At 32.5% G+C, this 57,671-nt stretch carries 51 protein-coding genes (2 of these 51 cut by a window edge); 28 read left to right on the forward strand and 23 right to left on the reverse strand.

Annotated elements, in window-relative coordinates; translation table 11 throughout:
- The 3 genes from E5167_RS11415 to ychF all read right to left on the reverse strand — a co-directional run.
- A protein-coding gene (locus tag E5167_RS11415; RefSeq protein ID WP_136844192.1) for a DNA gyrase/topoisomerase IV subunit A crosses the window boundary here: on the reverse strand, positions 1 to 706 show its start. It extends 1,937 nt beyond the left edge of the window; 706 of the gene's 2,643 nt are visible here — the first part of the coding sequence; it begins with the start codon at positions 704 to 706; its stop codon lies beyond the left edge, outside the window.
- 1 nt (position 707) lies between these two features.
- Positions 708 to 2,567: a DNA topoisomerase IV subunit B gene (locus E5167_RS11420; protein ID WP_136844194.1), complete on the reverse strand. Its 1,860-nt coding sequence runs from the start codon at positions 2,565 to 2,567 to the stop codon at positions 708 to 710.
- Positions 2,568 to 2,707: 140 nt separating this feature from the next.
- On the reverse strand, positions 2,708 to 3,802 hold the full coding sequence (ychF, locus tag E5167_RS11425) for a redox-regulated ATPase YchF (protein ID WP_136844196.1): 1,095 nt from the start codon (positions 3,800 to 3,802) through the stop codon (positions 2,708 to 2,710).
- Between the two features lie 110 nt (positions 3,803 to 3,912).
- Here ychF and E5167_RS11430 point away from each other — a divergent pair, with 110 nt between their 5' ends.
- On the forward strand, positions 3,913 to 5,391 hold the full coding sequence (locus tag E5167_RS11430; protein ID WP_136844198.1) for a carboxypeptidase-like regulatory domain-containing protein: 1,479 nt from the start codon (positions 3,913 to 3,915) through the stop codon (positions 5,389 to 5,391).
- A gap of 47 nt (positions 5,392 to 5,438) precedes the next feature.
- On the opposite strand, the gene E5167_RS11435 is transcribed toward E5167_RS11430, so the two are convergent.
- Positions 5,439 to 6,059: a hypothetical protein gene (locus E5167_RS11435; RefSeq protein WP_136844200.1), complete on the reverse strand. Its 621-nt coding sequence runs from the start codon at positions 6,057 to 6,059 to the stop codon at positions 5,439 to 5,441.
- Positions 6,060 to 6,254: 195 nt separating this feature from the next.
- Positions 6,255 to 6,608 carry a 4Fe-4S dicluster domain-containing protein gene (locus tag E5167_RS11440; protein WP_136844202.1) on the reverse strand — a complete coding sequence of 118 codons (354 nt, stop codon included), beginning with the start codon at positions 6,606 to 6,608 and terminating at the stop codon, positions 6,255 to 6,257.
- 76 nt (positions 6,609 to 6,684) lie between these two features.
- Here E5167_RS11440 and E5167_RS11445 point away from each other — a divergent pair, with 76 nt between their 5' ends.
- The 9 genes from E5167_RS11445 to E5167_RS11485 all read left to right on the forward strand — a co-directional run bounded on the left by E5167_RS11445 (position 6,685) and on the right by E5167_RS11485 (position 14,847).
- Positions 6,685 to 7,743, forward strand: coding sequence for an acyl-CoA reductase (locus E5167_RS11445; RefSeq protein ID WP_211242149.1), 1,059 nt, complete (start codon positions 6,685 to 6,687; stop codon positions 7,741 to 7,743).
- Positions 7,744 to 7,817: 74 nt separating this feature from the next.
- Positions 7,818 to 8,882 (forward strand): 3-phosphoserine/phosphohydroxythreonine transaminase, encoded by a 1,065-nt coding sequence (serC, locus tag E5167_RS11450; protein ID WP_136844206.1) that lies wholly within the window; start codon positions 7,818 to 7,820, stop codon positions 8,880 to 8,882.
- A gap of 4 nt (positions 8,883 to 8,886) precedes the next feature.
- Positions 8,887 to 9,837 carry a D-2-hydroxyacid dehydrogenase gene (locus tag E5167_RS11455; RefSeq protein WP_136844208.1) on the forward strand — a complete coding sequence of 317 codons (951 nt, stop codon included), beginning with the start codon at positions 8,887 to 8,889 and terminating at the stop codon, positions 9,835 to 9,837.
- Between the two features lie 194 nt (positions 9,838 to 10,031).
- Positions 10,032 to 10,673: a DUF937 domain-containing protein gene (locus E5167_RS11460; RefSeq protein ID WP_136844210.1), complete on the forward strand. Its 642-nt coding sequence runs from the start codon at positions 10,032 to 10,034 to the stop codon at positions 10,671 to 10,673.
- Between the two features lie 98 nt (positions 10,674 to 10,771).
- The gene (locus E5167_RS11465) at positions 10,772 to 11,200 is read left to right on the forward strand and encodes a DUF6146 family protein (protein WP_136844212.1); all 429 of its coding nucleotides are present in this window, start codon (positions 10,772 to 10,774) and stop codon (positions 11,198 to 11,200) included.
- 36 nt (positions 11,201 to 11,236) lie between these two features.
- Positions 11,237 to 11,743, forward strand: a complete 507-nt coding sequence (locus E5167_RS11470) for a DUF6787 family protein (protein WP_136844214.1) — start codon at positions 11,237 to 11,239, stop codon at positions 11,741 to 11,743.
- The gene (locus tag E5167_RS11475; protein ID WP_136844217.1) at positions 11,743 to 12,072 is read left to right on the forward strand and encodes a hypothetical protein; all 330 of its coding nucleotides are present in this window, start codon (positions 11,743 to 11,745) and stop codon (positions 12,070 to 12,072) included. The genes E5167_RS11470 and E5167_RS11475 overlap by 1 nt, the downstream gene beginning before the upstream one ends.
- A gap of 47 nt (positions 12,073 to 12,119) precedes the next feature.
- Entirely contained in the window at positions 12,120 to 14,351 is a 2,232-nt protein-coding gene (locus E5167_RS11480; protein ID WP_136844219.1) for a TonB-dependent receptor, read from the forward strand.
- Positions 14,352 to 14,436: 85 nt separating this feature from the next.
- A complete protein-coding gene (locus tag E5167_RS11485) occupies positions 14,437 to 14,847 on the forward strand; it encodes a hypothetical protein (protein WP_136844221.1) in 411 nt (136 codons plus the stop codon).
- Positions 14,848 to 14,864: 17 nt separating this feature from the next.
- Here the strand turns inward: E5167_RS11485 and E5167_RS11490 are convergent, their stop codons facing one another.
- Positions 14,865 to 15,134 carry a hypothetical protein gene (locus E5167_RS11490; protein ID WP_136844223.1) on the reverse strand — a complete coding sequence of 90 codons (270 nt, stop codon included), beginning with the start codon at positions 15,132 to 15,134 and terminating at the stop codon, positions 14,865 to 14,867.
- Positions 15,135 to 15,392: 258 nt separating this feature from the next.
- Between E5167_RS11490 and E5167_RS11495 the strand changes: the two genes are divergently transcribed.
- The 6 genes from E5167_RS11495 (at position 15,393) to E5167_RS11520 (ending at position 24,891) form a co-directional block, all read left to right on the forward strand.
- A complete protein-coding gene (locus E5167_RS11495) occupies positions 15,393 to 17,867 on the forward strand; it encodes a DUF5916 domain-containing protein (protein ID WP_136844225.1) in 2,475 nt (824 codons plus the stop codon).
- 173 nt (positions 17,868 to 18,040) lie between these two features.
- Positions 18,041 to 20,587: a DUF5916 domain-containing protein gene (locus E5167_RS11500; protein WP_136844227.1), complete on the forward strand. Its 2,547-nt coding sequence runs from the start codon at positions 18,041 to 18,043 to the stop codon at positions 20,585 to 20,587.
- A gap of 64 nt (positions 20,588 to 20,651) precedes the next feature.
- Positions 20,652 to 21,314 carry an ABC transporter ATP-binding protein gene (locus tag E5167_RS11505; RefSeq protein ID WP_136844229.1) on the forward strand — a complete coding sequence of 221 codons (663 nt, stop codon included), beginning with the start codon at positions 20,652 to 20,654 and terminating at the stop codon, positions 21,312 to 21,314.
- Between the two features lie 8 nt (positions 21,315 to 21,322).
- Complete coding sequence (locus E5167_RS11510) at positions 21,323 to 22,087, forward strand: TIGR02757 family protein (protein WP_136844232.1); 765 nt, start codon at positions 21,323 to 21,325, stop codon at positions 22,085 to 22,087.
- Positions 22,088 to 22,179: 92 nt separating this feature from the next.
- Positions 22,180 to 23,670, forward strand: coding sequence for a S10 family peptidase (locus tag E5167_RS11515; protein ID WP_136844234.1), 1,491 nt, complete (start codon positions 22,180 to 22,182; stop codon positions 23,668 to 23,670).
- Positions 23,671 to 23,673: 3 nt separating this feature from the next.
- Positions 23,674 to 24,891: a sialidase family protein gene (locus E5167_RS11520; protein ID WP_136844236.1), complete on the forward strand. Its 1,218-nt coding sequence runs from the start codon at positions 23,674 to 23,676 to the stop codon at positions 24,889 to 24,891.
- 71 nt (positions 24,892 to 24,962) lie between these two features.
- Here E5167_RS11520 and E5167_RS11525 read toward each other — a convergent pair whose 3' ends face one another.
- Positions 24,963 to 26,849, reverse strand: coding sequence for a M61 family metallopeptidase (locus E5167_RS11525; protein ID WP_136844238.1), 1,887 nt, complete (start codon positions 26,847 to 26,849; stop codon positions 24,963 to 24,965).
- A gap of 102 nt (positions 26,850 to 26,951) precedes the next feature.
- On the opposite strand from E5167_RS11525, the gene E5167_RS11530 reads away from it, so the two are divergent.
- The 5 genes from E5167_RS11530 (at position 26,952) to E5167_RS11550 (ending at position 32,177) form a co-directional block, all read left to right on the forward strand.
- The gene (locus tag E5167_RS11530) at positions 26,952 to 27,959 is read left to right on the forward strand and encodes a glycosyltransferase family 2 protein (protein ID WP_136844241.1); all 1,008 of its coding nucleotides are present in this window, start codon (positions 26,952 to 26,954) and stop codon (positions 27,957 to 27,959) included.
- Positions 27,960 to 28,037: 78 nt separating this feature from the next.
- The gene (locus tag E5167_RS11535) at positions 28,038 to 29,933 is read left to right on the forward strand and encodes a BatA domain-containing protein (RefSeq protein WP_136844243.1); all 1,896 of its coding nucleotides are present in this window, start codon (positions 28,038 to 28,040) and stop codon (positions 29,931 to 29,933) included.
- Entirely contained in the window at positions 29,930 to 31,180 is a 1,251-nt protein-coding gene (locus E5167_RS11540; protein WP_136844245.1) for a dihydroorotase, read from the forward strand. The genes E5167_RS11535 and E5167_RS11540 overlap by 4 nt, the downstream gene beginning before the upstream one ends.
- Positions 31,181 to 31,190: 10 nt before the next feature.
- On the forward strand, positions 31,191 to 31,520 hold the full coding sequence (locus tag E5167_RS11545; protein ID WP_136844247.1) for a hypothetical protein: 330 nt from the start codon (positions 31,191 to 31,193) through the stop codon (positions 31,518 to 31,520).
- Positions 31,521 to 32,177, forward strand: coding sequence for an alpha/beta hydrolase (locus tag E5167_RS11550; RefSeq protein ID WP_136844249.1), 657 nt, complete (start codon positions 31,521 to 31,523; stop codon positions 32,175 to 32,177).
- Here E5167_RS11550 and E5167_RS11555 read toward each other — a convergent pair.
- Both E5167_RS11555 and E5167_RS11560 read right to left on the reverse strand, forming a co-directional pair.
- Positions 32,174 to 32,680: a hydrolase gene (locus E5167_RS11555; protein ID WP_136844251.1), complete on the reverse strand. Its 507-nt coding sequence runs from the start codon at positions 32,678 to 32,680 to the stop codon at positions 32,174 to 32,176. The two genes, E5167_RS11550 and E5167_RS11555, sit on opposite strands and share 4 nt — an antisense overlap.
- A gap of 9 nt (positions 32,681 to 32,689) precedes the next feature.
- A complete protein-coding gene (locus E5167_RS11560; RefSeq protein WP_136844253.1) occupies positions 32,690 to 33,451 on the reverse strand; it encodes an MBL fold metallo-hydrolase in 762 nt (253 codons plus the stop codon).
- Between the two features lie 94 nt (positions 33,452 to 33,545).
- On the opposite strand from E5167_RS11560, the gene E5167_RS11565 reads away from it, so the two are divergent.
- A complete protein-coding gene (locus tag E5167_RS11565; RefSeq protein WP_136844255.1) occupies positions 33,546 to 35,015 on the forward strand; it encodes a TonB-dependent receptor in 1,470 nt (489 codons plus the stop codon).
- Positions 35,016 to 35,074: 59 nt separating this feature from the next.
- Here E5167_RS11565 and bcp read toward each other — a convergent pair whose 3' ends face one another.
- A complete protein-coding gene (gene bcp / locus E5167_RS11570) occupies positions 35,075 to 35,527 on the reverse strand; it encodes a thioredoxin-dependent thiol peroxidase (protein WP_136844257.1) in 453 nt (150 codons plus the stop codon).
- Positions 35,528 to 35,563: 36 nt separating this feature from the next.
- On the opposite strand from bcp, the gene E5167_RS11575 reads away from it, so the two are divergent.
- Entirely contained in the window at positions 35,564 to 36,223 is a 660-nt protein-coding gene (locus tag E5167_RS11575; protein WP_136844494.1) for an endonuclease III domain-containing protein, read from the forward strand.
- A gap of 31 nt (positions 36,224 to 36,254) precedes the next feature.
- Here E5167_RS11575 and E5167_RS15425 read toward each other — a convergent pair whose 3' ends face one another.
- Positions 36,255 to 36,398, reverse strand: a complete 144-nt coding sequence (locus E5167_RS15425) for a hypothetical protein (RefSeq protein WP_169301419.1) — start codon at positions 36,396 to 36,398, stop codon at positions 36,255 to 36,257.
- A 76-nt stretch (positions 36,399 to 36,474) separates the two neighbouring features.
- Positions 36,475 to 37,059, reverse strand: a complete 585-nt coding sequence (locus E5167_RS11580; protein WP_136844259.1) for an RNA polymerase sigma factor — start codon at positions 37,057 to 37,059, stop codon at positions 36,475 to 36,477.
- A gap of 232 nt (positions 37,060 to 37,291) precedes the next feature.
- On the opposite strand from E5167_RS11580, the gene uvrA reads away from it, so the two are divergent.
- Positions 37,292 to 40,084: an excinuclease ABC subunit UvrA gene (gene uvrA / locus E5167_RS11585; protein WP_394347693.1), complete on the forward strand. Its 2,793-nt coding sequence runs from the start codon at positions 37,292 to 37,294 to the stop codon at positions 40,082 to 40,084.
- Here uvrA and E5167_RS11590 read toward each other — a convergent pair.
- Positions 40,081 to 41,211: a DUF3667 domain-containing protein gene (locus E5167_RS11590; protein WP_239021992.1), complete on the reverse strand. Its 1,131-nt coding sequence runs from the start codon at positions 41,209 to 41,211 to the stop codon at positions 40,081 to 40,083. The genes uvrA and E5167_RS11590 overlap by 4 nt on opposite strands.
- A gap of 360 nt (positions 41,212 to 41,571) precedes the next feature.
- On the opposite strand from E5167_RS11590, the gene E5167_RS11595 reads away from it, so the two are divergent.
- Positions 41,572 to 42,282 carry a hypothetical protein gene (locus E5167_RS11595; RefSeq protein WP_136844261.1) on the forward strand — a complete coding sequence of 237 codons (711 nt, stop codon included), beginning with the start codon at positions 41,572 to 41,574 and terminating at the stop codon, positions 42,280 to 42,282.
- Positions 42,283 to 42,370: 88 nt separating this feature from the next.
- On the opposite strand, the gene E5167_RS11600 is transcribed toward E5167_RS11595, so the two are convergent.
- The 3 genes from E5167_RS11600 to E5167_RS11610 form a co-directional block, all read right to left on the reverse strand.
- Entirely contained in the window at positions 42,371 to 42,817 is a 447-nt protein-coding gene (locus E5167_RS11600) for a hypothetical protein (protein ID WP_136844263.1), read from the reverse strand.
- Positions 42,804 to 43,805 (reverse strand): AAA family ATPase, encoded by a 1,002-nt coding sequence (locus E5167_RS11605; RefSeq protein WP_169301420.1) that lies wholly within the window; start codon positions 43,803 to 43,805, stop codon positions 42,804 to 42,806. Before E5167_RS11605 ends, E5167_RS11600 begins: the two co-directional genes overlap by 14 nt.
- 140 nt (positions 43,806 to 43,945) lie before the next feature.
- On the reverse strand, positions 43,946 to 44,986 hold the full coding sequence (locus E5167_RS11610) for a proline iminopeptidase-family hydrolase (protein WP_136844267.1): 1,041 nt from the start codon (positions 44,984 to 44,986) through the stop codon (positions 43,946 to 43,948).
- Between the two features lie 232 nt (positions 44,987 to 45,218).
- Between E5167_RS11610 and E5167_RS11615 the strand changes: the two genes are divergently transcribed.
- Positions 45,219 to 46,445 (forward strand): hypothetical protein, encoded by a 1,227-nt coding sequence (locus tag E5167_RS11615; protein ID WP_136844269.1) that lies wholly within the window; start codon positions 45,219 to 45,221, stop codon positions 46,443 to 46,445.
- Positions 46,446 to 46,638: 193 nt separating this feature from the next.
- Here E5167_RS11615 and E5167_RS11620 read toward each other — a convergent pair whose 3' ends face one another.
- From E5167_RS11620 to E5167_RS11635, 4 genes are read right to left on the reverse strand one after another with little or no spacing between them, the layout of a single operon-like run.
- On the reverse strand, positions 46,639 to 48,093 hold the full coding sequence (locus E5167_RS11620) for a lipopolysaccharide biosynthesis protein (protein ID WP_136844271.1): 1,455 nt from the start codon (positions 48,091 to 48,093) through the stop codon (positions 46,639 to 46,641).
- A gap of 7 nt (positions 48,094 to 48,100) precedes the next feature.
- On the reverse strand, positions 48,101 to 49,381 hold the full coding sequence (locus tag E5167_RS11625; RefSeq protein WP_136844273.1) for a glycosyltransferase family 4 protein: 1,281 nt from the start codon (positions 49,379 to 49,381) through the stop codon (positions 48,101 to 48,103).
- Complete coding sequence (locus tag E5167_RS11630) at positions 49,374 to 51,812, reverse strand: YfhO family protein (RefSeq protein ID WP_136844275.1); 2,439 nt, start codon at positions 51,810 to 51,812, stop codon at positions 49,374 to 49,376. Before E5167_RS11630 ends, E5167_RS11625 begins: the two co-directional genes overlap by 8 nt.
- A 31-nt stretch (positions 51,813 to 51,843) precedes the next feature.
- Positions 51,844 to 52,125, reverse strand: a complete 282-nt coding sequence (locus tag E5167_RS11635) for a DUF4834 family protein (RefSeq protein WP_136844277.1) — start codon at positions 52,123 to 52,125, stop codon at positions 51,844 to 51,846.
- 102 nt (positions 52,126 to 52,227) lie between these two features.
- Between E5167_RS11635 and E5167_RS11640 the strand changes: the two genes are divergently transcribed.
- Complete coding sequence (locus tag E5167_RS11640) at positions 52,228 to 53,112, forward strand: transporter (protein WP_136844279.1); 885 nt, start codon at positions 52,228 to 52,230, stop codon at positions 53,110 to 53,112.
- Between the two features lie 12 nt (positions 53,113 to 53,124).
- A complete protein-coding gene (locus E5167_RS11645; RefSeq protein WP_136844281.1) occupies positions 53,125 to 54,246 on the forward strand; it encodes a GNAT family N-acetyltransferase in 1,122 nt (373 codons plus the stop codon).
- Positions 54,247 to 54,302: 56 nt separating this feature from the next.
- Here E5167_RS11645 and E5167_RS11650 read toward each other — a convergent pair whose 3' ends face one another.
- The 3 genes from E5167_RS11650 to E5167_RS11660 form a co-directional block, all read right to left on the reverse strand.
- Positions 54,303 to 55,562: an aminotransferase class I/II-fold pyridoxal phosphate-dependent enzyme gene (locus E5167_RS11650; protein WP_136844283.1), complete on the reverse strand. Its 1,260-nt coding sequence runs from the start codon at positions 55,560 to 55,562 to the stop codon at positions 54,303 to 54,305.
- Positions 55,563 to 55,714: 152 nt separating this feature from the next.
- Positions 55,715 to 56,755: a PLP-dependent cysteine synthase family protein gene (locus E5167_RS11655; protein ID WP_136844285.1), complete on the reverse strand. Its 1,041-nt coding sequence runs from the start codon at positions 56,753 to 56,755 to the stop codon at positions 55,715 to 55,717.
- A gap of 63 nt (positions 56,756 to 56,818) precedes the next feature.
- Positions 56,819 to 57,671: the 3' end of a S9 family peptidase gene (locus E5167_RS11660; RefSeq protein WP_136844286.1), read on the reverse strand. 1,208 nt of this gene lie beyond the right edge of the window; the window shows 853 of its 2,061 coding nt (coding positions 1,209–2,061); its start codon lies beyond the right edge, outside the window; the stop codon is at positions 56,819 to 56,821.

Consider the following 57,671-nt stretch of genomic DNA (forward strand, 5'->3'; position numbering starts at 1 on the left):
TTTTTGCTCTAATACGCACCTTACCTCCTCTTAAACCATCATTATAGTTTGTAAAGTCAGCAATTCCAGCTGTTGGAAAATCTGGTAAAATTGTAAATCGCTTTCCTTGTAAATGTTTTACTGATGCGTCTATCAACTCTATGAAATTATGCGGCAAAATTTTGGTTGACAATCCAACCGCAATACCTTCACCTCCTTGAGCCAATAGCAACGGAAACATTACTGGAAGATTCACTGGCTCTTTTCGGCGACCATCATAAGATGCTTGCCATTCTGTTATTTTCGGATTATAAACTACATCTAAGGCAAACTTTGATAAACGTGCTTCAATATAACGAGATGCAGCTGCACTATCTCCTGTTAATATATTTCCCCAGTTACCTTGCGTATCGATTAATAAATCCTTCTGACCAATTTGCACCATCGCATCAGCAATACTTGCATCGCCATGTGGATGATATTGCATGGTATGACCTACGATATTTGCTACTTTGTTATAGCGACCATCGTCCAAATCTTTCATGGAATGCATAATACGACGCTGTACAGGCTTAAAACCATCTTCTATGGCAGGAACAGCACGCTCTAAAATTACATACGATGCATAATCTAGAAACCATTCCTTGTACATTCCTGTAACTTTGGTAATGGTTTCTTGGCTATCGTCGTTATTATTGTTGATTAAGTCAATATTATCTTCACTCATACTAATTATCCTCTTCTACTAAATCCAACTCCACTTTTAAATTGTCAATTATAAATTCTTGTCTTGTAGGTGTGTTTTTGCCCATATAGAACGACAACAACTCATCTATAGACATATCTTTATCAAGCATTACAGGATCCAATCTAATATCTTCGCCTATAAAGTATTTAAATTCGTCAGGCGAAATCTCACCAAGTCCTTTAAATCGTGTTATTTCTGGCTTAGGTTTTAACTTTTCAATAGCTTCCCTTCGCTCTTCTTCGGAATAGCAATAAATGGTTTCTTTTTTATTACGAACCCTAAATAAAGGTGTTTGCAAAATATATAAATGTCCTTCTTTAATCACTTCTGGAAAAAATTGTAAAAAGAAGGTAATTAACAACAGCCTAATATGCATACCATCTACGTCGGCATCAGTTGCTATTACTACATTGTTATAGCGTAAATCTTCTAGTGATTCTTCAATATTCAACGCAGCTTGAAGCAAGTTAAATTCCTCGTTTTCATATACAATTTTTTTACTCAGTCCATAGCAATTTAAAGGTTTTCCTTTTAAGCTAAAAACCGCTTGTGTATTCACGTCGCGAGATTTTGTTATACTACCAGAAGCCGAATCTCCCTCAGTAATGAAGAGTGTAGTTTCTAAATTACGTTCGTTTTTAGTATCTCCAAAATGTACACGACAATCGCGTAGCTTTTTATTGTGCAAACTCGCCTTTTTAGCTCTGTCTTTTGCTAGTTTTCTAATACCAGACAATTCTTTACGCTCACGCTCTGCTTGTAGAATTTTACGTTGAATTTTCTCTGCAGTATCGGGGTTCTTGTGTAAAAAGTTATCTAAATATGTTTTTACAAAGTCGTTGATGTAAGTTCTAACCGTTGGCAAATCGCCTCCCATATCAGTTGACCCCAACTTTGTTTTTGTTTGACTTTCAAAAACAGGTTCCATGACTTTTATAGAAACGGCTGAAACAACCGATTTTCTTACATCTGAAGCATCGTAGTTTTTACCATAGAATTCTCTAACAGTTTTAACTAACGCTTCTCTAAATGCTGATAAATGCGTACCACCTTGCGTGGTGTTTTGTCCGTTTACAAACGAATGGTACTCTTCGCTATATTGTGTTTTACTATGTGTTAAAGCTACTTCAATATCGTCTCCTCGTAAATGAATAATTGGGTATAATTGGTCTGATTCACTTATATTTTCACTAAGCAAATCTTTAAGTCCGTTTTCACTATAATACTTCTCACCATTAAAAACAATGGTTAATCCAGGGTTTAGATACACATAATTCTTAAGGAGTTTAGCAACATATTCGTTTCTAAACTTATAATTTTTAAATATCCCTTCATCTGGTATAAACGATACTTTTGTTCCTTTACGTCTTGAGGTGTCTTCTAATAATTCTTCATTGGTTAGGTTTCCTTGTTCAAATTCAGCTGAAGCCGATTTACCATCACGTGTAGATTCTACTCTAAAGTAAGTAGAAAGCGCATTTACTGCTTTAGTACCAACACCATTTAATCCAACCGATTTCTTAAAGGCTTTTGAATCGTACTTACCTCCCGTATTCATTTTAGACACTACATCTACTACTTTCCCAAGTGGAATACCACGACCATAATCGCGTACAATAACTTTATTGCCCTGAATAGAAATTTCGATAGTCTTACCAGCTCCCATAACATACTCATCAATGGAGTTATCCAAGACTTCTTTTACAAGAATATATATACCATCATCTGGAGAGGATCCGTCTCCCAATTTACCAATATACATACCAGGACGCATTCGGATGTGTTCTTTCCAATCGAGCGAGCGTATATTATCTTCGGTATATTTGGTTTGTTGAGACATAAATAAGGTAAAAAAATTGACAGGTTGCTAATATAACACAACACCATAAAAAATGAAATAATGAGCTCACAAAGTAATTAACAAAAAATAGCTAATATTGTTGAGAACATTGGCTATTTTAATTTATTTAAGGTTTGAGTTTACACATTAAACAAAAAATGCATTACATCACCATCTTTTACAATGTACTGCTTTCCTTCGACACGCATCTTTCCAGCTTCTTTCACTTTAGCTTCACTACCGTAATTAACGTAATCGTCGTAAGCGATAACTTCGGCTCTAATAAAGCCTTTTTCAAAGTCAGTGTGGATGACTCCTGCAGCTTGAGGTGCTGTAGCTCCTATATCTACTGTCCAAGCTCTAACTTCTTTAACACCTGCAGTAAAATAGGTTTGTTGATTTAATAGTTTATATGCTGACCGTATTAACTTAGAAGATCCTGGTTCATCTAATCCAATATCTTCTAAAAACATTTGACGCTCTTCGTAATCGTCCAGTTCGTTAATGTCTGCTTCTGTACCAACTGCCAACACCAATACTTCGGCGTTTTCATTTTTTACAGCCTCTTTAACTTGCTCAACATAATCATTTCCAGAAACAGCTGAGTTTTCATCTACATTACACACATACATCACAGGCTTATCTGTAATAAATTGCAAAGGCTTTACATAAGCTGCATAATCATCCTCACTAAAGTCCAAAGCTCTAATCGAGGTTCCTTGCTCTAACCCTTCTTTAATTTTTAAAAGAACAGCCTCCTCTTTTTGAGCTTCTTTGTTTCCAGTTTTTGCTGCACGCTTTACTTTATCCAACTTCTTTTCAGCAGTTTCTAAATCTTTTAGTTGCAGTTCGATATCTATGGTTTCCTTATCTCTTATTGGATTGATATTTCCATCAACATGTACAATGTTGTCATTATCAAAACAGCGTAATACATGCAAAATAGCATCCGTTTCACGAATATTTGCTAAGAATTGATTTCCTAATCCTTCACCTTTACTAGCTCCTTTAACCAATCCTGCTATATCTACAATTTCAACTGTAGCTGGCAGTACGCGTTCTGGCTTTACCAGTTCTTCTAATTTTTTTAATCTTGGATCTGGCACATTTACCACACCAATATTTGGTTCGATAGTACAAAACGGAAAGTTAGCACTTTGTGCTTTAGCATTAGATAAACAATTAAATAATGTTGACTTTCCAACATTTGGTAATCCGACGATTCCAGCTTTCATAGAAACTAATTTTAAGGTGGCAAATGTAACTATTTTAACAAGAATTTTAAACACTTAGCGTTACAAATACGTAATTTCATCGTCTAGTTTTTATAATCATCAATCTTTCTATGAAAACCCATCTTTCAATTTTTATAATTTTAATTGCAAATGTTGCTTTTGGTCAGAATTTAACAGCAAAAGTTGTTGACAATAATAACAACCCAATTCCTTTTGCAACGGTTCAAACCAATAAAAATTCTGGTGTTATTACTAACGAAGAAGGCTTTTTTACTATTAACCTTGAAGATATTACTTCTAATGAAATTACTTTTAGCTGCCTTGGATTTGCATCTCGCACCATAACAATAGAGGCTATACAAAACAACAATAATATAATTGTTTTAGAAGAGTTTATTAACGAACTAGGAAAAGTGTTTTTAAGCACTACAACACCTAATGCCGACGACATTATACAAAAAGTAAATAGTAATCTAGCAAAAAACTATCAACACGAAAACCAAACCGTTCAGTTTTTTCATCGCAATACTGCTTATGCCGATTTTAGTCGTTTTGAAGCCAAAGTCACCAAAGCATCTGGAATGCGAAAAAAGCAACATGAAGGCGTTAATAAAAGTTTAGATTCGTTAACAAGAACAATTATTAATAGCAACACCGTATATTTTCAAGATTACCTAGGCGATTTAATGATTAAAAACAACAAAGAAGCTAAGCTAAATATACATAAAGCGACTAGTTTAATAGATAACAGTAAGAATTTTTCTTTAGACAACGTACAAACCAAAGCTCAAGATTTAATTCTAAAATACCTTGATACAACACTTACTTACAAGCTTAAAACTGGAATCATTAAAGTTGAAGATTCCATGTCTTTAAAATCTAATAATGACAACAAAAAAGACAACGAAGCCATTTACAATGTTAAAAACCTAAAAGGAGAAACACATGGATTATTGCATGATGCACAAACATACAACAACTCTTTTATGAGGAAAATAATTAACCCAGATAACTATAAATATGAATTTATTGATGTAACTGGTTTTAATAATGAGTTAGTATATATTATTGAATTTAAACCTAGAAAAGCAAAATCTAAATATGCCGGAAAGCTTTACATAACTGATGAAACTTTTGCTGTTATTAAATTAGATTATGATTTTGGCAAAGGTAAACGAGGCGAAAAATTCAACCTTAAGTTGTTACTAGGTATTAAATATGTTGAAAACATTAATAAAGGTACTATTATCTTTCAAAAAAATGCTAATAGTACCTATAGTCCAAAATATATTAATCAAGAAGAAGGTCGTTATTTTTATGTAAATAGACCAATTAAGTTTATTGAAAACAGTCGCGAACGAAACAAAGTTGGGTTTAACTTTTTAATTGAAGGAAGCGCTAAATCTAAACAAGAATTGTTTATCATTAATAAATCTGACTTAATTAGTAGTGAGTTCTCATCATTTACAGAGCCTGAAGATGTACCTTATCAAAAATTAAAACAATACGATCCTTCCATCTGGAAAGCTTATAATGCCATTGAGCCTTTAGAAGAAATGAAGCGTTTTAAGAGTAGTGATGAAAATTAAAGTTAGTTTATATAATATTCTTATATACCGATTAACCGCATACCTTGTTATAGCAGTTTTTTATTTCTCATTTTTAAGTTCAATCCAATTACCCAAGTAAGTATTACAATAAAGGTCATTTTCTGTATAACTGGAAGATATTCTATTAAATTCTCGATATAGTAAAACAAATTGTTCATCACTACAAGTATTATACATACTATTCCGCTTATTTTTAAAAAGGTCATGTTATTTTTATGAAGCCTTCTCATTATTGCAATTATTCCAAAAGTACCAAAAACACTTAATAATGTTGTCATAACATCGTGATACTTTGTAAAAATAAAGACTGCCGACACCATAGAAATAGTGCCTGAAATTTTTAGTATCAATTTCCACGCTCGGTTTTTCTCAAAGATTGATGCAAAATAATAATAGTTAAGCGCTACACTCGAGCATAGAATAATTATTGCAATAAAGGCTGTGGGTCTTGCAAGGTTTTCCTGTCCATTTAACGCATTTTCAAGCATTAAGTTGCACCAGAAATTATTAAACCAATCAAATCCAACCGAGTTTATATCCGCTTGTGATCCTCCAGGATACAAGCTTGCCGCATAAACAAAAAGCACAACAAAAATTAAAATTCCAAAGGTGGGCAAGAAAATTAATAAGTCCTTGAAGCTTTTCATATTCTGCGATTTCTATAAATATGTTTCACTTTGTATGTGTATTTTTTTTAGTACAGAAGTCAATTCAACACATGTAAGCTAATTTAATTCTTATAAATTTTAATACCAAGGCAATCAAAATGTTAAACAAAAAACTTATAAACAAAAAATCCCAAGCTAAGGCTAGGGATTCTTATTATATAATTTGATTATCAATTAATCTTCTGGATGCATAAAACGTTGCTTTCCTAACAGCACGTCTTCTGTCTCTACATTATCTTCATCAGGGACACAACAATCTACAGGACAAACAGCAGCACATTGTGGCTCTTCATGAAACCCTTTACATTCAGTACATTTATCTGGTACAATATAATAAATTTCGTCGCTTATTGGTTCTTGTGCTTCGTCAGCATCTACCGCTTTGCCATTTGGCAACACAACACTCCCCTTTAAACTGGTACCATCATTATATCGCCAATCGTCAGCGCCTTCATATATAGCAGTATTTGGGCATTCTGGTTCACAAGCTCCACAGTTTATACATTCATCTGTAATTATGATTGCCATAACAATTTTTCTTTTTAGTTTGCTAAATTTGCAGCTGCAAAAATAAAGCCAAAACAATTCATAACCAAACGTTATAATGAATTTAGAACAAAGAATTAACGCCTTTATCGAATTAGGGAAATTCCTTAGTCAATTCTCTCAAGACAGCATTCAAAAACAAGATAATGTTAAGCATAACGACTTGTTTTTTGATGGCTTTAAACATCAAATTAAATTAGCACAAGAGCATAATGGTTGGTTTACCAATAACAATTTAAAATTTGCTTTTCAAGGATGGTCTAATTTACTGAAAAACAATAATATTAAAGAATGGTTAAATAAGTATTCCTTTAATAATACTGATTCAAAAAAAGTAGCCATAATAATGGCAGGAAACATTCCTCTAGTTGGGTTTCATGATTTTTTATCAGTGTTAATTTCTGGCCATGATGTGTTAGTAAAACAATCATCAAATGATAAATATTTATTGCCATTTTTAGCAAAATATCTGGAGTATGTTGAGCCAAATTTTAAGAATAAAATAACATTTACCGAAGACAAATTAAAAGGCTTCGATGCTGTTATTGCTACTGGAAGTGATAATACTGCAAGATATTTTGAATACTATTTTAAAAACAAACCATCAATTATTAGAAAAAACAGAAACTCGGTAGCTATTTTAACTGGCAACGAAACCAAAGAAAATCTAGAAGCTTTATCCGACGATATTTTCAGGTATTATGGCCTGGGGTGTCGTAATGTATCAAAACTCTTTGTACCAGAAGGTTATGATTTTAAAAACTTCTTTGAAGCTATTTACAAATGGCATCCTGTTATTAATGAAACCAAATACGCTAATAACTACGATTATAACAAAGCTGTGTATTTAATGAGTGAGTTTGATATGCTAGAAAATGGCTTTTTAATGATTAAGGAAGATGTAAGCTACGCTTCACCTATTGCAACTGTTTTTTACGAGTACTATAACTCTAAAGAGCAATTAAGACAAAAACTAAAAAACGATTCAAATAACATACAATGTATTGTATCATCTAGTTTTGTAGATTCTGAAATTGCATTCGGACAAACCCAACGACCAGAATTATGGGACTATGCCGATAATGTTGATACGATTGCTTTTTTGTTAAAAATTTAATCATAAAATTATTATATTATTAATACTAAATCGGCAATAAATTAAGACCTTTGCCTAGCTAAAAATAAAAACAAATGAAACGACATAATTTTAGCGCAGGACCTTGCGTGTTGCCCCAAGAAGTACTTTTAAAAGCCTCAGAAGCTGTCATGGATTTAAATGGCAGTGGACTATCGCTTGTAGAAATTTCACACAGAAGTAAAGATTTTGTAGATATTATGGAGAAAGCTAGAAGCTTAGCATTAGAGCTTCTTGGCTTAGAAGGTAAAGGCTATAAAGCTCTGTTTCTTCAAGGTGGTGCTAGTATGCAGTTTTTAATGGTTGCCTTAAACCTTTTGGAAAAAAGAGCCGGTTACTTAAATACTGGAACCTGGAGCGACAAAGCTATTAAAGAGGCTAAAATTTATGACGATATTTACGAAGTAGCATCTTCAAAAAATGCAAATTACAACTATATTCCAAAAGGATATGACATCCCAACAGACTACGACTATTTTCATTGCACCTCTAACAATACCATTTTTGGAACACAAATGAAGCAATTTCCAGATTGCCCTATTCCTATGGTATGCGATATGAGTAGCGATATTTTTTCTAGACAAATAGATTATTCTAAATTTGATTTAATTTACGCAGGTGCTCAAAAAAATATGGGACCAGCAGGAACAACCCTTGTTATAATAAAAGAAGACATCTTAGGAAAAGTTTCAAGAAAAATTCCTTCAATGATGGATTACAAAGTGCATATTAGTAAAAGCAGCATGTTTAACACACCTCCTGTTTTTGCCGTATATACCTCTATGCTTACTATGGAGTGGCTTAAAAATTTAGGAGGCATTACTGCCATTGAAGAAATCAACCAAAAGAAAGCACAGTTAATCTATTCTGAAATTGATTTAAATCCCTTATTCAAAGGGTTTGCCACAAAAGAAGACCGTTCAATGATGAATGCAACCTTCACCTTAGCAAATGAAGATTTAAAAGATACGTTTGACACTATGTGCAAAGAAGCTGGAATTAACGGCATTAATGGACACAGAAGTGTTGGAGGCTATAGAGCCTCTATGTATAATGCGTTACCTTTAGAAAGCGTACAAATATTAGTAGAAGTAATGAGTGAATTAGAAAGTAAAGCATAAATACATGAAAGTTTTAGCAAACGATGGAATTTCACAAAGTGGAATCAATGCCCTAGAAAAGGCAGGCTTTAAAGTAAATACCACAACAGTAGCACAAGAGCAATTAATTAACTATATAAACGAACACCAAATAAGTGTGCTACTTGTAAGAAGTGCCACAAAAGTTAGAAAAGACCTTATAGATGCTTGTCCATCATTAAAAATTATTGGTCGTGGCGGTGTTGGCATGGATAATATAGATGTTGAATATGCCAAAGAAAAAGGCTTAAAAGTAATTAACACCCCTGCAGCGTCGTCGCACTCAGTTGCCGAATTAGTTTTTGCGCATCTTTATGGTTTAGCACGTTATTTACACAATGCTAATAGAGATATGCCTCTTGAAGGAGATTCTAAATTTAAAGATCTAAAAAAAGCCTATGCAAAAGGCACAGAACTTAAAGGGAAAACTATTGGTATTCTTGGTTTTGGAAGAATTGGTCAAGCTACAGCCAAAGTCGCTATTGGCTCAGGAATGAATATCATTGCTTACGATCCATTTATTGAAGAAGTAAACTTAGAACTCAGCTTTTTTGATGGTCAAAAATTAAACTTTAACATAAAAACCATAAGTAAAGAAAGCGTTTTAAAGCAATCAGATTTTATCACACTTCACGTTCCAGCTCAAAAAGATTATGTTATTGGAACTAGTGAATTTGAGCTAATGAAGGATGGTGTTATCATTGTAAATGCTGCACGTGGAGGTGTTATAGACGAAGTAGCTTTAATAAACTCTATTGAAAATGGAAAAGTAGCTCGAGCCGCATTAGATGTGTTTGAAAAAGAACCACAACCAGAAGTGCAACTACTAATGAATCCTGCTCTATCGTTAACACCACACACAGGAGCAGCTACAAATGAAGCTCAAGATAGAATTGGAACAGAATTAGCAACACAAATAATTAGCATTCTAAAATAGAAGTTACATTAACAAATGTCTTATTTAAACCCTTAACCCAATAAACGTTGAGGGTTTATTTTTAATGTGACTTTTTAACATTAAAGCGTCTAACAAATAGATGTTTTAACTTTTTTTGTACATTGAACATCAGTATTATAAACAAAAAAGCCAATTTCAAGCATTGGTTATAACTTAAATAACAATATTACAACATGGCAGGAATTTTAGACTTATTAAACAGTGATTTAGGTAAAACTATTGTTAGCGGAGTATCTAATCAAACAGGGCAAGAACAAAACAAAACAAATAATGTGCTAACTATGGCATTGCCAGTACTAATGCAAGCCATGAAACGAAATGCAGCAACACCTCAAGGTGCTCAAGGACTAATGGGAGCGTTAGAAAGCAAACATGATGGAAGTATCTTAGATAATCTTGGAGACTTATTTGGAGGAGGTGTATCTAATAATGTGATGGATGATGGCGAAAAAATACTAGAACACGTTTTAGGAAGTAAGCAACGAAATGTTGAAAATGCTCTAAGCCAAAAATCAGGAATGGATGCTGGGTCAGTAGCTCAAATTTTAAAAGTAGCTGCTCCAATACTAATGGGAGTTTTAGGAAAACAAAAAAGAGAACAGCAAGTGCAAAGTCCAAACGATTTAGGAGGCTTATTAGGTGGTTTGCTAAAAGGAAACTCGCCACAAACAGAACAAAGTTTTTTAGAATCAATGCTTGATGCCGATGGAGATGGTAGTGTTATTGACGATGTTGCAGGCATGGTTTTAGGAGGAAATAAGAAAAAAGGAGGCCTTGGAGGTTTACTCGGAGGACTTTTTGGTAAAAAACAGTAATTTACTTAGCTATAATATTAAAAACTAGACAAATTAGTCTAGTTTTTTTGTTAAAACACTTAATGTTACCAAACGATTTTTGTAACTTTAAAAGAAAAATGAAAAATGCAATTTTAATCCTCTTAATTTGTTTTGGAGCTGTTAGTTGCAATTCAACTAAAAAGGTTAGCAACAGTAGCGAACCTAAAACAACAGAACAAGACACCGTAAGAATAGCTAACGATGAGTTAGAGTACGAAATTATTATTATAGACCCAGGTTATAGCAGCTGGTTGATAGGTAGAGCAAGACCAAAAGGATATTACTCACAACAGTTTTTAGAAACAAGAAATCGAGTGCTAGTTACTGAATGGAATAATAGAGTCTTACAGCCACAAAGATATAATCCAAATTTATATGAAATGCGTATAGATTATGATCCAAATATCGATTATGGTTACGAAGTAAACTATAAACTCTACAACTACTTTATTTATTTTCAACTAACATATAAACAACAATTATCGAGTTTTATTCCTAGAATATAATTGAACACTATATATTTGCGGCACATTTAAGGTGTCATGGAAAATTTAAAAAAACGCTGGGAAATTCAACACAATTGGCAATTATTATTCCCTATACTTGGTGTCGTTTTACTTGCCTATAGTGCGTATAAACTATCTGGAATTTTTTTTGATAGACATTTCACGAACAATATCCCTTATCTAATAGGCTTATCTGTTATTTTTTACTTTATACTTTTAAAGTTTTTCTTGTTCTGTTTTAAAAAGCTAGAAAATAAATGGATTGTTGCCTATAAATGGGAAATGATTCGCATTTTTATTGTGTTTGCAATAACAGGAACATCCTCAGTTTTTATTGGCAAACCAATAATTAAAATCTTAGGAATTACTAAAGAAAACTTAAATATTTTTGTTTATTGGTTTCTTTACATTATTATTGGGCTAATTTTTTATCAAATTCTTTTGATTACAATTGGTTGGTTGTTTGGACAATTTCAGTTTTTCTGGGAATTTGAAAAAAAAATGTTAAAACGTTTCGGACTTAAACGATTTTTTAAAGACTAATGAATAAGTATAAAGACAGTACTATTTTTAAGAGCATAATTATCACCTTGGTGATTGCGCTTATAGTGCCTTCTTTTGTAAAACTAGCGCATGCTCTAGAAAATCACAAGCATAATACTTGTGTTAAAACTCAAAAAACGCACTTTCATGAGTTTAACTTAGATTGTGAATTCTACAAGTTTAAAACAAATCCGCAAATAGCTATTTCTTTTGATTTTACAGAAGATTTAGAAACAGAGACTTTAATCTCACCTATTTTATCGCAATATCAGTTTATTAGCGATTATCAAAAATTATCATTTAGTTTACGAGGTCCGCCAGTTATTTAGTGTATTATCCAGTATTTAAAGAAAATCACTAAACAAAAATCTCAAAAATGAAATTAAACTTTTTTTGGCTACTATGCATTGTAGCCTATTTACCTATACAATCGCAAAACACAGTAAAAGGTACCATTACTGATATAGACACACATGAAGTACTAGCTTTTGCAAATATTTATTTTCCTAGCCTAGAAAAAGGTGGTATTACTAATGAAAATGGTGAGTTTACCATTTACGATTTACCAAACGGAAAACTAAAAATCATTGTATCTATAATTGGTTATGAAACCTACGATGGCGTTATAGAATTACCATCTAATGAATATATAAAAATTGCATTGTTTCCATCAGCTATCGAAATGGAAGAAATTGTTCTGTCAACACCTTTTCATAAATTACAGAGAGACAATGTAATGAAAGTTGAACAGAAAAAAATATCCGATTTAAAATCTAATGGAGCTGTAACACTCTCAGATGGTATAAACAACATTTCTGGCGTTGAAACCGTTTCAACAGGTATAGGAATTGGAAAACCAGTAATTAGAGGACTAAGCAGCAATCGAGTATTAGTTTATGCACAAGGCGTACGATTAGAAAACCAACAATTTGGAGATGAACACGGCTTAGGTTTAAATGATGCTGGAGTTGAAAGTATTGAAGTTATTAAAGGGCCTGCTTCTCTACTCTATGGAAGCGATGCACTTGGAGGCGTATTGTATATAAACCCTGAAAGATTTGCTAATGAAAACACCAGAAGCGGTGATATTAACTTTAATTATTTTTCAAATACTCAAGGTTACAATACTAATGCAGGTTATAAAACGTCAACCGATAATTTTAAGTTTATTTTTAGAGGAAGTATTACCGAACATGCGGATTATAAAACAAAGGATTACCGTGTGACTAACTCACGATTTAAAGAGCAAGATTTTAAATCGGCTTTAGGTTATCAAGCCTCTAACTTCTCTACTGAGTTTAGATACAACCTAAACACCTCTCAATTAGGAATTCCAGAAGAAATTGGCGTACAAAACACGAGTACCAACCCATTACTACCAAATCAAAACATTCAAAATCATATTTTTAGCTCAAAATCAAAATTGTTTTTAGAAAACTCAAGCTTTGAACTCAATCTAGGCTATGTTTATAATAACAGAAAAGAATTTGAAGAGCATCACCACCACGAAGATGAGGAAGAACATGAAGAAGGAGAAGAAGGACATGAGGAAGACGAAGTTTTAGAAGCTGCGCTTCATATGAAGTTAAAAACTTTTAACTACGACCTTAAATATTCCCTTCCAGAATTAGGTAGATTTGAAACTATTATTGGCTTACAAGGCATGTCGCAAACCAATACAAACTATGGTGAGGAGCAATTAATTCCAAACGCTACAACCAACGATATAGGCCTGTTAGCTACATCCCACATTCATTTTGAGGAAATGGACTTACAAATTGGAGCGCGCTTTGATAACAGAAAAATTAATGTAGAAAATAGTTTTAATAAAGACTTTAGTAGCTTTAATGGAGCTTTTGGTATTAAAAAAGATTTTAGCGATAGCTTTACAACCAGAGTAAATTTGGCCTCAGGGTTTAGAGCGCCTAATTTAGCTGAGTTAACATCGGATGGCAGTCATGAAGGAACAAATCGCTACGAAGTTGGTAACAGCAATTTAGATAACGAGCAAAACTTTCAATTAGATGTAGCTGTTGAATATAACTCACAACACATAGAGTTATTTGTAAATGGATTTTACAATAAAGTAAATAACTATATTTTCTTATCACCAGATGGCACTTTTATTGCTGATGACCCTGTTTATTTATATTTACAAAATGACGCAAAATTGTATGGTGGCGAAATAGGCTTACATTTTCATCCGCATCCTCTGGATAAATTGCATATTGAAAACACGTTTGAAACTGTAACTGGTAAACTTCAAGATGGTAGCTATTTACCCCTTATTCCTGCAAATAAAATCACCAACACTATTCGCATGGAATTTGAAAAAAATTGGGTTAAAAAAGGCTATACTTTTGTAAAGCTTCTCACCTATTTAAAACAAGATAATATTAGTGATTTTGAAACCGCTACACCAAGTTATTACTTGCTTAATGCTGGAATTGGAGGTGAATTAAAAGTATTTAATAACACTTTACAAGTAAGTATTTCTGGCAATAATTTAACTAACAGAACCTATACAAACCACTTATCTCGTTTAAAACCTGATGGGATTTATAATATGGGACGTAACCTAAGTTTTGCGTTAAGCTATTTACTGTAAAAATTTAAAGAGATAACTAGATTGCTATCTAGTTATCTCTTTAATAATAATAAGTATATTGGTGTTCAATAAACATAAAAATGTAATGAAAAAACTAATATTACTTTTACTTATTATACCCTTAACATCTTTTAATTATAACCAAGCCACTGATTTTGTTGGAAGATGGACTGGAGAAGACAAAAATGAAATTGGATTTATTACTTTTGACAAAGAAGGTTATGCCTCGTTTGAATTTGAAGGTAAGATATTTGGAGGCAAAGAGTTTGTTATAAATGGTGAAAAGGGCAAAATGGTTTATGTAATAAATAAAAAAGTAACACCCATTCAAGTAGATTTTGTAGTAAAAAAACTAGAAACTGGAGAAGAAAGAAAAATACTTTGTATAGCAAAATTTGAAGATGAAAATAATATGCAATTCGCAATGACGTTTGACTCTGTTTGTCCAACAGAATTTAATAGTGAAAATTCTATTACTTTAAAACGTGTAGAATAAATTAAAATAATTGGTTTTTATTTTACTTCAATAATCTTCTCTTCAGTTTTAAAAACATAACTATACAACCACATTAAGGTAAATGTTGGTATAACATCTAAAAAAGGCATAGCTTCTTCTACAAACACAATAGCAGCGGCAATTTTACCCGTTTTTCCTTTGTATAATTTTGTCATTAAATATCCTGCTAATGGTGCCCAAACAATATCAAATAGTGGAAACACAAATGACACATATCCTAAGGCGTCACACACCAAACCAATAGCTAGTTTTTTGTATTTATTCATGATAATTAATATTTACTAAAAGTATAACAAGAAACATACCACGATTATTATGTCAGGTTTTGCACCAATAGCATAGTTTATTTCCAGATATTTTCATTCTTTATTTAAAAGCGTTCAACAATTAACACTTTATTAATCTTTTTAACGTTTGCTTATGAAAATGTAATAGCATCTAAAATTAATTTTGGCCAAAATGTAACATCCAAGATTTTTTTTAGTCTTTGTAAAGTACATTCATCTAATCTAATCAATCAAAAAATGAAAAAAGCACTTTCTGTGTTGATTGCTATTTTATGCATATCAACTACAACCATCTTTTCACAAGAAAAAAAATTCGTAAACCTTAAAAGAGCCAAAGTTGCACCTAAAATTGATGGTATTTTAAATGATCCTGCTTGGGCAGAAGCCGAAGAAGCCAAAAACTTCATACAATTTAGACCAGACATGGGAGTTGAAGAAGAAGCTCACGAAAAAACAATTGTTAAGGTAACTTATGATGATAATGCTGTGTATTTCGCAGCGTTTATGCAAGATGATCCTTCAAAAATCATGAAACAGTTTACGACTAGAGATAATTTTGGGCAAGCCGATTTCTTTTTAATATCCATAAACCCAAATAACGATGGTCAAAACGACACAGAGTTTTTAGTTTTTAGCTCTGGAACACAAGGAGATGCAGTAGTAACATCAAACGGAAATGAAGATTGGGGTTGGAATGCTGTTTGGGATAGTGCTGTTAAAATTGTTGACAATGGCTGGATTGCCGAAATTAGAATTCCGTATTCTGCACTTAGGTTTTCAAATAACAATATTCAAACTTGGGGAGTTAATTACCACAGGCGTTATATGAGAGATAACAGACAATATACCTGGAACCCTATAGACTTGTCATCAGGAAAAAAAATTGGGCTAATGCATGGTGAATTAAGAGGAATTGAGAATATTAATCCTCCAACAAGGTTAAGTTTTTACCCTTTTGCATCAGGTATTACAAGAAGTTATGATGGTAACAATGATAGCGATTTTAAATTTGGAATGGATTTAAAATATGGTATTACAGAAAACTTTACACTTGATGCTACCTTAGTACCCGATTTCAGTCAGGCTGGATTTGATAACGTACAACTAAACCTAGGCCCTTTTGAGCAACAATTTTCTGAGCAAAGACAATTTTTTACAGAAGGAGTCGATTTGTTTAGCAAAGGAGATTTGTTTTATTCTAGACGTATTGGAGGAAGCCCAAGCTCTTATCCAGAACTCAACGAAAACGAATCTGTTACTAATTACCAAAATAATGTAAAAGTTTTAAATGCTATGAAATTATCTGGGCGAACAAAAAATGGCTTAGGAGTCGCTTTTTTAAATGCCATTACTAAAAAAACCAAAGTCTTCATTAAAAATAGTGATACACAAAATATTAGAACAGAAACTGTAGAACCATTAGCCAATTATAATATCCTTGTTATAGACAAGCAATTTAATGGTAATTCATCTGTGAGTGTAGTAAATACCAATGTAATGCGTAATGGTGGTTTTAGAGATGCTAATGTGACTGCTGGTTTGTTTGATATAAACAATAAAAAAAATACTTACAACTATGCAGGTGCTTTTAAAGTTAGTAATGTAAACTACAAAGGAGAAGACAAAACAACAACTGGAATAAGTGGTAATCTAGGTCTCAACAAAATTAGTGGTAATTATAGGTTTGGAATCGACTATACATTTGTTGATGAAAAATTTGATATTAACGATATAGGGATTCTACGAAGAAATAATAATACTAACCTTGGTGCTTACGCATCTTATCAAACATTTAAACCCACAAAGGCACTTAATAACTATAGAATTGACATGTGGTTTAATTATAATCGTCTGTTCAAGCCAAGCACATATACTAGTAAAGATATAGGCATTAACTTTAATGCACAAACAAAAAAATTATTCGATTTTGGAGGAAACATTAATTGGGAAATAGGTAAACAATACGATTACTGGGAACCTAGAACCGAAGGACGTTATTTTACTTTTAGTAATGGTCTAAATGTTAATGCTTGGATTGGAACTAATAGAGCTAAAAAATTCTCGTTCATGACACGCCAAGGTTTTGCAACCCTCTTCGATAAAGATCGTGATGTGTTTGTGCATTTTTGGGCTGTAGATCCTACATTTAGATTAACAGATAAATTTACTTTAAGCTATTCTTATCAGTATAACAGAGGTAATGGTGGACGTGGTTATGTAACAACAGCAGATAATGATGATATTATTTTTGGAGAACGTTTACAAAAAACTATTATTAACAGTATTTCGGGAACCTATAATTTCAATTCATTTCATGGGCTATCATTAACGTTTAGAAACTATTGGTCAACTGTTGATTACGATTATGCTTTATATACTCTAGAAAATGACGGTAGCACCATAAACACAACTGGTTATAATTTAGACAATATTGGTACATTTTTATCTGATGATCCAGATTTTAACCCAAATGTTAATTTCAACACTTGGAATTTAGACTTTAGCTACTCATGGCAGTTCGCCCCAGGAAGTCTTCTAACAGCTTTGTATAGAAATTCCTTATTTAATCGTAATACCATGTCAAGTGATAACTTTTTCGATAGCTTAGACACGCTTTTCGATCAACCTATTGAGCATATTTTCTCATTACGAATGGTATATTATATTGATTATAACAACATTAAAGGCTTATTTAAAAATAAAAACAGCTAGAAAAAGAAAATTAATTATTAAAAAAAAAGCTCGCTATTTTAAAATAGTGAGCTTTTTTTTTAACATTTAGTTAGCATAAAACTAACAATACTAAATGTAGTTTTGAAAAAATTTATACCTATTATAGTTTTAATACTGCAAAAGGGCTAAACCAAACTAATCATCACATACTAATGAAAAGAGTTTTCTTCTTTTTATCCATATTTTGTTGGGTAACATTTTCTTATTCACAACAGAAAAAAATATTAAACATTACCAAAACATCCAAAGCTCCAAAAATCGATGGTATATTAGACGATTCTGCTTGGAAAAATATTGAGATTGCTACAGATTTTGTTCAATACGATCCAGAAATGGGAGTTAAAGCTGAAGACAACAAAAAAACTGAAGTAAGGATAACCTACAACGATCAAGCTATATATATAGCCGCATATTTGCATGACAATCCTCAAGATATTTTTAAAGTATTTTCTCCAAGAGACGATTTTGGTCAAGCCGATTATTTTGGCGTTACATTTAATCCAAATAATGACGCACAAAACAGCATAAAATTCTTTGTTATGAGCTCTGGAACTCAAGCTGATATTGTTGGTGGTTCTAGTGGACGAAGAGGTGGTGGTCCTGGACCAAGGGGGGACAGAGGTTGGAATGCTGTATGGGATAGTGCCGTAAAACATGTTGACGATGGTTGGATTGTAGAAATGAAAATTCCTTACGCAGCACTTCGCTTTTCTAACCAAGAAGATCCTGTATGGGGAATTCAGTTTTTTAGAAAGTATCGAAAAGATGGTCTCGACTACAGTTGGAGCCCAATAGACCGAACCGTTGGGGAGCAAGGTATTTATGATGGGGAATTAAGAGGTTTAAAAAACATATCTCCTCCTACACGGTTAAGTTTTTACCCTTTTGCATCATACACAGCAATTAACCAAAGTGGTGAAACTGTTAGTAATACAGGTTTTGGAATGGATGTTAAGTATGGAATTACCGAAAGTTTTACACTAGATGTGACTTTAATTCCAGATTTTAGTCAAGCAGCCTTTGATAAAGTAGAATTAAATTTAGGCCCTTTTGAACAACGTTTTGATGAACAACGACAGTTTTTTAAAGAAGGAGTAAACTTGTTTAGTAAAGGCGACTTGTTTTATTCAAGACGCATAGGTAATGCTCCTGTAGGACGTTATGATATTTATGACGATTTAGTCGATGAAATAGACGAAGTTGAAGAAGTTGTTGACAACCCAAATAGTGTAAAAATGCTAAATGCCATTAAGGTGTCTGGACGAAATAAAAATGGTTTGGGTATTGGTATCTTTAACGCTATTACTGAAAAAACAAATGCCACAATTAAGAACACAAAATACGAGCTAGACATCAATGATGAAAAAATTGACTCAACAATAACTTATCGAGAGCAAACAACTGAGCCCTTTACAAATTACAACATTATTGTTTTAGACCAAAGGTTTAATCAAAACTCATCAGTAAGCTTTGTAAACACCAATGTTACTAGAGCTGGAGATTTTAGGGATGCCAATTCGTCGGCTTTGCTTTTAAGCTTAACAGACAAAACTAATACCTATAGGGTAAGCGGTCAAGGTAAAATGAGCATGATTAATATGGATGGAGGTAATTCTACTGGATTTGATGCAGGTTTTGAAATTGGAAAAGTAAGTGGTACTTACCAATACGGACTTGAAGGTAGTTTTAGAGATGATAAATATGATGTAAACGATTTTGGCTTTGGAGCTAGAAACAACTTTAAAAATTTACAAGGTAAGTTTAGCTATCAAATTTTTGAACCGTTTGGAATATTTAACAGTCTAAATGTTAGAACAGAAACCCAATTTAATTGGAGACACAGTAACAATGATTTTACTGGAAATAGAACAAGTATCAATGTAAACACTAGAACCAAAAACTTAATGTGGATGGGCGGAAACATTACCATGTTATTTGGTGAGCAACGTGACTATTTTGAGCCAAGAGATCAAGAAAACGATCGGTTCTTCTCATTTAGTAACTGGATTCAAGGAAGAACATATTTATTTACCAATAGCAATAAAGCACTTTCTACTAGTGCTAATTTTAATTATGGTAGATTATTTCAAAAAGATATAGACAGTGATATATCTGAATATGGTTTTAGACTTGGACCTGAATTCCGTTTTAGTGATAAGTTAACTATAAAATACCAAATAAATTATCAAAGAAAAATTAATGATAGAGGCTATGTAGATAATATTAATGATGGCGAAATAATATTTGGGCAAAGAGATGTAAAAACGGTTGAAAACACCATCACTGGAACACTTAATTTTAATTCCTTAAATTCTCTTGCGCTTTCATTTAGAAACTACTGGTCAACAGCCACATATAACGAAAATCTTTACACATTATTAGAAGATGGTTCACTTACAACCAGTACAGGTCATACAATGACAAATTTAGATCTAGATCCAAACAGAAATTTTAACATCTGGAATTTAGATCTTAGTTACGAATGGCAGTTTGCACCAGGAAGCCAGCTAGTTGCTTTATATAGAAATCAACTATTTAACTCTACCAATGCATCTCGTGATTCTTTTTGTGATAGCTTAAAAGACTTATTCGATCAAGATATTCAACATACTTTTTCAATAAAAATGGTCTATTTCCTTGATTATAATACAATTAAAGGAGTCCTTAACAAGAAAGATGCAACAGCTGCTATTCCATAAAATAATCTTTAAAATTTTATACTAGTAACTATGTATTCTGTATTTTTACTTTAGAATAAATTATATGATTAAGGTAAAAAACATTCATAAATACTACGATAACCTTCATGTTTTAAAAGGTGTAAATTTAACTATTAATCAGGGTGAAATAGTATCAATTGTTGGTGCCTCTGGAGCAGGAAAAACCACATTATTACAAATATTAGGCACATTAGATAGTGCTTCAAAAACAGAAACTCACGAATTAATTATTGACGATATACCAATAACAAACCTTAAAGAAAAAGAGTTAGCCAAGTTTAGAAATGAACATTTAGGTTTTATTTTTCAATTTCACCAGTTATTACCTGAGTTCACAGCTTTAGAAAACGTATGTATTCCTGCATTTATTAAAGGTACACCAAAAAGTCAAGCTGAAAAAAGAGCAAAAGAATTATTAGATTTTCTTGGCTTATCACATAGAACGAACCACAAACCAAGTGAATTATCAGGTGGCGAACAACAACGTGTTGCAGTAGCAAGAGCATTAATAAACAATCCAAAAATTATTTTTGCCGACGAACCTTCAGGAAATCTAGATAGCGAATCAGCCGAAACGCTTCACAATTTATTCTTTAAACTTCGTGATGAATTTGGACAAACCTTTGTTATTGTTACACACAATCAAGACCTAGCAAATATGGCTGACAGAAAGCTGGTTATGGTAGATGGTAAAATTATTGATTAGTAACTCATTTGAAAACTTCAGAACTAAAAGATTTTCTTGACTCCAAAGTAGAGCTGTACAATAATCCAAAGTTTATTGAGAGTGACCCTATACAAATACCTCATCAATTCAATAAAAAAGAAGATATTGAAATTGCAGGGTTTTTAACAGCAACTATTGCTTGGGGAAATAGAAAAAGCATTATTAATAATGCAAAAAAAATGATGCAATTACTAGATAATGCGCCACATGACTTTGTAATGCATTATCAAGATAACGATTTAAAAACTCTAGAATCTTTTGTCCATCGCACTTTTAATGGCAATGACTTCATCCAGTTTATTAAAAGCTTACAATACATCTACAACACTTATGGTGGCTTAGAAGCTGTGTTTTCAAAACATGCTCAACAAGGTTCTTTACAAAACTCTATACATCATTTTAAACAATCCTTTTTTGAAATCGAGCATTTACAAAGAACCCAAAAGCATGTTAGCGATCCGTTAAAAAACTCAGCAGCAAAACGTATTAATATGTTTTTACGTTGGATGGTAAGGCAAGATAACGTAGGTGTAGATTTTGGAATTTGGAGCAGCCTCTCTCCTAGCCAACTGTCATGTCCTTTAGATGTACACTCTGGCAATGTAGCCAGAAAATTAGGGCTTCTTAATAGAAAACAGAATGATGCTAAAGCTTTAAACGAATTAGATAATTCTCTAAGAAAACTAGACCCTAATGATCCTGTAAAATATGACTTTGCACTATTTGGTTTAGGTGTTTTTGAAGGGTTTTAATAGTTAATAACAATTCATAATTATTTTATGCAATTTCTAGCAAAATAGTACTTTAGTAGTATTCAAAGTAAACCAACTAAAATTTCAATTTCATGAAAAAATTATTTACGTTTCTATGCATCATAGGAATCACTACATCATTTGCTCAAAGTAGAACTATTCCTGTTGATACTACTGTAAGAACAACACACAACACAACCATTAAAGGCGTTAGCATGTCGTACACAGCAGAAACAGGCACACTACCTGTTTGGGATACCAATGGTGATCCAGTGGCAACATTGTTTTATACTTATTACACTAGAAATGATATAAAAAACAGAGCCTCTAGACCTTTAATTATTTCCTTTAATGGAGGCCCTGGTTCTGCATCAGTATGGATGCATGTTGCCTACACAGGCCCAAGAATTTTAAAAATTGATGATGAAGGCTATCCTGTGCAACCCTACGGATTTAAGAATAATCCATATTCAATCTTAGATGTTGCAGACATTGTGTTTGTGAACCCTGTAAATACAGGTTACTCAAGAATGGTTCCAGGAAAAGATGGCAAAATGCCAGATAGAAAACAGTTTTTTGGAATCAATGAAGACATTAAATATTTAGCCGAATGGGTAAACACTTTTATATCAAGAAAGAACCGTTGGGAATCACCAAAATATATTATTGGTGAAAGTTATGGAGGCACTCGTGTTATGGGATTAGCCGACGAATTACAAAGCAACCAATGGATGTATTTAAATGGTGTTATTTTAGTATCACCTGCCGATTATAATGCCTATAATACAAATGGTCAACCAGAATATTCGGCACTAGATTTACCTTACAAAGCAGCAGCAGCATGGTATCATAAAATGCTACCTCCTGCACTTCAAAACAAAGACTTAACCGATGTATTGCCTGAAGTAGAAAATTACGCTATTAACACATTAATGCCAGCCATTGCAAAAGGTGGTTTTATTAGTGATACTGAACGTAACAGTGTTGCCGAAAAAATGTCACAATATACTGGCTTGAGTAAAAAAGTAATCTTACAACATAATTTAGTGGTACCAAATAGTTTCTTTTGGAAAGAATTGCTTCGCGACAAAACGGGTCAAACCATTGGTCGTTTAGATTCTCGCTATTTAGGAATTGACAGAATGGAAGCAGGCATGAGCCCTGATTATAGTGCTGAGTTAACATCTTGGTTGCATTCGTTTACACCTGCAATTAATCATTATATCAAAAACGAATTGAATTTCGACACAGACATTAAATATAACATGTTTGGTCCTGTACACCCTTGGAATAATGACAATAATAACACAAGAGATGAGTTGCGCAAAGCCATGGCTACAAACCCATATTTACATGTATTAAATCAATCTGGTTACTATGATGGAGCGACCACTTATTTCACCGCTAAATATACTTTATCTCAAATTGACCCAAGTGGTAAATTAAAAGAACGTATGGAGTTTAAAGGCTACAGAAGTGGACACATGATGTATTTAAGAAAAGAAGATTTAATTAAAGCGAATGACGATTTAAGAGCATTTATTAAAAAATCTTCTGCTAACGGAAAAGCTGCAAAATATTAACATATGAAAGGCAAAGTATTTATAATTGCTTTATTTTTAATCTTATGTTCCTGTAACACAAAACCATTAGAAACAGTGACTTACATTTCTGCTCCTGCTAGTTTAAATGGTTCAGAATCTAGTTTGCATAAAGCAGATGATGGTAGTATTTATCTAAGTTGGATAGAAACTAATGATAATTCCAGTAAACTATTACTGGCAAAATTAAATGAAGGTAACACTTGGTCTGAGCCTCAAACAATAGCATCAGGTGATAACTGGTTTATTAATTGGGCAGATTTCCCATCTGTGACATCGTTTGGAAGCAATTTAGTTGCTCATTATTTAGAAAAAAGTGCCAGCGACATCTATGCGTACGATGTGAAACTTACTGTATCAAAAGACGGTGGCAATAATTGGAGTGATGTATTAACTCCTCATACTGATAGCACAAACACTGAACATGGTTTTGTTAGTAAAGTTGCCATGAATGATGACTCATTTCTATCTGTTTGGTTAGATGGAAGACAAATGGCTTATGCTGAAAAAGATACTACTATTACTAAACAAATGACACTTAGAGCTGCTGTTATAAACAGTGAATCTAAATTAGAAAACGAATACTTATTAGATAGTAGGGTTTGTGATTGCTGTCAAACAGATACCGCAATGACCGAAGAAGGGCCAATAGTGATTTATAGAGATCGCTCTGAAGCTGAGATAAGAGACATCTATTATGTAAAACTAGTTAATGGTACATGGACACAACCACAGCCAATTTACAATGACAATTGGAAAATTACTGGTTGTCCTGTAAATGGTCCTGCAATATCAACTGAAGAAAGTACTGTGGCAGTGGCTTGGTTTACCGTTGCTAATAATTTACCATCAGTTAAAGTAGCCTTTTCAAACAATAATGGAGAAGTATTTAATGAACCTATTGAAATTGGTGATATTGCGCCTTTAGGTCGAGTAGATATTGAATTACTAAAGGATAATTCTGCCTTAGTCAGTTGGATGGATACTGTTGAAGGGAAAACACAAATTCAGTTACAACGTGTTTACAAAAATGGTACATTAAGTAACATTGTAACCTTAGCTGAATCGTCTGAAAGTCGTTCAAGTGGCTTTCCTAGGATGGTTGTAAAAAACAACTTAGCTTATATAACTTGGACTAAAGTTAACGATGGTAATAAACTATCCATTGAAACTGCTATTGTAAATACAGATTTAATAGAATAATTTTTTAAGTTAATAGATAAAAAAAGAGGTTGAACATTCAACCTCTTTTTATTTATACTAATAATAGGTATTTATCCTTTTAACCAAGAATTTCTTAAATCTACTTGGGCTTTAGTAGCATTAGGCTTAGCTTGCAGTTTATCTCCAGTTGTATATCCCTGAGTTAAGGTTGTTTTAATAATAATCTCTTCTCCACCTCTATTTAACTTCATTTCAATATCCCTTCCAGGTTGCCATCCAAATACTTCTTGAAAAATTGCGTTTGCATTTTGAAGCGTCACTTCTTTACCATCAACCATTTTAATAACATCATTAGCTTTTACACCTTGTTCTGCCCAAAAACTATTTTGCTCAGCTAAAGCAGTGAAAAAGATAGTTCCTGTCTGTCCGTTACCTGATACTATTGGAGTACCATTAATCATTAAATAATTAGCCTTTACTTTTGACTCGGCTATATGCAATCCAACGTTTTCAAAGAATTTATTATAATCAATTGGTGTGTTACCAATAACATGATTGTCGAAAAACTCTTGTAACGAAGGATAGGTCATAGCCACTATTTCATCTATAATCTTATCATCTTCAAATGGCTTGTTTTTACCATATTTCATAGAGAGTTCTTTCATTAATGATAGAATACCTCTATTGCCATTGCTTCCTTCTCGTATTAAAATGTCTATACACATACCTATTAAAGCTCCTTTTTGGTAAACATTATAATACTGGCTTGCATAGGGTTCATCAACTATATTTTCACTCATTTCAGTAAAGCTCATGGCATCATTCATCGATCTAGATGTTTGAATTTTACCCATAATTTTACTATAGAATTCATCTTCTGACACCAAATCTTGATTTACTTGAAAAAGAGTGGCAAAATATTCGGTTACACCTTCATACATCCATAAATGCTTAGAGAATGTCGGTGCGTTATAGTCAAAATAGTGTACATCTTCAGAATGAACACTTAAAGGCGTTACAATATGGAAAAACTCATGTGATACGATATCTATCATTTGAGTAGCTAATGCAGCTTCTTCCATAGACTCAGGCATGACCACTACTGTAGATGTATGATGCTCTAAAGCCCCAAACCCTTTTGGAGAATCTTCTTTTCCTTCTGACAGATAGACATAAATATCGTAACGTGCTGTAGAATTAATATCACCTAAATAGGCTTTTTGACCTTGCATCATCTTATACATGGTTTCTTTTAAAGAAGTAGCCGAATGCATTTTATTTGGAGAATATACACTCAAAACAATTTTAATATCGCCAACCATAAATTCTTCAACATCAAGCTTTCCATACATCATTGGGTTATCGGTAATATCGAAATACCTTGGTGCAAAATAACTAGAGGTAATTGAACTCCCGTCGTTGCTAGGTGTGCTTGCTACTTGCTGTAATGCAGAAGTACGCACAAAATCAGCAGGTGCTGTAACGTCTAAAGTATATTGATTGTTCTTTAATGAGTCAAAGTAACCAATAAAACCATGTAGGTTTAACACATAATTATCTGGTTCAATATTGGTTCCAGCTGGTGAAAAAGGATTATCTCCTGCTATTGCTCCTGAAGTTTCAGTATCAAATGTATCGTTTACATAATAAGTAATATAATCTAACTTTGTAGCATCATTAATCACCCAAGTATTGGTACCATCCTTACTTATCGTCAATTCATTTCCTTTATAATCAATGGCTTTAAAATCGTCAACATATTTACCAAAGTCACTTACAGCATAAGTTCCTTGAACTACTTTTGGTAATCTGTAGGTTACGGTTTCAACTGTAAATCTTCCAGGGTTAATAGTTACTGGTGCTTTATCGTCTATTACTTTTGTAAGATCAATTTTAGTAACTATGGCATTGCTTACAGCTAAATCGTTTACGTTTCTAGTGGATCCACATCCAAAAATTAATATGCAAACACCAAGAATTAATAAGGTTTTTTTCATAAATACATTTTTTTAAGTGCAACAAAAATAATATTACATTTTATATTTTGCCGAAAATTGCTGTTAATTTGTGTTAATGGCAGAGTTTAATATCTTCGCTACATGCAATTACCTCTTATAAGTATTCTTACACCTTTTAAAAACACTGCTAAATATTTAAATGAATGTATTAATTCTATTGTAAATCAAACTTATACTAATTGGGAATTATTAATTATAGATGATGGTTCAACCGATGATAGTTACAATATAATTTCCAAGTATAGTAAAAAAGATACTAGAATTAAACTACTTAAAAATGACGGTTCTGGAATTATCGCTGCGCTTCAAACGGCTTTTACTAATTGCAGTGGCGAGTTTGTAACAAGAATGGACAGTGACGATATTATGCCTACAAACAAATTAGAGATTATGGCAAAATCACTTATTGATAGTGGAAATGGTCATGTGGCTCTTGGTTTAGTTAAGTATTTTTCAGACGAAGGCATTAGTGATGGTTATAATAAATATGAAAAATGGTTAAACAAACTTACCAGCAAAGGAGAAAATTATTCTGAAATATATAAGGAATGTGTCATTCCCTCACCTTGCTGGATGACCTACAAAGAAGATTTTATAGCTTGCGAAGCCTTTGAGCCTAACCGTTATCCGGAAGATTACGATTTAACATTCAGATTTTATAAATATGGATTAAAATGTATTCCGAGTAGTGATTTATTACACTATTGGAGGGATTACCCTATTAGAACCTCCAGAACACATGAGCATTATGCTCAAAACTATTTTTTAGATATTAAACTTCATTACTTTTTAGAGTTAGATTTCCAACCAAACAGACCATTGGTTGTTTGGGGAGCTGGGTTTAAAGGAAAAACCATAGCTAAGGCGTTGGTTGAAAAGGATATTCCTTTTTACTGGATTTGCGATAACCCGAAAAAAATTGGAAAACATATTTATAACCAACAGCTAAAAGCATTTGAATTTTTAGAACAGCTAAACAATCCACAGAGTATTATAACAGTTGCTAATACTGAAGCTCAAAAAGACATTAGAGCTTACCTGCACAATCAAAAAATGACATCTATGAATGATTATTTTTTCTTTTGTTAAACGTTAAAATTCTCAGAATACAGAATAACAATTCTCAATTCATTTTCTATCTTTACTCATTATAAATAATACTCACTAATGCAGTTTAAGCACCCAGAAATTCTATACTTTTTATTTTTACTGCTAATTCCTATTATAATTCACCTTTTTCAATTGCGTCGTTTTGAAAAAGTACCGTTTACCAACGTACAGTTTTTAAAAAATGTTATTATACAAACACGCAAAAGTTCGCAACTAAAAAAATGGTTAACACTAATAACTAGACTATTGCTTTTTGTAGCTATTATTTTTGCTTTTGCACAACCTTATTTTTCAAATTTAAAAGATTTAAACTCTAAAACAGAAACCGTTGTTTACTTAGATAACTCCTTTAGTATGCAAGCAAAAGGAGACAAAGGAGAACTCTTTAAACGCAGTGTTCAAGAAGTTTTAAATGCTTTAGATGATACTGATGAAATTACGCTATTTACTAACGACCATACCTTTATTAATGCTACAAGAAAAACCCTTTCTAACGAATTATTACAACTTGATTATTCGGCTAATCAATTATCTTATGAATCTGTATTGTTAAAAGGAGATAAATTGTTTAGTCAAGATGAAGCTTCAAACAAAAATTTGGTTTTGATATCCGATTTTCAAATAGATAATAATGCTATTTTTGAAAATAACAAAACATCGTACGCATTAAACCTAGTACAACTTAAAACTGTCACCAACAAAAATGTTAGTTTAGACAGTATCTATATTTCTAAAGAAACACCTACAAATTATGAGCTTATTGCAACGGTATCTGGAAATGGTGATTACAAAAACATTTCGGTTGCGCTCTATAGTGATGAGTTATTATTAGCTAAATCGGCTATTAATGATGTTAAACAGGCTCAATTTACGTTACCAGCAAATACAATTATTAATGGAAAAGTAACTATTGAAGATAATGGTTTATTGTTTGATAATACCTTATACTTTAACATAAATGAAAGAGAAAAGATAAACGTTCTAACAGTTAATACAAGTGAGGATAATTATTTAAAACGCATTTTTACAGATACAGAATTTAATTATACAGAAGTCAAGTTAGATCAGTTAAACTACAATGAAATTGATGAACAAAATTTAATTGTTTTAAACGAGTTAGATAACATACCAGTGTCATTAATAAACTCTTTAAACAGCTTCACAAATAATGGTGGAAACATATTAATTATTCCTTCAAATAATATTACTTTAAATTCTTATAATCAAATATTTAATTATAAATCTAATGTTGTTAATTTAGAAAAAAGAGTTACTACAATTAATTACTCTCATCCTATATTAAACCAAGTATTTGATAAGCAAGTAAACAATTTTCAATACCCAAAAGTTAATAGTTATTATGAGCTAAATACTGGCGCAAGTGTATTACAGTTTGAAGATGGCAAACCTTTTCTATCGCAAAATGGTTCTGTGTTTGCTTTTGCATCAGCATTAAATAGCGGTAATTCAAATTTTATTAATTCGCCATTAGTAGTTCCTGTTATTTATAACATAGGAAAACAAAGCTTAAAACTACCTAAACTTTTTTATTCTATTGGAAATGAAAATACTTTTGATGTTAATGTATCGCTTCAACAAGATGCCATATTGAGATTAGCTTCAAATAACGAAGAAATTATTCCTCAGCAACGGTCTTACAGCAACAAAGTTAGTATTACAACTAGCGATTTACCTACAAAAGCAGGGATTTACAACATCAACAACAATGATGAAACGCTTAAAAAGGTTAGTTTCAACTACAATAGAAAAGAGAGCAACCTACAGTATATAGATTTATCTAATTTAAACAATGTTGTTGTTTCAAATTCAGTTGAAAGTATATTGACTTCTATAAAAAATGATTCAAATATTAACGAGCTATGGAAATGGTTTACTATTTTTGCACTAGTCTTATTAATTATAGAGATGCTCATATTAAAATATTTTAAATGAACGTACTTATAAAGTCTGCGACCATTCTAGATTCCAAAAGCGATTTTCACAATCAAACTCAAGATATTTTAATTGAAAAAGGAATAATTACCAACATTTCAAAACGCATAAGTAATCCTAACAACTACAAAGAGATTAAGCTTGACAACTTACATGTATCACAAGGTTGGTTTGATAGTAGCGTAAGTTTTGGTGAACCTGGTTATGAAGAACGTGAAACTATTGTAAACGGATTAAAAACCGCAGGTAAATCAGGGTACACATCGGTTGCATTAAACGCTAATACAAATCCTGTATTAGATACAAACGCTGATATAGCTTTTGTAAAATCTAAAGCACAAAATCATGCAGTATCACTATATCCAATTGGAGCTTTGACTAAAAATAGTGACAGTAAAGATTTGGCAGAGTTATTTGACATGACTAATGCTGGAGCCGTAGCTTTTGGTGATTACAAAAAGTCGATTAGCAACCCAAACTTAATGAAAATAGCATTACAATATGCTAGTACATTTAATGGTTTGGTATGCTCCTTCCCTCAAGATAATAATATTGCAGGTCATGGTGTAATGAACGAAGGCATAACAAGTACTACTGTTGGGCTTAAAGGAATTCCTGCAATATCTGAGGAGTTACAAGTAGCAAGAGACTTATTTATTCTGGAATACACAGAAGGAAGATTACACATTCCAACAATTTCTACTGCTAAATCAGTGGCATTAATTAGAGAAGCAAAAAAGAAGAAATTAGATATTACATGTAGTGTTGCCATTCATAACTTGTTCTTTAATGACGAGGCATTAACAGATTTTGACACAAACTTTAAAGTATCGCCTCCTCTTCGCACTAACGATGATATTGAAGCCTTGATAGATGGCTTAAAAGATGGCACTATCGATATGGTAACGAGCGACCACAATCCGTTAGATATCGAATTAAAAAAAGTAGAGTTTGACTATGCTAAAAACGGAACGATAGGTTTAGAAAGTGCCTTTGGAGCTTTAAATTCTATACTATCAACCAAAACTGTTATAAAACTACTTACAAAAGGAAAAGAACGTTTTGGAATTGATAACAACACAATAAGCATTGGCAATAAAGCAAACATAACACTATTTAATCCTGATGTATCTTATACATTTACTAAAAATGATGTTGTTTCAAAATCTCGCAATTCGATTTTTGAAAATCAAACACTTAAAGGAAAAGCTTATGGTATTATTGCCAATAAAAAAATAATCTTATAATTTTCTAATTATGGATAATCAAACAATAGAAGAAGGACGCACTACCGCAATTATTAGTTATTTAACAATTTTTGGAGTCGTTATCGCATTTTTCTTAAATAATGAGAAAAAAAATAGTTTTGCGGCTTTTCATATAAGGCAAGCACTTGGTTTATGGCTAACATTTTTTGTTTTAGGATATTTTGTAGGGCTTTTTGACAATTGGCTTATAACCATAGGGTTCTGGATATTCTTTGGTGTGCTGTTCCTATTTGGGTTTATGACAGCTTTAACAGGTAGAGCCCAAGCAACACCAATTTTAGGAGATTTATATCAGCGTATTTTTTCAAGCTTAGGATAAATGATCAACACAAATCTATCGTTAGAGCACATCGTCAGACCTTCCTCTTTAAAAACTAACGCACCTGTCGTTATTATGCTTCACGGCTATGGAAGTGATGAAAACGATTTATTCTCTTTTGCATCAGAATTGCCAGAAGAACTTTTTATTATTTCTGCCAGGGCTCCTTATACTATACAACCTTTTGGAAACGCGTGGTATGCCATAAACTTTGATGCAGACAAGGGCAAATGGAGTGATAATGAGCAGGCAATAAAATCAAGAGACTTAATTGCTCGGTTTATTGATGAAGTATGCAATACTTACCCAGTTAACAGTAATAATGTAACTTTATTAGGGTTTAGCCAAGGCTCTATATTAAGTTATGCAGTAGCCCTTACCTACCCTGAAAAAGTAAAAAACATAGTTGCTTTAAGTGGTTATATTAATCCAGATATTATTCCTGAAACTTACAACAAAGAGCAGCTTTCGCATTTAAATTTTTATTGCTCACATGGTAGTGCAGATCAAGTAATACCTGTAGAATGGGCTAGACAAACTCCAAACATTTTAGAATCTTTAAACGTAAAACACCAATATGCTGAATTTCCTGTTGGCCATGGTGTAGCACCACAAAATTTTTACGATTTTAAATCGTGGTTAGAGACACGTGTCTAATAATTTTGAGGAGGATATAAAAAGTGCTCAACCAGTTTATAGTTTAGCTTTTTATCCTTAGTTATTTCGTAAGTTAAAAATAGTTCTCCCCAATATTTACCGTCAGAGAAATCGGCAATAATCCATTTATGGTTTAAAAACTTAATATTATTAATCATCATTTTACCATCTGTCATAGCTGCATAAGGCACTAATGGGTGTTCTCCTTTTACTTCATTCAGTTTATATAACTCATCTTTTAAAAATGGAATTAACGAAGTTACATCAATTCCTTCGTTTTCAAAATAACTCAAAGCATCTTCGTTATGCTCTAAATTAAAATACATAAGATCAAATTTTTCATCCTGTAAAACGGTTAACGAATCTTTGTACAACACTATTTTTTCTTTAGCTGTTGTGATATCTCTCTCATATTTTTCAAGAATACTTTTAGAATTAACGTACATAAACAATACTAGCAATAACGTAAATACAAATAAGTATAAATAAATTTTACTCTTCATAACATGGTTTTATAAGGTTAACTCTAAGGTATCGTAAGCTAAAAATACATTTTTAGGTAATTTTTTTTCAACTTCGTCATGAAATCCTAATAACGAACTAATATGTGTTAAATAAGCTCTTTCAGGGCTTACTTTATTAATGAATTCTAAAGCTTCTTTTAAATTAAAATGTGATTCGTGTTTTTCTTCTCTAAGCGCATTTACAACTAAAACTTTAACACCTTTTAATTTCTCTATTTCATCATCTTCAACAGTTTTCATGTCTGTGAGATAAGCAAAGTCACCAAATCTAAACCCGAAAACTTGTAAATTATTATGGTACCCATTTATTGGCATAATATCTTGGTTACCAAGCTTAAATGGCTTATTTTCAATTACCTTTTTTTCAACACTAGGAGCTCCAGGGTACTTGTTCTCTGTTTCAAAAATATAATCAAAACGACGCTCTAAAGCTTGCATTACCCTTTTGTGAGCATATATAGGAATGTCTCCTTGCTTAAAAAAAAACGGTCTGATATCATCTAATCCAGCCGTATGGTCGGCATGCTCGTGCGTAAATAAAATTCCGTCAATCTTTAAAACGTTAGCACGAAGCATTTGGCATCTAAAATCTGGACCACAATCAATTACATAAGCAAACTCATCCCATTCAACTAGTACAGAAACACGTAAACGTTTATCTTTTTTATTTGTACTTAAACAAACGGGATGTGTACTTCCTATTACAGGGATTCCTTGAGATGTACCTGTTCCTAAAAATGTGACTTTCAAATCTGCAAATTTTACAACAAAAGTAATGTTATTTTTTTTCTTTGCGTCTCTATTTTAATACCTTTGTTACGCAGAATAAAACGACATAATTGCGATGGAAATTACCCTTAAAGGCGACATGGAGATTGAAAACATTCCTTCTCTAAAACAAAAAGCACTTCGAATAAATTTAAACGAACATATTTATGGGACTTTTGCCGAAATTGGAGCTGGACAAGAAACAGTTAGGCAATTTTTTAGAGCCGGTGGTGCTTCAAGAACCATTGCAAAATCGATGTCTGCTTACGACAAGGATTTTAGTGATGCCATTTATGGCATTGAAGACGATAAACGCTATGTAACCGAGTCAAGGCTACGCAAAATGTTGTCGCACGAAATTAATTTAATTGAAGAGCGAATAACCAGAGATAAGCATCCTAATAAAATGTTTTTTGCTTACGCCAATACTGTAACAACTATAGATTTCGCAAAAAAATTTAAAGGTCATGGCTGGGTTGGTATTAGATATCAAATTGATCCAAAAGAAGATTATAACGAAATTATTTTGCATTTTAGGTTTAAAGAAAATGATGCAAGATTACAACAAGAAACCTTAGGAAAGTTAGGTACAAACCTAATTTACGGTGCTTTTTACAAGTATAATGAACCTAAAAAGTTGCTTCGCTATTTATACGACCACTTAGATAAAGACCAACTAGAAATTGATACTATTAATTTCTCAGGACCTGTGTTTGCTAACGTAGATAATCGTTTAATGAGTTTACAACTCGTGAAAAACGGGATGACTGATGCCGTAATGTTTGACCCTGCAGGAAACAACGTATTACCTGCTAGAGTACTTTATAAGAAAAATATTTTAGCACTTCGTGGTAGCTTTAGGCCTGTTACTAAGGTTAATATGGACATGTTTCAGAAGTCTTACGAAATGTTTCTTGAAGAAAATAGAGTTGACAAAAACAATACACAAACCCTTTTTGAAATTACCCTATCAAATTTACGTGCTGAAGGTGAAATTGATGAACAAGATTTCATGGATAGAGCCGATTTGCTATGCTCATTAGGGCAAACAGTATTAATTTCAAACTTTCAAGAATACTACAAACTTGTTGAGTACTTCTCTCAATATACCAAAGCGCGTTTAGGGCTAGCTATGGGAGTTAACAACTTAGTAGATATTTTTGATGAGAAATATTATAGACACTTAAGTGGTGGTATATTAGAGGCTTTTGGTAAGTTATTCTTTAAAGATCTAAAAGTATACTTATATCCAATGATGGACAAAACAACAGGAAAACTAATTACTAGTGAAAACCTAAAAGTACATCCAAGAATGAAAGAGTTATATAAGTTCTTTAAATACAATGGAAAAGTAACAGATATAAAAGATGTTGACCCTGAAACTTTAAATGTCTTTTCAAGAGAAATACTAGAGAAAATTTCATCTGGAAAACGTGGTTGGAGCGATAAACTACCTGAAGGTATTGCCGATTTAATAAAAGACTACAGAATGTTTGGTTACACTAGAAAGCCTATAATTTTGAGTAAGAAAAAATTAAAAAAATAATTACATAAAAAAAGCGACTTTTGGTTGCTGAGCTTGTCGAAGTAAAGCCGCTTTTTTGTCTATTTAAGTATTTGACTTGTGTGCTCTTTGGTTTTTACTTTAGTAATTACATCTTCAATTGCGCCATTTTCGTCAATTACAAATGTAGTACGATGAATACCATCATACTCTCTTCCCATAAATTTCTTTGGTCCCCAAACTTTAAAAGCATTTATAACGGTTTTGTCTTCATCTGCTAATAAAGGATAGGGAAAATCATATTTATTTTTAAAATTAGACTGTCTTTTTTCACTATCAGCACTCACTCCAAGGATATCGTAACCTAATGACTGGAAACGCTTATAATTGTCTCTTAAATTACAAGCTTCAACAGTACAACCAGGTGTACTAGCCTTAGGATAAAAAAACAATACCAGCTTCTTCCCTTTGTAATCATTTAATGAAATTATATTTCCGTCTTGGTCTTTTGCTTTAAAATTTGGAGCCTTATCTCCTATTTTTAATGTAGTCATAACTTAGTATCTTTGAATTTTCACAAAGATACGCCAATGACCAAGCAAGAAAAAGTAGATTTTGTTATAAAAACCTTAAATAAACTCTACCCAGAAATACCTATTCCGTTAGATCACAAAGATCCTTACACACTATTAATTGCAGTATTAATGTCTGCTCAAAGTACAGATGTAAGAGTCAATCAAATAACACCTTTATTATTTGATAAAGCCGATAATCCTTACGATATGGTGAAACTAACAGTAGATGATATACGAGACATTATTAAACCAGTAGGATTGTCTCCAATGAAAAGTAAAGGCATTCATGGCTTATCACAAATATTAATAGATAAGCATGAAGGTAAAGTACCTCAAAGTTTTGAAGCTCTTGAGGAGTTACCTGCTGTTGGGCATAAAACTGCTAGCGTAGTAATGTCTCAAGCTTTTGGTATTCCAGCATTCCCTGTAGATACGCATATTCACAGATTAATGTATCGTTGGAACTTAAGCAATGGTAAGAACGTGCAACAAACCGAAAAAGATGCAAAACGCTTGTTTCCAAAAGAATTATGGAACGATTTACACTTACAAATAATTTGGTATGGACGTGAATATTCACCTGCAAGAGGGTGGAATCTTGATAAAGATATTATTACTAAAACAATTGGAAGAAAATCGGTAATACAACAATATTACAGCGCAAAAAAGCCCTAATGACTATATTAGAGCTCTTTTTCGCCAAAGTTTAGTTAAGAAGCGCTTCAAACTTTAATTTATTACAACTTATAACACTTAAAGCCTGAGAATAATTCAGAAGAAAATTAACCGTTTCTTCTTTCGGTTTTAACGTTTCAAAATGTTTTGAATCTTCAATGTAAAGTTTTGCCATCTGACTAATTTAGTTGTTAATATAATAGTGTAACGTGGCATAACTTTGTTTATTGTATTAATTAGTTAAAATTGTATTAATTAGTTAAAACAATATTATGTTTATCTATAACCTTTCTTAAATTAATGAGTGCATAACGCATTCTACCTAAAGCAGTATTAATACTAACACCAGTGTTTTCAGATATTTCCTTAAAACTCATATCGTTATACATACGCATAACTAATACTTGTTTTTGATCTTCAGGAAGTTCTTCAATTAAACGCCTAACATCTTCTTGCACCTGCTCTTTAATAATTGATTTCTCTGCATTTAAAGACGAATCGCTAATTACTGAAAAGATATTGAACTCTTGACCATTGTCAAATTTAGGCATGCGACTGTTTTTTCTAAAATGATCAATCACTAAATTATGAGCAATACGCATTACCCAAGGAAGAAACTTACCTTCTTCATTATATTTTCCAAGCTTTAATGTTCTAATAACCTTAATAAAGGTATCTTGAAAAACATCTTCGGTAACGTCACGATCGTAAACCTTAGAATAAATAAAGCTATAAATTTTTTGCTTGTGTCTGGTAATTAAAACTGATAAAGCGCTCTCGTCGCCTGTAATGTAGTTGCTCACTAACTCAGCATCTGTGATAAGTTCTTGTTTCATAATCATTACTTTTTTCGCAAAGAAGAATCCTTCTTTGTTAGGGGGTTAAGATTTAAAAAAGTAATGTTATGCTATAAGCTAATAGTTTAATTTGCTGATTAATAGAAACCAAATATAACAACAATCGTTCCTAAAAAACAAAAAAAATGTAAGTTTTTACTAAAAAATCGACAAGATACCAATTTTAAAAGCTAAAATAGAAGTAGTATCTTTGTAGGATTATTTCTTAAAAATGTCAATAAATACTAGTATTACAAACGTAGATCCAAAGAAAAACATCATTATAAAAGGTGCAAAACTGCATAACTTAAAAAATATTGACGTTGTAATACCAAGAAACAAATTAGTGGTTATTACTGGATTGTCGGGTTCTGGAAAATCCAGTTTAGCATTCGACACCTTGTATGCCGAAGGTCAGCGTCGTTATGTTGAAAGTTTATCGAGTTATGCACGTCAGTTTTTAGGAAGACTCAATAAACCAAAGGTCGATTTCATTAAAGGCATAGCTCCTGCTATTGCTATAGAGCAAAAAGTAAACTCGACCAATCCAAGATCAACCGTTGGTACTACAACTGAGATTTATGACTATTTAAAACTACTGTTTGCAAGAATTGGTAAAACATATTCTCCAAAATCAGGATCTGAGGTCAAAAAAGATACCGTTACTGATGTTATTAAACATATTAAAGAATTTGACGAAGACGAAAAACTATTGCTCCTCGCTCCTATTCATTTAGAAGAAGGTAGAACCATAAGCGATAAACTAAAAGTATTATATCAACAAGGTTATGCTAGAGTAAAAGTGAATGGTAAGGTACTTAGAATTGATGAGTATATTCAAAGCTCTAACGATAAGGATACTTTGTTTTTAGTAGTGGATCGTATCATTACTAAGCATGACGAAGATTTTTTTAATCGTTTAGCTGACGCTATTCAAACCGCTTTCTTTGAAGGCAAAGGTGAATGTTATGTAGAATCACTTCAAGATAACTCACAGCAGCATTTTAGTAATAAATTTGAATTAGATGGTATTAGTTTTTTAGAACCTAATATTCATTTATTCAGTTTTAATAATCCGTATGGAGCATGTCCCAAATGTGAAGGTTATGGAGACATTATAGGTATTGATGAAAATTTAGTAGTTCCAAACACAGGGTTATCTGTTTACGAAAACGCTATTTTTCCATGGAGAGGTGAAAGCATGAGTTGGTATAGAGATCAATTAGTAAACAACTCTCATAAATTCGACTTTCCAATTCATAAACCTTATTTTGAATTAACCGAAGATCAAAAACAACTCATTTGGACAGGTAATGAATATTTTGAGGGATTAGACAGTTTCTTTGCTGAGTTAGAAGCAAAAGCCTATAAAATCCAAAACCGTGTAATGCTATCGCGTTACAGAGGCAAAACAAAATGTAATGCTTGTAAAGGTAAGCGATTATGTCCTGAAGCAAACTATGTTAAGATAAATAATGCCACCATTACCGATTTGGTTGAAATGCCTTTAAATAAGCTTTCAGTTTTTTTTAAACAGCTTGAACTAAACGATTATGACACACAAATTGCTAAACGCTTATTAAAAGAAATATCAAATAGATTATCTTTCTTAACTAACGTAGGTTTAAATTATTTGACCTTAAACAGAAAATCCAACACACTTTCTGGAGGGGAAAGTCAGCGTATTAACTTGGCCACCTCACTTGGAAGTAGTTTGGTTGGCTCGATGTATATTTTAGACGAACCTAGTATTGGTTTACATCCTCGAGATACTGAACGTTTAATAACCGTACTTAAATCATTACGAGATCTTGGTAACACTGTTATAGTTGTGGAGCATGACGAAGATATTATGGCTGCTGCTGACGACATTATTGATATTGGTCCAGAAGCCGGAACCTTTGGAGGTGAAGTGGTTGCTACTGGAAGTTATAATGATATTTTAGTATCCGATTCGCTAACTGCTAAATACTTAAATGGTTCTTACAAAATTGAAGTACCAAAAGAACGAAGAACATCTAAGTATTTTGTTGATATAAAAGGCGCTAGAGAACATAATTTAAAAAACATCGATGTTACGTTTCCTTTGGGAATGTTAACTGTCGTGACTGGTGTTTCCGGAAGTGGTAAAAGTACTTTGGTAAAAAAGATATTACACCCTGCGCTTATTAAAGAACTAGGAAGTTATGGTGATAAACCAGGAGAATTCACTTCTATTTCAGGCAATTTTAGTAATGTAAAGCATATTGAATTTGTGGATCAAAATCCTATAGGCCGCTCGTCACGCTCCAATCCTGTTACTTACATCAAGGCTTATGACGATATTCGTGCGTTATTCTCCAAGCAAAAGCTAAGTACTATTAGAGGCTACCAAGCAAAACATTTTAGTTTTAATGTAGATGGTGGACGTTGCGAAACCTGCAAAGGCGAAGGCGAAGTCACTATAGAAATGCAGTTTATGGCTGATGTGCATTTAGAATGTGAAACCTGTAACGGTAAGCGTTTTAAAAAAGAAGTTCTTGAAGTTACTTTTGAAGGCAAAACCATAGATGATGTTTTAAACATGACCATCGATAATGCCATTGCATTTTTTGAAGAAACACATCAAACTAAAATAAAAAACAAACTACAACCACTACAAGATGTTGGTTTAGGCTACGTTACTCTCGGTCAAAGCTCTTCTACTCTGTCTGGTGGTGAAGCACAGCGTATTAAGTTGGCAACGTTTTTAGGTAAAGGAAACACCAAAGAAACGGCCTTATTTATTTTTGACGAACCAACTACCGGATTGCATTTTCATGATATTAAAAAGCTGCTTAAATCTTTTAACGCATTGATTGAAAAAGGACATTCTATTATCGTAGTTGAACATAATATTGAGCTTATTAAATGTGCCGATTATATTATAGATCTTGGTCCTGAAGGCGGTGAAAATGGCGGGCAATTATTAGCTTCAGGTACCCCCGAAGAAATTACTATTAATAATAATTCTTTTACTGGCAAATATTTAAAAGACAAGCTTTAATAGAGTAAAAATGATAACCCTAGCATAATCATAATAGCCATAGGGACTACAAATATCATATACATAAATGTGAGCATTGAAGATTTTATCAAGCTAATAAAAAAGCCTTGTTCATAATAATTGCGCACAGCAAATACCAAGTAAAAGAATGTTGATAAGAGTACCAAAAAGTCAATCCAGTCTGGTATGTCTATAATATAATTTACTCCAAGAATGATGCATAGTACTGTAAACAAAAATGAGAAATAGTAAAAGCTAAATACTAAATGATGTGCAAATCTTCCACGTCGCCAATAAAACACTTTAAGTAAAAGCGCAAATATTGGTAATAGTATAAATAATGAAATTGGGACACTATCGAACAATGCCTGCACAATACCTCCTCCTCTATTCTTGTGAAATTTAATTAATTGTTTATAGAACTGTTTTTCTAAAAACCCAGCATCTTCTTTCATGCCAACAGCTAGTAATTGCTCTTTTTCTGATGCATTAATAGCAATTAAGGAGTCTAATTTTTTAGTATCATACCCAAAATTTATATTATTATCTGCTTTCTTTGGCTGAGATACACTTGTAATTAACGAGTCTAATTCTTGCTTTTCCTGGTCAGACATTCCAGACAATAATCCACTATCATTTTTTAAAGGTGCTTTTATTTTTTCAACGGTAGCAGAATCTAATGGGCTAATGTTAATTGAATCTTGAGATTGTTCTACCTTAAAACCTTCTTGTAATACTTTATCAAAATTAGCATTGTATTCCCTGATTTTAAACGAAAACATAAAGAAAAACACCACCGAAATAAATAAATACATTTGTGCAGGATGCAAATACATTAAGCGTTTACCACTTACAAAGCGCTTTGCTAAAATTCCTGGCTTAAATACTAAAGGAATGAAACTTCTAAAAAATCGTGCATCAAAAGAAAAGTAATTGGCAATAGTATTATAAAACAAAACTCCCACCGTTAAATCGTCTGTTGTTTGTTGTCCGCAATGCGGACAAAAATCAAAATCAATATCATGTTCTTTTTCACAGTTTTGACACATGGTCATGTTCTGTTCTAACGAAAAATCTACATGATCGTCATTCTCTGACGGGTTGGTTATTTCAGTGTTCTTTGCCATTGATGGTTGGTTAACGACTTTTTACTGCTTCTAAATTTAATAAAAAGAAACAACTTCTTTAACATAATGACGAATAATACCAATAAGTTGTTACAAAGTTTTATTGTAAAAACATAAAGATATTAAAACGTGTCACTTCGAACGCACGTGAGAAGTCTCATAACAGCATCATAAAATTAGTTGTTCATTTTACAAATTATGAGATTTCTCCTCGCTTCTCTCGTTCGAAATGACTAATACCATTTTTTAACACTGTATATCAATTACTTACAATTTTGGCACGATAAATGAAAACTTCATTAACAAATAGCGTAAGCCGAAAAGCTAAATGAGTAGGCATTCATCTTAAATACTTTTACTATGAGAAAAATTACTTTAGTATTAGCAACTATGTTACTAGGTGTAACATTTGCAACAGCATCAGAACTAGTTTCTGAATTAAACAGTAAAGATTTAAGAATTACGAAACGCTATCGTTTTACGCAACCTATAGTGTTTGTGGAGCGTGGTGTTGAATTCTTAATCTTTCAAAATGGTGAATTCGATTTTAACACCGATGTCAATTATGGACATTTTGGTGATTCATATTACCGAAAATCGAGAACTAAGCGTGGTAGCATTAATGCCACTTTTGGAGCACCAGGAGTAAGAATTAACTACAACCGTCCTCGTGGCGTGATTATTACCCATGACCGATTAGGACGTGTACGTAGAATTGGTAATGTGTTTATTAACTACGATTATCAAGGACGTGTAAAACGTATAGGTTCAGTATATATGCAATATCGTTTTGGTCAACTTAAACAAGTTGGTGGTTTGCATATACAATACAACCGTTGGGGTGATATGATTGGCGTACGAGGAAAAGTTAATAGAAGCAACCAAGGTTGTGGGTTTTGTGGAATGACAGGTTGCACAACCGATCATTTCCATAAAGACAACGATTGGTATGATGATGATAGATATGATGATAGATGGGATGGTCGCGATGACGATTACTACTATTACAGAAAGAATGATAAAACCTTAAAAAAGAAAAAGAAAGGCGTTAAAAAAAGACGCAAGTATTAACCTATTGTTCGTAACCTACTAAAATTGGTTATTTAGAAACCTCATTAGTTATTTCCCAATGACTTTTGGGGTTTCTTGGTTTTTATAATTATTTGTATTTTAATTTTCTAAGCAACTCTATTGACTTTCTAAGTTGTCTTTCAGAAAATCTTTTATTTGATGTATTTTCAGGATGATGTATCGAGTTTCTAATATATTTAGGCAATGAAACCTTCTCTTCTTTTTTTGTTAATTCATTTATCCATATTCTATCCTTATCAAAATTTTCTAATTCTTTTCCTTTAACGTCAAAAAGATAACCATATAACTCATTATGATAATCAGTAGTAGGAATATTAAAAACCGTAAAGTTTACTTCAGAATAAGTACTGTTTTTTTGAGATATAAAATCTAATTGAGTGGATTCATTATTAATTTTTACAACTCTAATATTCCTATCTAGATGTTTTTTATCAATCATATAATTTGAATGAGTAGCATAAAAAACAATGTTGCCATTTTTTGATGATATCTTAATTAATTCATATGAGGTCAATCTGAGCTTGAGGGTGAAGGTGAGTTTCTGGCTCGTCTAGAAGCATCATAGTGTTTGTTAATTCATCATTATTGCTTTCAGCTGATATAGATAGCAAGAAACTGATAAACTGCCTAAAACCATCACTTCTTTGATGAGTTAACTTAGATTTATGCTTAACTCCATCATCTTCAACTAATAAAGTGATTTTATTTTCATTTATCTTAAAAAGAACCTTAATAGGATGATTTCTCCAAACTTTCAAAATATGATTTGTAACCTCTTCACTCAATAAAGATTCTAAATTTCTTATTGATGCTGGGTCTTTAAGCTTTGAAATTGTATTTTCAATTTCATTTTCAGATATTCCAGATAAAGCAAAAGCATTGGTTAATGGAATAGAAATTCCTGTTGGGTTTTCCATAAACTCATTCAAATCAATTTCATCTTTAATAAGGTAAATATCCATTGCCGACCATAGAACTATTTTATGTGAAAAAGCCCAGAAATGATCAGATAAATTATTTAGCATAAACTCATGCATATCAAAAAACTCCCCATCGCTATCAGTTTTTATTAGTTTGCTATCTTCTAATTTATAACCCACAAATTTTGAGGTTTTGAATTGAATCTCCTCTTTCAAAGACCTTTTGCTTTCTTCATTAGGTGTATAAGAAATCTCAATTCCCACATTTGCCACGCTTATTTTTCTTAATACTTCTTTTGGAAAATCGAAATCCTTTTCCAATTTATTGCGTAAACCAAAGTTGTCATCTTTATCTAATTGATATTCAAAAATTAATTTTACAGGTTGAGTATCATCAAAATAGTCAATTGGGTAATTTATATCTTTCTCATCATATTGTGCTAAGCCAGTTAAAAAACTACTTTTTCCCGATTCATTAATACCGAAAAGACAATATGTATTACTACCATATATTCTTTTCAAAGAAATTTTTACAGAATTTATACTTCTATAATTTGTTAGCTCAATTGATTTTAGTTTCATAAATCCAAAATTATTATTACATACAATTAAGCACATAATTTAAGAGAATTATTCTTACAAATAAAATAGATTTATTAACAAGTTATTTAACTTCCAAAAAGACTAATGAGTTGTTTTTCAACAACTTTAGGATTTTACACTTATTGCGCATCCACTTCTTTAATAAACTTAATAATCCCATCAAAATAAGTCTTTGGGTCATCGTACATCGACATGTGGCTACCGTTTGGGCAATGCAAATATTGTCCGTCTTGTACTTGCGTTGCAATCCACTCCATGTGTTTAGGGTCCATGGTATCGTAGGCTCCTCCAACACTTAAGGTTGGTACGGTGATTTTTGGAAGTTCGGTAGTAATATCCCAATCTTTTAACTTAGCATCACCTACAATACCAAACTCACTTGGTCCTTGCATGGTTACATATAAATTGGGATTAAGATTTGCAAATGCTCGATTCACAGGATCTGGCCACTCCTCAAGAGGCATTCTTAAAATATGCTCAGTATAATAATGTTTAAATAATAGTTCGCTGTATCTTGGGTTATCAAACTCTCCTTTAGCTTCCAATTCCTTCACTTCTTTTAAAACCTCTGGTGGTAACTGTGGTCCTAAAACTTCATTGGCATACTTGTTATACTCTGGAACTGAAGCCATCATATTAGTAATAATCAAGCCTTTTAAATTATCTTGATATTTTAAGGCATATTCCATACATAAAATGCCTCCCCAAGAATTTCCTAATAAATAAAAATTATCTTTATTTAAACCTAGAGCTTTGCGAACTTGTTCTACTTCATCTACATAACGATCTACACTCCATAAAGTACTATCGTTAGGTTGATCGCTGTAAGCAGATTCTAATTGGTCGTAGTAATAGTATTCAATTCCAGCATTCGGAAAATAAGAATCAAATGCTTCAAAATATTCATGTGTTGCACCAGGACCTCCATGAAGCAATAACACTTTCATTGTTGGGTTATTCCCAACTCTTTTTGTCCAAACTTTAAATTCTCCAGAAGTGGTTTTTATAGGAATCATTTTTACGCCACCACTTAGTTTATCATCGCGATTAGAATAGTCTAGGTAATTATTTTTTTCAGGAGCGCTAACATCTTTTGTTTTAGAATTTGTACAACTAAAAACAAAGAGTAATAGTACAATAAGAAGAACTGATTTTTTCATGAGTGTTGGCTTTAATTAATAAAAAATAAACCATAAGAACTGTAGATTGAAAAACATAAATAAATCTAGGACATAACTAATATCGTCTTTTTATTTTTTATAGTCAACTCTATTACAATTTTATTACAAAACTGTTTTTGGCACGATGCTTGGTAAGTATTAAATATCAATTAAAAAACGACGTGTTATGTAATGTTTATTTCTATTATATAGCCCAAAAAATCAAATTAAAATGAAAAAGTTACTATTATTTTTTGCAGGTGTACTCCTAACAGGGGTCTCTGTTAGTGCGATAACAACCACCAACAGTTTAGATATTAATGCTCATGCATCAAATACATTAGTGAGAAATTATGGTAACTCTTTCATTTTTGTTGAACAAGGGGTTGAGTTTTCGGTATTTCCTGATGGTCAATTTGATTTTAATGTACTGGATAATGGGCCTCGCTTCAGTGCCTATACCGATTTTAACGATGTTAGTATTAGCTTTAACACTGGTTATGGCTATGACGCTTATGTACAGTATGATGACTATGGTGCTGTAATACAAATTGAAAACGTACCAATTTATTACGATTATTACGGACGCATTGTTCGTGCTGGTGATGTACGCATTAGATATAACAACTATGGCTACGTAACGCGCGTTGGTGGGTTATATGTTCACTACAATGCATATAATAGATATTCTCACTGTACAGGATTTATTAATGTGTATAACAGACACTATGTATATAGACCTTGGCACAGATACTATAGTGCGCCTTTAATAGACTTTAGAATTGTATTTAACAGACCTTATAGAAGATATTATGAGCCTATTAGACATAGATATTACAGACCTTATAGAGACAATTACAGACCAAGAGTCTCTTATACCAGAAGCAGACGTGGAAGCTCTGTAGCACAACGTTCATCAAAAAGACAAAGTGATAGATATGCACAAACACGCTCATCTAGACGAGATGATGCCACTACTAGAAGTAGCAGACGTTTAGCAAGTGCAGACCAAAATGCAAAAACCTCTAGAAATAGTAATGCCACAAGATCTTCAAGTAGAAGAAACAGTGATGCAACTACCAATAGAGCTAGAACGTCTAGTGACGCAAGAACTGCAAGGTCAAGAACATCAAATGATGCGAGACCAACTCGTTCTAGCAGAACTGTTAATAGAAATGATAATGCAAATAAGTCGCAACGAAGAACGACTACACAGTCGCGATCTCAAACTGCAAAAAGAAATACAAGTACAAAGCCCAAAGCGCGTTCAACGTCTAGAAATTCTTCTAAACCTAAAGCTTCACAAAGGTCAAGTACAAAACGTAAAACACAAAGTGTAAAACAACGTTCAACACGCAGCAAGAGTTCTCAAGCTAGTAAAAAGAGAACACCACAAGTAAAACAAAAGGCTAAATCTAGTTCTAGAGGCTCAAAGTCTAGAAGTAGTAGAAGAAATTAATAATATATAATTTTTGGTTAGTTAGTTGGATAGTCCTGCAAGATGAATGCCTCAAGGCACCTTGCGGGATTTTCTTTTTTATACAATGAAACGTCATTGCGATACTGACATTTATCGTCAGTAGAAGTAATCCGTAAAAAATTATAGTTACTAATCAACAGATTACTTCACTAGGCTTGTAATGACAAAAGTTTTATCTCTTAAGTAACTTATTTAAAATTGCTGAAATATCGTCTGATAAATTCATACTATACACAATTACCCCATAACAAAGACCAATTAATAAGGACTTTAAACCAATATTAATAATTGGGTGAAATGGGAACTCCCAGAAATAAAAAACTAATGCAAGAATAATAATTAGGATAAGTGTTTTTAGGGTGTTAACGCAAAAAGGTGACATTTTAAATTTATAATACACAAAAGTTACCTTTGCAAAATTATATACAATTACAGACATAAATGTAGCAAATGCTGCACCATTAATACCGTATTCTGGAATTAACATAGCATTAAAAACAACCGTCATAATTGCAAGCAATACACCTAACGCTAATACCACACGATAGTAGTCACTGTTAAATAAAATTGCATTGTTATTGCCTATAATATTATCGGATAATTTGGCAACACTTATTAAAAGTACTACAACCAAACCTCCAGTGTATTTATCTGGAATAAGCTCATAAAGTTGGTTGATATTAAGTATAATTAATAAAAATATAAATCCACTGATTATAAATAAGTTAAGTGAGCTTTTTTTATATAGTACTTTAAGCTGATTATTTTCGCCTTTGTTAAGTAGTTTAGCCGTTAACGGATTGGTAATTTGATGCATAGAACGAGCAGGAACACCAATAACAGTTGCTATATAAATAGCCACACCATAGTAAGCAACTTTTTCAATTTCTATGTATTGACCAATCATAAACTTATCGATTTCCAAAATAATATTAGCTACCGAACCTGCTATGATAATTAAAGCTGAATATTTTAAAACTGCTTTAATATTTGGCAACTTTCCGAATCTAAATATTGGGCGTCGCACATAGTAAGCATAAAGCTTCATAATAAGCATTCGTAATACATACACACCAACCACAGCATAAACAAAGACTTCAATGGAAATGACATTAAAATACAAACAAAACAACAGCACCATCACTCCTATTCTATGAAATACTTCTTTCATAAAGTTTCCAAAGACACTATTCATGTGTACCTTGGTCCATGAGTAAAATACTTCGAAATACGAAAATGCAATAGCAGCTACATAAATTAGCCACACGTAATCTTTAATTATAGGATTGGCTTCTGACAAAAAATTACTAATAATTTCAAACGTTATATAACCAATTAATCCTAAAGGAATTATCATTAAAAGTGGCAAAAATAGCATCCATGTTAAAAAACTATTAATGTTGTTTCTAGACTTATATGATGAGTAGAATTTCACCAAGGTATTATGCGCGCCAAATGCCAATAAAGGCATCATTACATAAGCTGTTGATAGTATGTAGGTAATGAGCCCATAATACTGTTCGCTCATAAACTCGGTGTAAAGGAATAAGGTATTAATCGCTCCTACACCAAATCCAATATAGGTGGTAATAGTGTTTTTAAACGATTGATTTTGAACTATTCCCATAGATTAATCATGAAATAAGTGCTGCTAATTTTTTAGTCAGAGATTTTCTGCTATACTGCTGTAAACCAATAGCGTGACTTTGTAAGTTATGCTTTCTAAATGCTTCGAAATACTCTAACAGCTTACTTTTAACTTCTTCATATTCTAAATAACTGTAGTAAGCACCTGTATTTGTTTGCTTAATAACACCTTCAACATCTGAGTTTTTTGGCCCAATAGCTAAAATTGGTCTATTAGATACCATGTACTCAAATAACTTTCCTGGAATGATACATTTAGTATCATCAGAATTAATTTCAATTAACAATAATACTTGCGATTTTTTTTGATATCTAATTGCTTCTTCATGAGGTACATATCCTACAATATTTACAAATTGAGACAAGTTGTATTTATCTATACTTGCAAGCACTTCTTCACTAACAGCACCTACAAAATTTATCTGTAAATGTGATTGAAATATTTTATCGTCTCTAACAATATCATGAATCGCTTTCCATAACACCTTAGGATTTCTTTCAGACAATAATGATCCAATATGCGATAATGAAAACTTTGCATCTAACTCAACATTACTTACTGAGTTGACATCATAGCCATTAGTAATAACTGTAATTGGCTTATGAGTAATAGTCTCAAACTCTCTCTTTGTTGTAGGACTAGTCACTGTAATTCGATCTGCATTTTGTAACACTAATTGCTCTAGTTTTTTATGTCTAGATTTTGCCATTGGCAACAAACGCAATTTTTTATGATAACCTATTGTAGTCCATGGATCCCTAAAATCGGCAATCCATTTAAGATTAAGTTTTTGTTTAAGCTTCATACCTATAAGATGCAAACTATGTGGTGGTCCAGTAGTGATAATAGTATCTATACTATAATCTCTTATATAAGTAGATAAATAGTTTACCGAAGGCTTTACCCATTTTTTTCTTGCATCAGGAATAAAAAAATTACCTCTAATAAACAGCAATAGTTTGTCTGTTACTGATTGATTTTTAGACTTTTTTATTATTCCTTTACTTATTGTTTCTGAACTTTTTCTAGATACCTTGCTTGCTAATTTGTAAGGCTCACTAATTGATTGCTTAATAATAGTAATATCCTTAGGAATCTCGTTTACCAAACTTTGGTCAATAAGAGGATAATTAGGATTTTCTGGAACATATACAATGGGCTCCACATCAAATTCACGAAGGTATTTTACAAACTTCAACCAACGCTGCACTCCTGGACCTCCAGCTGGAGGCCAATAATAAGTAATTATGAGTGCTTTTTTACGCACTTGCAGATGTGTTTTCGTTGTCTTTTTTAAACTGATAAAATAATCCTCCTAGCAATAATAGCACTACTATTATGCTTGTTCCTAAAGCTATTGAGCTTCCTGTTTTTACAACTTGCGGATCAAACTTAAACTCAATAGTATGTGTTCCTCCAGGAATCTCCATACCTCGTAACACATAGTTTACACGAATATGTGATGCTTCTTTTCCATCAATATAGGCTTGCCAACCTTGTTGGTAATAATTTTCAGAAAACACAGCAAACCCATCATTTATATTATTCGTTTCGTACTTTAAATAATTAGGTTTGTAATCTATTAAGTTGATGCTTGCCAATGAATCTACTTGGTATATTTTATTAGAAACATCATCAAACTGGGTTTTGTTTATTACTCCAACCTTTTTTGTATTTAGACTGTCTAGGGCTAAAATCTCTTCGTTAGCATTATCAACCAATTTAAAAGATTCAATAAACCACGCATTACCATTAGCATCAGTATTTGTAAATACTTGTGCTTGATTATTTTCAGCAGGTGCAATAATGTATTTAGTATTTAACATATTAAGCACTTCTAAATGATTTCTTCTAATGTAAAAATCGAAAAGCTCGTTAAAACGTTTCATACGTGCCGCAGTGTAACCATTTAACGAATTGTGGAAATACGATGGTCGCGTATCTCCTGTAGTTAAATCATATACTCTATAATGCGAATTGTCTTTTAATATTTCTTGATCAGCTGCGCTTTGCTGATATGGCTTTTGCACCTGAACTGCCGATACAAAGTCATCATTATTTACATAACGCTTATCTACGCTAACCAAATCAAACACAATAAGTGCTGCAAAAGCTAAAACTACTAATTTTTCAGATAATTTTTCTTTTAAAAACAACCATATAATACCAGCTGACAGCAATACCAATACCAACGAACGAGTCGTATCGGCATTAAAAATGGCTTTTCTATCTTCTTTTAAAGCATCAATAAACGATTGTCCGTAAGCTTGAAGATATTGTCCGTCTCGTAACCCAGAAAAATCAAACAAACTGCTTTTAAATAACAAAAATACAAGTGCAATACCAGCGGTAATAGCTATAGTATATTTTAAAGCTTTAAGTTTTACTTCTTTTTTCTCAAAATCGTTAAATAATCTTACGAGTGCAAAAATACCGAGCACAGGAATACACAGCTCCAAAATAACTTGTATCGAACTTACTGCTCTAAACTTGTTATATAATGGCACATAATCGATAAATACATCGGTTAGTAAACCAAAATTCTTTCCAAGAGACAATAACCACGACATAATTACACCTCCAACAAGCCACCATTTTAAGCGTCCTTTAACAAGAAAGAGTCCGAGTACAAACAAAAAGATTATGACTGCTCCAACATAAGCAGGTGCCTCTACAATGGGCTGATCTCCCCAATATGTAGGCGCTTGTTTTACTTCATTTAAAGCTTGTACTGGTGTTGCTCCTAAACTAATAAAGGCATCATACATATTAGAATCTCTTCCAACGTTTTCAAGCGTACCTCCTCCCATAAAACGAGGAATAAATAAATTGAAACTTTCCCAAAACCCATAGCTATACTCTGTGATATACGCTTTATCTAATCCATTAGTCACTTCTTTTGGCGAACCGTCAGGATTAATGGTTAACTCACTTTTACCACGATAACTCTCACCAACATACTCTTGAGTTGCTAGAATGCCAGTGGCATTCAATCCGATAGATAAAATAACGGCAACCACTAAAATCCCTATAGATTTAAAAAAGTGGGGTAATTCTTGCTTTTTATAGGCATCAACTAAATACACGATTACTAGAACTATTACAAGTAATAGTAGATAATACGTCATTTGGAAATGGTTAGCCACTATCTCTAATGCCATGGCAATAACCGTTAACAAAAACCCTAAAACATATTTTCGCTGAAAGGTGAGTAATATTCCAGATAGCACTAAGGGCATATAAGCAATAGCATGGGCTTTACTGTTATGACCAACTCCTAATAAAATGATTAAATAGGTGGAAAACCCAAAGGCTAACGCGCCTAAAGCTGCGAGTTTAAAATCTACTTTAAGCACCAAAAGCAGTATATAAAAACCTAAAAAGTATAGAAATAGATAGTCCGCAGGTCTTGGCAAAAAACGTAAAGTTAAATCTAGCTTTTTAATATAGTTATTCGGATATTTTGCTCCTAATAAATACGTAGGCATGCCTCCAAAAGCACTATTGGTCCAATAGGTTTCTTCACCTGTATTGGCACGAAATTGGTTTTGCTGTTCGGCCATTCCGTTATATAACATGATATCACTTTGGAATATCTGTTTACCTTGAAGAACTGGACTAAAATATATTAAGGAAGCTACCACAAACGCTAAAAGAACTAGTAAATGTGGTATGATTTTTTTAAAGGAAAAATTCATAGATTAATTCAATAAAAATATTTGTAGAAATTTAATCAATTTCTTCGTAATCTACGTATTCGCCAACCTTTTTATTTGAAGTTTTAGAATCCTTTGGCATTTTATCTATAGAAATCTCACCTTCTTTCTTTTTTTTAGACTGAGGCTGTTGATATTGATCAAATTGCCCTCCAAATTTTTGCTCTGCTTTTTTAGCAACATAACGCATTAGGTAAGGCGCAAATATTCTAGACAATATTTTTATTCCATACCAAACAAGTAGAATTATTAAAATAGTTCTTAAAAAACCAGTAAGTGAAGCGTATTGCAACATGAATTAATTTTTTTCAAAAATACAATTCTTCTCATTTAAAATCCGTTTTAAGTTCATAAAAAAATAATAAAATCTATATATTTGATAAATAACAAATCGATTATGACATCTTTAAAAACCTATTTATTCCTACTCTTGTGCTTAAGTTTTTCAATAAACTCTTTTGGACAATATACCGAGGTTATTAACTCCAATCGCCCAGGAGTTTCACGAAGTGCTTTCTCAGTTGGTACTAATGTGGCTCAGTTAGAATTTGGACCATACATTATAAAAGAAAAACGAACACCAGCTACACGATATGAAGTTTCAGGTTTTGGAGCAGATTTTGCCTTACGTTACGGATTATTATTCGAAGAATTAGAGCTAAACTTAGAAGGTACTTACCAAAACGATACTAAAACATACTTAACATCTTTAAACTCTGAAGAAGATAGAGCAAACTTTAAAAGTTTGGTCATTGGCGCTAAATATATGTTTTTCGATCCAAATAGAAATGCCGAAGAAGACAAACCAAACCTATATAGTTACCATGCAAACAGACGCTTTAAATGGAAATCATTAATTCCAGCCATAGCTCTTGGCGCAGGCATGCACTATGACACAAAAAACAATCCTTATACTGCTCCTGAAATTGAGGGCGTAAGTCCTAGGGTGATGATAGCTACACAAAATAATTTTGCTGGAGGATGGGTTTTTGTAATGAATTTTATAAAAGATCGCATTGGAACGGAACAGTCTGATTTTCAGTACATTTTAACATTAACACATTCGTTTAGTCCAAAATGGGTAGTGTTTGCCGAAACTCAAGGTATAAAAAGTGATTTTTATGCCGATAATTTGTTTAGATTTGGAGGTGCTTATTTATTTGGGAAAGATTTTCAATTAGATACTGCACTTACATTTAACACAAAAGATACACCTTCAGTATTTAGTGTGAATTTTGGAGCTTCATATCGTTTGGATTTTCATTCAGATAAGGAGCAATAGGAAAACCATTTTATGATTGAAATAAAAGAAGCACTTTCTAAAAAAGATTTAAAGAAATTTGTAAAGTTCCCATTTACTTTATATAAAGACTCAAAGTTTTGGGTACCTCCCATTATTAGTGAAGAACTAAGGACTTTCAACAAAAAAATAAACCCAGTTTTTCAAGACGCAGAAGGACGCTTTTTTTTAGCGTATAAAGATGGGGAAATTGTTGGTCGTGTTGCTGCTTTAATCAATTGGATTGAAGTAAAACAACAAGGCATTAAAAAGATGCGCTTTGGCTGGTTTGATGTTATTGATGATCAACAGGTTACTAATGTACTACTCAATAAAGTAACAGAAATTGGTAAAGCAAACAATTTAGAGTTTATAGAAGGTCCTATAGGGTTTTCAAACTTAGATAAAGTAGGTGTTGTTTATGAAGGTTATGATCATATAGGTAGCATGATTACATGGGAAAATCACCCATATTATGTGACACATTTAGAAAACTACGGAATGAGTTTTGGAAAAGGCTATTCTGAAAACAAAATGGACTTTAGAGATATAAAGCCAGAATATTTTTCAAGAATACAGGCTCTTGTAAAAAAACGCTATCAGCTAAAGGCAGTAAATTTTACTAGTAATAAAGACATTTTACCTTATACAAACGAGATGTTTGATGTATTTACAAAATCACATGCTGTGCTTTCATCATTTGTTGATATTAATGAAGCTCAAAAAGAATATTTTAAAAAGAAATTCATTGGTTTTTTAAATCCAGAATACGTGAAGTTTGTATTAGATAAGAATGATAAACTTATAGGTTTTGGCATAGTTACACCATCGTACGCTGAAGCTTTACAAAAAATGAATGGCAAGCTTTGGCCTTTTGGATTTAAACATTTATTACACGCTAAAAAACACAGTAAAACAGTAACCTTCTATCTAATTGGCGTGTTGCCTGAATATCAAAACAAAGGCATTACTGCTGTTATTTTTGAAGAGTTTTACAAAACCTTTGAAGAAAAGGGTATTACTATGTGTATTCGTGGTCCTGAACTTGATGATAACACAGCTATTCAACAAATTTGGAAAAATTTCAACCCTCAAATATTTAAAAAACGCTGTACTTACATTAAAGATATTGCATAAAAAAGAGCTACAAACATGTAGCTCTTTTTTTTATATTAATATGAAGTAGTTATAAGTTATTCACCCATTGCAGCAGCAACTGCAGCAGACAAACGCTTATACGTTCCGTTTTCAAGTCTTGATCTAATTGCTGAAAACGCATTTAATGTTACCTCAACGTCTTCTAAAGTATGAGTTGCTGTAGGAATCATTCTTAGCAAAATAATTCCTTTAGGCACCACAGGATAAACCACTATAGAGCAAAATATTCCATAATTTTCTCTTAAGTCTCTTACTAATGCCATCGCCTCAGGAATACTTCCTTTTAAATAAACAGGCGTAACACAACTTTGTGTTGTTCCAATATCAAAACCACGCTCTTTAAGTCCAGACTGCAATGCATCAACAATTGTCCAAAGATTATTTTTTAGTTCTGGCATGGTTCTAAGCATATCTAAACGCTTTAATGCTCCAACTACTAATTGCATTTGCAATGATTTAGCAAACATTTGAGAACGTAAGTTATACTTTAAATAGTCAATTATTTCTTTATCCGCAGCAATAAATGCTCCAGTTCCAGCCATTGATTTTGCAAAAGTGGCAAAATACACATCTATATCATCTTGAACCCCTTGTTCTTCACCAGCTCCAGCTCCTGTTTTACCAAGTGTACCAAAACCATGAGCATCATCAACAAGAAACCTAAAGTTATATTTCTTTTTAAGTGCTACTATTTCTTTTAATCTTCCTTGTTCACCACGCATACCAAATACACCTTCAGAAATTACAAGAATTCCTCCTCCAGTCTGTTCAGCCATTTTGGTAGCACGTTCTAAATTTTTCTCTAAACTTTCTACATCGTTGTGCTTATAAGTAAAGCGTTTTCCCATATGAAGACGAACACCATCTATAATGCATGCATGTGCATCAACATCGTACACAATAATATCATCTTTACCTACTAAAGCATCTATAGTAGATAACATGCCTTGATAACCGAAGTTTAATAAGTACGCAGCTTCTTTATTAACAAATGCTGCTAATTCATTTTGTAACTGCTCGTGAAGTGATGTATGACCAGACATCATTCTAGCTCCCATTGGGTAAGCCGAACCATATTCGGCTGCTGCTTCTGCATCAACTTTACGTACTTCTGGATGATTTGCTAGCCCTAAGTAATCGTTTATACTCCAGGTAATAACATCTTTTCCTTGGAATTTCATTCTATTAGAAATTTGTCCTTCCAGTTTAGGAAACACAAAATAACCTTCTGCTTGTGAAGCCCATTTTCCTAATGGTCCCTTGTCCTTATATATCTTTTCAAATAAATCCTTCATTCAGCTATTAATCTTAGTTAGATGCAGCAAAATTATGCAAATTAATCTTTACTACATAATTAATTTATACACATATACATGTGCTTGTTCATAAAAAAACCTGTAATGCTTTATTGTGAAGTATTACAGGTTGGTTTGGTTAGTTATTTTGGCTAGTTAATATATTGCGTTTTTTTAATAGAAGCTACATTTTCACTATCAAAAAAGCCTTGCTCTTCCATCCATTTATCACTATAAACTTTACTCATATAACGCGACCCATGATCAGGAAAAATAACTACTATCTTATCTCCTTTTTTAAACGCTCCCTCTTCATTTAGCAGCTTTATGGCTTGCATTGCTGCACCACTTGTGTAACCCACAAAAAGTCCTTCGGTTCTTGCTATTTCACGAGCAGTATGAGCGCTTTCTTCGTCAGTTACTTTTATAAATTCATCAATCACATCAAAATCTGTTGCAGTAGGAATTAAGTTTTTGCCTAAACCTTCAATTCTATAAGGATAAATTTCATCAGTATCTAACTCACGTGTTTCGTGATATTTTTTAAGTACAGATCCATAAGCATCAACACCAATAACTTTAATTTTTGGGTTTTGCTCTTTTAAATACTTTGCTGTTCCAGAAATTGTTCCTCCAGTGCCGCTACAAGCCACTAAATGAGTAATTTTACCTTCGGTTTGCTCCCAGATTTCAGGTCCAGTTGTCTCGTAGTGTGCTTGTAAATTAAGCTCGTTAAAATACTGATTGATATAAACCGAGCCTTTTGTTTCTTCATGTAAGCGCTTAGCTACTTGATAATATGATCGTGGGTCGTCTGCACTCACGTGTGCTGGACACACATATACCTTTGCTCCCATAGTACGAAGCATATCTATTTTATCGGCTGATGATTTAGAACTCACAGCTAAAATACATTCGTAACCTTTAATAATACTTACCATTGCAATACTGAACCCTGTGTTTCCGGAGGTGGTTTCAATAATAGTATTTCCTGGTTTTAGGATGCCTTTTTTTTCGGCTTGTTCTATAATGTAAAGTGCTATTCTGTCTTTAGACGAGTGTCCTGGATTAAAAGCTTCAACTTTTGCTAAATAATCACCTTTATAATCTGAGGTTATTTTATTGAGTTTAATAAGTGGTGTTTTACCAATAAGGTCTAACACGTTATTAAATACATTTTTGTTTTGTTTCATAAATGTAATTTAAAGCTACATATAGCAGCTCTTCAACTTGGCAAAAGTACAATTTTTTTTTAATTAGCTAGTAATTCCTTCTAAATCCAGTAAAAATGCAAACTCTAATGCATCTTCTTTTAGTGATTCAAATCTTCCTGAAGCACCTCCATGTCCTGCATCCATATTCGTTTTAAGTAGTAGAAGATTGCCATTAGTTTTGTAGGTTCTTAATTTTGCAACCCATTTTGCTGGCTCCCAATATTGCACCTGACTATCGTGCAACCCTGTTGTAACTAATAAATTTGGATAATCTTGCTTCTCAACATTATCATAAGGCGAATAGGATTTCATATAATTATAATAGGCCGAATCGTTAGGATTTCCCCATTCGTCATATTCACCAGTGGTTAGCGGAATAGAATCATCTAACATCGTAGTAATAACATCTACAAAAGGTACTTGTGCTACAACACCATTATAAAGGTTTTGAGTCATATTTATAATACTTCCCATTAATAAACCTCCTGCACTTCCTCCCATAGCATATAAATGATTTGACGAGGTATAATTAATATTGATTAAATGCTGTGAGCATGAAATAAAATCGGTAAACGTATTTCTCTTTAACAGTAATCTTCCGTTTTCATACCATGGTCTTCCTAGGTATTCTCCACCTCTAATATGTGCTATAACGTAAATAAAACCTCTGTCTAACAAACTTAATCTAATAGTTGAAAAGTAAGGATCAATAGTATGACCATACGAGCCGTAAGCATATATTAATAAAGGGGTATCCTTGTTTTTTTTAGTATCCTTGTGATGTACCACAGACATTGGAATTTTTGTACCATCATCTGATGTTGCCCAAATACGTTCGGATACGTAGTTTTTCTTATCAAATTTGCCTCCTAAAACTTCTTGCTCTTTTTTAATG

The sequence above is a fragment of the Pontimicrobium aquaticum genome (assembly GCF_005047595.1).
In the GTDB taxonomy this organism is placed as follows: domain Bacteria; phylum Bacteroidota; class Bacteroidia; order Flavobacteriales; family Flavobacteriaceae; genus Pontimicrobium; species Pontimicrobium aquaticum.

Excerpts from the sequence above, each read along its gene's own strand:
- E5167_RS11530 (WP_136844241.1), top strand. The coding sequence starts at position 26,952 with ATGCAATTACCTCTTATAAGTATTCTTACACCTTTTAAAAACACTGCT.
- E5167_RS11520 (WP_136844236.1), top strand. The coding sequence starts at position 23,674 with ATGAAAGGCAAAGTATTTATAATTGCTTTATTTTTAATCTTATGTTCC.
- E5167_RS11540 (WP_136844245.1), top strand. The coding sequence starts at position 29,930 with ATGAACGTACTTATAAAGTCTGCGACCATTCTAGATTCCAAAAGCGAT.
- bcp (WP_136844257.1), bottom strand. The coding sequence starts at position 35,527 with ATGACTACATTAAAAATAGGAGATAAGGCTCCAAATTTTAAAGCAAAA.
- E5167_RS11515 (WP_136844234.1), top strand. The coding sequence starts at position 22,180 with ATGAAAAAATTATTTACGTTTCTATGCATCATAGGAATCACTACATCA.
- E5167_RS11595 (WP_136844261.1), top strand. The coding sequence starts at position 41,572 with ATGAGAAAAATTACTTTAGTATTAGCAACTATGTTACTAGGTGTAACA.
- E5167_RS11655 (WP_136844285.1), bottom strand. The coding sequence starts at position 56,755 with ATGAAACAAAACAAAAATGTATTTAATAACGTGTTAGACCTTATTGGT.
- ychF (WP_136844196.1), bottom strand. The coding sequence starts at position 3,802 with ATGAAAGCTGGAATCGTCGGATTACCAAATGTTGGAAAGTCAACATTA.
- E5167_RS11505 (WP_136844229.1), top strand. The coding sequence starts at position 20,652 with ATGATTAAGGTAAAAAACATTCATAAATACTACGATAACCTTCATGTT.
- E5167_RS11610 (WP_136844267.1), bottom strand. The coding sequence starts at position 44,986 with ATGAAAAAATCAGTTCTTCTTATTGTACTATTACTCTTTGTTTTTAGT.
- E5167_RS11460 (WP_136844210.1), top strand. The coding sequence starts at position 10,032 with ATGGCAGGAATTTTAGACTTATTAAACAGTGATTTAGGTAAAACTATT.
- E5167_RS11645 (WP_136844281.1), top strand. The coding sequence starts at position 53,125 with ATGATTGAAATAAAAGAAGCACTTTCTAAAAAAGATTTAAAGAAATTT.
- E5167_RS11615 (WP_136844269.1), top strand. The coding sequence starts at position 45,219 with ATGAAAAAGTTACTATTATTTTTTGCAGGTGTACTCCTAACAGGGGTC.
- E5167_RS11495 (WP_136844225.1), top strand. The coding sequence starts at position 15,393 with ATGAAAAAAGCACTTTCTGTGTTGATTGCTATTTTATGCATATCAACT.
- E5167_RS11575 (WP_136844494.1), top strand. The coding sequence starts at position 35,564 with ATGACCAAGCAAGAAAAAGTAGATTTTGTTATAAAAACCTTAAATAAA.
- E5167_RS11490 (WP_136844223.1), bottom strand. The coding sequence starts at position 15,134 with ATGAATAAATACAAAAAACTAGCTATTGGTTTGGTGTGTGACGCCTTA.
- E5167_RS11580 (WP_136844259.1), bottom strand. The coding sequence starts at position 37,059 with ATGAAACAAGAACTTATCACAGATGCTGAGTTAGTGAGCAACTACATT.
- E5167_RS11480 (WP_136844219.1), top strand. The coding sequence starts at position 12,120 with ATGAAATTAAACTTTTTTTGGCTACTATGCATTGTAGCCTATTTACCT.
- E5167_RS11445 (WP_211242149.1), top strand. The coding sequence starts at position 6,685 with ATGAATTTAGAACAAAGAATTAACGCCTTTATCGAATTAGGGAAATTC.
- E5167_RS11430 (WP_136844198.1), top strand. The coding sequence starts at position 3,913 with ATGAAAACCCATCTTTCAATTTTTATAATTTTAATTGCAAATGTTGCT.
- E5167_RS11620 (WP_136844271.1), bottom strand. The coding sequence starts at position 48,093 with ATGGGAATAGTTCAAAATCAATCGTTTAAAAACACTATTACCACCTAT.
- E5167_RS11455 (WP_136844208.1), top strand. The coding sequence starts at position 8,887 with ATGAAAGTTTTAGCAAACGATGGAATTTCACAAAGTGGAATCAATGCC.
- E5167_RS11550 (WP_136844249.1), top strand. The coding sequence starts at position 31,521 with ATGATCAACACAAATCTATCGTTAGAGCACATCGTCAGACCTTCCTCT.
- E5167_RS11650 (WP_136844283.1), bottom strand. The coding sequence starts at position 55,562 with ATGAAGGATTTATTTGAAAAGATATATAAGGACAAGGGACCATTAGGA.
- E5167_RS11470 (WP_136844214.1), top strand. The coding sequence starts at position 11,237 with ATGGAAAATTTAAAAAAACGCTGGGAAATTCAACACAATTGGCAATTA.
- E5167_RS11475 (WP_136844217.1), top strand. The coding sequence starts at position 11,743 with ATGAATAAGTATAAAGACAGTACTATTTTTAAGAGCATAATTATCACC.
- E5167_RS11605 (WP_169301420.1), bottom strand. The coding sequence starts at position 43,805 with ATGAAACTAAAATCAATTGAGCTAACAAATTATAGAAGTATAAATTCT.
- E5167_RS11500 (WP_136844227.1), top strand. The coding sequence starts at position 18,041 with ATGAAAAGAGTTTTCTTCTTTTTATCCATATTTTGTTGGGTAACATTT.
- E5167_RS11640 (WP_136844279.1), top strand. The coding sequence starts at position 52,228 with ATGACATCTTTAAAAACCTATTTATTCCTACTCTTGTGCTTAAGTTTT.
- E5167_RS11590 (WP_239021992.1), bottom strand. The coding sequence starts at position 41,211 with ATGGCAAAGAACACTGAAATAACCAACCCGTCAGAGAATGACGATCAT.
- uvrA (WP_394347693.1), top strand. The coding sequence starts at position 37,292 with ATGTCAATAAATACTAGTATTACAAACGTAGATCCAAAGAAAAACATC.
- E5167_RS11545 (WP_136844247.1), top strand. The coding sequence starts at position 31,191 with ATGGATAATCAAACAATAGAAGAAGGACGCACTACCGCAATTATTAGT.
- E5167_RS11535 (WP_136844243.1), top strand. The coding sequence starts at position 28,038 with ATGCAGTTTAAGCACCCAGAAATTCTATACTTTTTATTTTTACTGCTA.
- E5167_RS11525 (WP_136844238.1), bottom strand. The coding sequence starts at position 26,849 with ATGAAAAAAACCTTATTAATTCTTGGTGTTTGCATATTAATTTTTGGA.
- E5167_RS11630 (WP_136844275.1), bottom strand. The coding sequence starts at position 51,812 with ATGAATTTTTCCTTTAAAAAAATCATACCACATTTACTAGTTCTTTTA.
- E5167_RS11440 (WP_136844202.1), bottom strand. The coding sequence starts at position 6,608 with ATGGCAATCATAATTACAGATGAATGTATAAACTGTGGAGCTTGTGAA.
- serC (WP_136844206.1), top strand. The coding sequence starts at position 7,818 with ATGAAACGACATAATTTTAGCGCAGGACCTTGCGTGTTGCCCCAAGAA.
- E5167_RS15425 (WP_169301419.1), bottom strand. The coding sequence starts at position 36,398 with ATGGCAAAACTTTACATTGAAGATTCAAAACATTTTGAAACGTTAAAA.
- E5167_RS11420 (WP_136844194.1), bottom strand. The coding sequence starts at position 2,567 with ATGTCTCAACAAACCAAATATACCGAAGATAATATACGCTCGCTCGAT.
- E5167_RS11635 (WP_136844277.1), bottom strand. The coding sequence starts at position 52,125 with ATGTTGCAATACGCTTCACTTACTGGTTTTTTAAGAACTATTTTAATA.
- E5167_RS11435 (WP_136844200.1), bottom strand. The coding sequence starts at position 6,059 with ATGAAAAGCTTCAAGGACTTATTAATTTTCTTGCCCACCTTTGGAATT.
- E5167_RS11555 (WP_136844251.1), bottom strand. The coding sequence starts at position 32,680 with ATGAAGAGTAAAATTTATTTATACTTATTTGTATTTACGTTATTGCTA.
- E5167_RS11465 (WP_136844212.1), top strand. The coding sequence starts at position 10,772 with ATGAAAAATGCAATTTTAATCCTCTTAATTTGTTTTGGAGCTGTTAGT.
- E5167_RS11485 (WP_136844221.1), top strand. The coding sequence starts at position 14,437 with ATGAAAAAACTAATATTACTTTTACTTATTATACCCTTAACATCTTTT.
- E5167_RS11565 (WP_136844255.1), top strand. The coding sequence starts at position 33,546 with ATGGAAATTACCCTTAAAGGCGACATGGAGATTGAAAACATTCCTTCT.